This window comes from Lentilactobacillus diolivorans DSM 14421, from assembly GCF_001434255.1.
Lineage (GTDB): Bacteria > Bacillota > Bacilli > Lactobacillales > Lactobacillaceae > Lentilactobacillus > Lentilactobacillus diolivorans.
On sequence record NZ_AZEY01000034.1, the window covers coordinates 1 to 44,269 of the forward strand.

Sequence of the window (44,269 nt, forward strand, 5' to 3'; positions counted from 1 at the left end):
TATGCCCTGTGATACCAAGGGATCAGTCTGTCTTCATACTTTCAAGTTTCAGATAACTGATGTCACTCTTGTTGGTTTTATTGAACTTGAGCCTCTTATAAACATTAATTTGGGGCACAATTACCTCATATAAGCTCAAAGCAGTAGTTTGATAGTAGTTAGGCTGTGTTTTGACAATTGAATTAGTTTTGATTCCCGACAGGGACCCGTCAAAATCATAACTGGCATCCACATGTAATCCCCTAAAGTTATCGGTATACTGCCAGGCATTAGCATTATCAATGCCTGGTTGGTTAACCCCATACGCTGCTACCCAAATTCGCTGATCAACTAAAGCTACACGATTAATCCGACCGTACTTAAACCAGGAACCACTTCCATAGGTAATCACATTAGAATACCCTTGAGATTTTAAATACTTTAAAAAGATATTTACTTGGGACGTCGTACTGGCCGGTAAATCTTGAGCTTCCACATCGATCGCTAACACCGTTGATTTATCCAGCCCGTACTTTTTAACCCAAGCCAAAAAGTACTTAGCCTCGGCCAACCCATTTCCGTGAAAGAAATGATAAGCGCCCACGGTGCCAAATACTTGATAAGCATTTGATACCTGTTCACCAGCACTGGCATTCACATAAATCGTTCCTTCGGTTAGCTTAACCATAACTGAATCAATTCCATATCGTTTGAGGTTCTCAAAAAAAGCTTTTGACTTGCTTTGATAAACAGCCACATCGGCAACTAATTTAGGCATTTGCACCACCCTTTTCTGTTGATTGCGACGTTTGAGAAACGTTTTCTACGTTAGTGTTCACCAAATTAGGTGATTGAGTATTCATTACAGATTCTGTGGGAGCTGGTGTTACAGGGGCAAAATGATTATCAGCTCCTGTCGCTTTGTAAGCTTGATAAGCTTTTTCGACTAAACCGGCAATCACTTGGTAATCAAGGTCAAGGCCGTTGGCTTTTAGCTGGTCGTTAACAAAACGCATAGCCTCTTTCTTCCGATCAGATTTACTCAAGGCTGCCAAAACGGCTAATTCTGGCACAATCACATTAGCCAGTTTCAATCCCAATTCTAACGCTTGCTGGGCATGAACGTTTTTTTCAGTCGCAATCTTTTTTTGCAAGTACGGATTAATAAGCTTGTAAACTACAGGAATGACGGCAACAAAAAAGGCAACCACGCCGGTTGCCTTCAAAGAATTAAAAACATCTAAAATATGTGTAAACATAATGGTTCCTCCTTAATTTTGAGTAAAGAAAAAGCACCTACCCTTGTTGGTAGATGCTTAAACCCTGTATTGGATGCATAACTTGTACAAAATGTCCAAGTGAGAATACCAAGACTAACAGCGCTAACGATTAGCCTTGATGTGATTATACACCATTTTTTATTAGTAGATTCAATTTAGTAACAAATTCACCACTTATTATTAAAATAACAATGTGGATGTTGGTTCTTAATTATAAGCAAAATAAAAACTTACCACCAGTTATAATAGTGTTTAGCATCTAAATGCGTAAACACCGTAACTAATAATAAGTTGTTTTGAAAATCATGAAAACTTAATCAGCAATCCAACTGATCAAAATAATTATAACCTATTTTAGGTTAAATTAGAATAATCATTTTTGATTGCATGATAAAAACACCTGCTATTACTAACAGATGCTTAAGATGCTTAGATCATGCACGGGGATACATAATCATTATGAAATTGATCTCGAATGCATCAACCAATGTCTTCCAGGGGGGGTCAAATTAAAAAAGTTTGACCTCGATAAATATTATACCTCATTTTTTTAATTTGTTAATAAAAACATCTACTCATTGGTCAGAGACGAGTAGATGTTTAATCGGTGCTTACTAAGTCCCGTGAATGGAGAGGTTTAGAATAAGCTAGTTGTCTAACATAAATCACACCGATTAAGTTAATCTTACAGCAAAATTATTAAATATAAACAAAAAGCACTCGCCCTTCAGCAAGTACTTCTGTATTAGTGTTTATAATAATCTAAGAGATCATAGTTTATGAGCTCTTAACTGCATTATAGCCACTATTTTCAATTTGTAAACTTCCTAAGTGAAATAAAAACACCCATCATTGATGGATGTCTTTATCGTATCGAGGTATACAAATTACGGAATAAACATGAAATGCCCGGGAGCAAATCATCTATCCCATTAAATGAGATTAGCTGTGTAAAGACTAACCTACATCTTATTTTAACCTAACTTCCTGATTTGTAAACCAAAGACACCTAATTATAACTAGGTGTCTTTGGTTGATTCCTATTTATTGAGGAATACTTCTTGAGGAGCTATGGTTAGGTAAGTATAGGGGGTTACACTAACCATATGGAAAGTATAGCACGTTTTTTGAGTATGGAATCTAATTTTTTGAAAAATTCTTGACGACTGGAATAAAAAGTACCCATCTACAAGATGAGTACTAAATTCACATATGGGGGTATATGAATCACAAAACGATAGATCAATACTCTAATGAAAGAGTTACTATCAGGGGTATGAATAGTATCATGAAGAGTACTATTCATACCTGAATTATAGCACAATAAAAAACAGAGCCCACTGGATTGAAGTCAATATTTGAGACAGGTTTTAAGAGACATTCAGAACCGCGTTTACCTGCCACAGCTCAAATAAATCATTAATCGTGATTAATAACTTATTTGAACCATGGAAAGCATTAAATCAGGCGGCCATTTGGCTCGTAAGTGTTGCGACTTCAACTTGTAAGGGGGTCTGGTAGCCCAGTGAACTATGAATTCTCTTCCTATTGTAGAAAGCATGCACATATTCAAAAAGGACAGCAGCGGCAGTTTCATAATTCTCAAAGACCGGCACTGGATAAACACATTCCTTTTTGAGGGAAGCATGAAAAGATTCCATTGGTGCATTATCGTATGGACACCCCTTACGGCTGTAAGAGTGGCGGATATGTAGTTCTGTTAACCGTTGGTTGTAATCATCGCTGGTGTACTGTGATCCTAAGTCTGTGTGGATAATCAGGTCCCCAGTAATGGTTCGATTTTTAACCGCGCTTTCCAGGGTCTTTAAGCCTAAATCAGTAGCCATCTTTTTTGAGAATGAATAGCCGATAATTCGTCTTGAGTGCAGATCCATGATGGTTGATAAGTAACACCAGCCATTACGCTTCGTTTGAATATAGGTCATATCAGCGGTCCATTTTTGATTTAAACCAGTGGTCGAGAAATCCTGCTTAAGCAAGTTGGGACGCTGTTCAACCTTGGTTTTGGAAGCCGAAGCCGCTTTCCATTTATTGACGGTAACGGAGTGGATATCCAGTTCCTTCATGAGCCGGGAAATCCGTCTTGGGCTGCACCGACGCTGCAGTGGTTGAAGTTCCAGATTCAATTCATGGTGGATCTTCATAACACCGTATCGCTGCTTGAATTCCGCAAAGATCCGCAGAATCCGTTGTTTTAAGTCCGCATCTTCGGCCCGGCGTTTTGAAGGCTTTGGGGATCGATAACGATAATACTGAGCTCTGGAAACACCGAGGATTCGGCACATCTTAGTTACCTGGTGGTGATGGCTTTCTTGGTGAATGTAATCAAAAATATTGGTTACTTCTGCGCAAGGAAGCCCAGGGCTTTTTTTAGGATTTCGTTCTCCTCAGACAGGGAAGCCAGCCGCTTTTCCATCGCTTTAATTTCGTCTGGCGATTTACCGGATTGAGTTTTGGCTTGGCCCTGGATCCACTTATGAACGGTTGAATAGCCAATGCCATATTCTCTGGCCAGTTGGGCGGCTGATTCGCCTTGTTTATATAGGTTGATGATGTTTTGTTTGAATTCTTTGTCGTAACGAGTTGGCATGTAAAAATTCCTTCCTTTTGAGAGACGATTTATTCATTATACGCTCTCTTAAAAGTTGTCTCAGGAATCAGCTTACATCCAAATTTTGACAAGTAGTTTTTCCGCACCACTTATCAAAATTAATTATAGTTCATTCTAAATAAATTGAAAGCCGTTTTTTATGGACATAATAAGCACCTACTTTTCAGTAGGTGCTAAGAATCAGTACCAGTTAACTAGCTGTAAATAAGGTAATATCAAAAAGGGGGTACCATCTTCAAATACTATGGTTTAGTTAACCTAATCAATACTGATTATAGAAATCATTCTACAACAATTTTAATAAATGTAAACAAAAAGCACCTATTCTGAGGAAATAGGTGCCCAATTCATATATGGGGTATATGAATAATCATAATTGGGGGAAATATACCTCGAACGAAATATATCTCGCAATGCATTTGGTGGGTAGCAGTATTTAGAAACTATTACCCACACAAATGAATTGTAACACCATCTCGGAAATGTGACACAAATTACTTCTCATGAATTGGAATTGTTAAATTAATACCTATGACATCATCTACACCAGCTCCAAATCCCACGGTAATTTCTTCACTATAAGAATTATTAAAATCTAAATAGTATTCACTACCGTTAGAGTTCTGATAATTTTGATGATATTGAATATCATTAGAAAGAGAATTGTAGCCCCTATAACTAATAATTGATTGCACGTTTATTATTTTTTCCGTAGTACCATTAGTGTTTTTAGGTTCAGCAGTCCCCATTGTGTAAAGGACACCATTGAATATTTTGTAGTAAGCATTCAGATATAAATTTGAATTGCTAGGAAAGGCTACCCAACCACTATCATCAGCAACCGGCAACTGATTAACAGTAGCGACATCAATTCCAGACTTTTGAAGCTTACCGGTGAAGTTAGTATCTTGCCCCGTTCGTGCAAGATCAGATGGCAGACTATTCGCAAGTAGCAATGGGTTCTTATCAACAGTTGGAACAGTTTCGAAGTTGTTTGCACCGGATAGATGGGCAACTTTTAAATCATCAGCTAAGGATTTATAAGCCACAACTCCTTGTACTGCAGTGACCGTATATGCAATTCCGTCCTCATCAATCAACGTCCCACCACCGACATTGTGCCCAGCGGATCCATACCAAGTAATATGGATAAATCCTCGTAATGCTTTAATGCTGGGACTATTGATTACGGCAGTTGCACAATACAATGTATAGAATCCAATAGTTAAATTACTGATAACATTCGATAGATCACCCGAAGGGACATTCACTAGAACACTCCCATCATCTGCTGTTATTTTCTGTTTTTGCCAGTTGACAGTATCATTAACATTTACTTTTTTATCTAGTTGCTGATTAACATCGATTGTCTTGGCGTAAGCATTCCACTCACTCCAAACATTGGTTGTAGAATTGAAATAGCGAGTTGATCGAATGTTGTTAATTGTGTCATCTAAAGTTTGCATGATTGGCACCGTCTTATCTCCACTACCAATCGTGGTCAAATAACCAATTCCCGAAAAACCACTTGGAGCATTTACCACTGTGGTATCGTTGATAATTCTGGTAATGCTGATATCTAAAATGGCATTGAAATCAGTACCTATCGAAGCTGTCTCATTTGGATAATTTAACGCATTTCCTATCGACTCAGAAATCATCTGTTGAACATCTTCACGGGACAGGGTACCACTGTTTGAAACCATAATGGTTACTTGGGTACCACGAACGATGTCAGTATATAGATCCAGATAAATCGAAGCTGTTGTCGCATTATTTTCTTTAGCAATCATTGTCGCTCCGGCAGTTAATGGAATAACACTGAATAATACCTCTTGATTGGTTGAATTTTGTTTGGCATAGAGGCCGACACCATAGTAAATATAGTCTTCATTCACATCACTGTTATCAATGGTCACTCCTAGCCGAGACTTGTTGTCTTGTGTTGCAATGGCTTTAGGTGTTCGCGATTGCTTATAGTTAACACTAGTTAATGCTTGTAATTGTGAAACCGAATCACCGGTAATATCATCGGTAATCGTCACTGCTTTAGTAAAGGTAATTGCGCTGATTCCTAAAGCTTGGTTCATCATGGTTAATGCTTGATTGGTTAATGTATTTTTACCCCAAGTTGCTGGCATTAGTTAATCCCTCGATTCTGTATAATAAAACGGCTTTGAGTCACTGCCACATTTCCAACATATAGGCTTTGTTCATCAATTTGACTAAATTCAGTTCCATTAATTCGAATTGTCGCTTCCACTGACCTTGCCAGTTGCTCTGTCAGGAACCGAACGGCATCCGGATCACTGGCGTATTGAAATGGTAATCCTGTAATGGTAATTGTTCGCGCTTCACCACCAGTTTGCCATGGTTGAATAATTCGAACATCCGAATACTGACAATCTAAGATATAAGCAACTGCTTTAATGATAGAATCTGTCGTTCCGTCAGCCGTCGCCGCTACCATTGCTGCTCGAATTTTAAATTTGTAGAAGTCATCGTTCGCCCCAGCTCGGTAAACATTAAACTGTTCGCCAAAATAGTCTAATGATTTACCCGTCAAATACTCCAACGAATGAAAGATATTCATTTTTTCCAACGCGGTATCGAAATCATTCGAGCGCTGCAGAATTGCATTCATAATTTTATAGAATCGACTATCATATTGTTGATTGGTCAGACGACTCATTTTGCTCATTAATGTTGGTGTATCGTCCATTTCAATCAGGTTATCATCATGTTTGATATCAGCCATTGGTTGTCGTCACCTCAATCTCATCAGCATTAACCACTGGTGCTTGTGTGATGCCTAAAGTGACATCAGTAGCTGCTAACTTGGTTTTATCCAAGCCCATTTGAACAACAAATGAATCAATGCCTTGAACTTGAGCTAGTGCGCCGTATACTGCACTGATGTAAACTGGCCGTCCCATGTGTAGGTTATTGACATAATTCTGTAAGGCATTTAGTACATCGTCGGTACCACTATCGGCATTCCAGTTACTATTCGCCTTAACGGTAATTGCGAAGTAAATCGGAACTTCTGTTGCTCGATTAAAATAGATCGTTTCGGGTGTGCCCGCAATATCGTAGGCAACTGCTGATAAGCTGCCGAATGTTTGAGTACCGGCGCCTTTGGCTTTCCGCACTGCATTGGCAATGTCCTGATCAGTTCCACCATAGACAACAATTTGAAGGGCATGTGCTGGTGTCCCATTAGCATCTGTCACGCCGCTAGTATTATTATCAATGTACTTGTCTCGAATCCCGTTCACACTATCCAAAGCGGTATAGATACCGTCAATTGTTGAGCCAATGTTAGCAACGTTGGTTTCTAGAATCCGTTGGCGTAGTGAATCATCCGTTTCTTCATCTGCACCCCCCACAGCCGGTTGTGGATTATCTACGGTATCAACGCCATCAACCGGCGTCGCAAACTCGGTTATCGTATGGGCTTGCACATTGGTATCACTCGAATAATCTTCTGAAACCACCGATGCGGTAGCTGTAAACGTGCCATCGCCATCATCATCAGAAAGTACAGTATCTTCAACTAGCACAAAATAAGTGCCATCGTCAGTCATGAATTCGGTAGTCCCACCTTCAAGTAAAACCGCACTTGTACCCGTAATATTTACCGTTGCATTCGCCTGTTGGGACTGGTTACGAAAAATCCCCCGATTATAAGCTAGATAATCGAGGGAAACACCGCTGGCAAACTGCACGTAGGCATTTAGCCAAACTTGTTGCTGTTTTTGGTTCTCTTTCCAATTATTATAAGCAATCGACCTAATCAGTCGTCCATAGGTGGATTGCGGTTCATCATTGATGTCATCACCTAAAAATTTCTTGAAAATGGTGGTTTGCTTATCAACTTCTTCATTGTAGCTCTCGACATAGTAGCCGGTATCATCAAATGCCACTGCTATCACCTACCGTTAACTTTAAATTTCCCTGATCATCATACTGGTTGCCAGAATTTTGAATATCGGAAGAATGGATATTAGCGAAAATTTCACTGGTTCGTTTAGCCAGATCGTGTGTAATATCAACACCGTCAACCGCATCAACCCGTGGTTCCTGATTCATTAAAGTATCAGAAATATCCTGAGCCGCGTAATTATCATCATAGGCTTTTCCTAGAATGTTATCCAAAGGTAGCCCACAATCCGGTGCCAACTCGTCCATTTCGCCCTGTTCAATGCCTAGAACTTCGCCACAGGATTGCATGAGTTCGTCAGTACCAGAAACTTCTACTAAATCGTGAGAAAGCTCATCTTGAACAACATCGCCGTCGGGTTCAATCATTAAATCTCGCATCAGCTCACCTCCGAATTAATCGCGACAACAATCGCATCATTTAAATCGTGTTCCCGTGGATCTTCTTCACGACCAAAATACCCCTTACCAACTTCATAGCCATCTAAACAATAATCATGAACCACCATCGTCACTTCTGTGCCCGGTACCAGCCGTTTAGGCGGTGGCGTAATCTTCATTGTGCCAGCTCCATCTCTCGGACAAATTGGGGTTAAATAATCCGCCATGTGGTCCCACATCTCATCAATCCAGTAAACGCTAAATGGAACTTCAACATTATTAATAATTCCCATTTTGTCACCAGAAAGGTCTTCGGGAAGCGGTTGGATGTCAGCAATGTGCTTGGCCTTGTCATACTTAACGATTTTGCCGACTAAGCAATTGTGATTATCACGGGAAGCCGCTTCGGCAATTGCTTGAGCAGCTTTTTTATAAGGATTTGTAATCTTTGCCAACTTAAACACCTCATTTAGCAACAGCGCCATCAACCGTCATTGTCGGCTGTGTGCCGTCAAAACTATACGTTCCACTTTGAGCAACCAGCGTCTTCTTAATGAAATCGCCACGAACCTCGTACGTACTGTGTACGGAGATTTGTGGCAATAAATAAGACGATGATTCATATAGCTCTTCGCCTGAGTCGGAATCATCTGAATAGGATGGTTCACTTAATAATCCAGACGAGTAGTCCAAAATAATATGAGTTTTTTTGCTCTCTTTAAGATCATCAATCTTAAGCTGATCACGATCGTAAAACATCTTACTTTTGCATCGTTTGACCAATTTATTAATCGCGTCTAATGGCTTACCGGAAACGGTGTAGCCTTTTTTAAACGGTTTATTCTCAGCTAACTTCGTGGATGAAATCTTTATGCCTGATTCCTTAGCAATCTTCTTAATCGCAACCGAAGGCTTAACGCCCTTTTTGAAAGACAAGTTACTGTAAAACTTTTTCTTAACGGTATAACGGGTCCGTTTAATTTTGGTTTTACCAGCAATGTGAACATGGCCTTCCTTGTAATGGCCCACTCTTTTACCATCTTCATCGGAATAGTAATGAATTCGTCGCTTAACCGTTTTGCCTTTTACATTGACCTTAACCCTTTTATAGTGACCGACTTTCTTAGTCTTTTCCTTTTGGATTGACTTGGCAGAAATGTTACTAAAGTCCTGACCGGCGGAGAAAGTAATTGGCACGGTCGTTGTTACACCATCGTACTGAATCGGGTCAACTGACTTAATTTTGCCAGAACCAATCAGCATTTTTCCGAAAGCTTCGTAAGAAATAAAAAAAGCGATTTGATTTTTTGCTTTTAAATAGTTCCTCATATTCTGACTGGTGTTAATAAACGATGCGTCTGATTCCGGCGGTGTGGCATCCATATTAAAGTTAATATCAAACGTAAACAATAGGTCTGAACCGGGACGCAAATTGTTTTCTAATTCTAGCGTTTTGCCATCAGTTGTTTTTATTGTGCAGTACAGTACCGGAAAACGTAGTAAGTTACTCATCACTATCACTCTCTAAATCAATATCGGTATCGTCGTCTGTGTCAGTATTACTTGTTTCGTTAGTCTCAGCAACCGGCGTATCAAATCCAGCACCGTTAGCTGGTCGATCATCAAATGTTAGTTTAACCGTATCGCCAAAATTATCACCGTTAACCTCTGTCTCTTGCCCCGATTCGTCCATTGGTACCAGGTCTTCAATCGGATAGTCGTTGGAATTAAGAGAAGCAAACAAGCGCTGATTAATTACGAGCTTCTCACCATTAACTAAGGCGTTGCCCTCAGCATCCCACAAACTGGCTGTCAAAAAGTTGGCAAACTTGTTTAAATCTATCTCCATGCGATAGGCACGTCCGCCAAGAACAACATCAAACAGATTGCCATAATCATCCTCACCAACATCTAAGGTATCTAATAACGCCATCTAACCACCTCCTAGGAAACTCTAATTTTTACACCGTACGGTAATATATTAACTGCCGATTTATAAGAATCCATCGAAATCAGTTTAGCGATTGTTGTGTTGTAATCATCTGCCAAACTAGCATAAGTTGTCCCAAGTTTAGTCGTGACATACTTCTTAGCTGTCGACTTGTTATGCGTCTTGCTCTTAGTGCCACTGCTGGCACTTTTACCACTGGTTTTTAACTCAGACCAGTCAATAAACTGCAAGCCAAACGTAATGGTTAGAGCCGTCTCATCCTTGTTGTACTCACGGTGAAGCGCTGTAAACAAGCAATGCTTGTAGTAGATGCGTCCTTTATAGGTCATTTCACAGCCTTCAGCTTTCCACTTCAATAGTTGGTTAAAAGCCGTTCGTTGCTGTGCGTCTGTCCCCATAATTCGGGCAGTAATCGAGATATCTTTCTCGGTTTGCTGTGAATGGGTGGCAGTCGGTTCACCTTTGGGTAAGGCGTTCGGTGTAACTTGCACTGTATTATCTTCGGATTCTGGCACTGACGACATGAACACAATCGCACTACTATGGCCATCGGTACGATAAAGCATCATATGGCCTGTATTAAATTTTGGCTTGTTGTTAGCAATCTTACCAGCTATCTTGTTCTTATTTGCCTGAACTTTGGCAGCAGTAGAACGTTTCGCCAGAGTTGCTTTTTCAGCTTTAACTTTGGCAGCATATTTTTTATGCGCCGCAATATGAGCTTTCTGTGAACCTTTATAGGTCTCAATCATCCGCCCCAGTGTCGCTTTATCGCTACCGGAAGCCTTATCATACTTAGCTTGTAGAACTTTGGTCTGTACGCCAATGAGATAGGAACGATTCCCCTCATGTTGAGCGCGCAGACTATTGCTTTTAATTGCACTCTTTAATTGTTTGGTATTCAAATACGTGGTTTTAGCAACCATCATTTAGTACCTCCAAACTGTTCGATAATTTGGCGAGCCATATTCTGTCGTTCGCCTTTGAGAGCCTGTTTAATCATCTTGTCGATTGTTCTTTGATTTAATTCAACACCACTACCAATATTAAACTCAAATTTATCATGCGTTTCAATATGGACAGTTGGTTCAGTTTTAGCAACGTGACGATAACTAGAAGCCGAAACAGCCGGCTTCTTGATAACTCGTTCGAGTTCTCTCAGCATTTTGCCAACGCTTAAAGAAGCCTTCATCATGTTAGTTGCCATCACCGCAGTATCTTTGGCTGTAAATACTCTACCAGAAACGTTCGGCAAGAAGAGTTCGGCACCTTTTTCGCCAACAATTGAAGCTTGGTTAGTTTTAGGGAGACCGCCTTTAGCGTACCAGCCAACATTTGTCTCATGACTCCAGGCATTTTTGGCATTACCATAACGACCTTTGATATATCCTTTCATCCAACGCAGTTGGGTAATTGGGTTTGATCGCCAATCTGAACCAGATGACGCCATTTTGGTACCTGGGAGTGCTTGCGGAATTCCATAAGCTCCGGTACTAGAGTTAGCAATTTTAGGATCCCAATGAGATTCTCGATTAATAACCTTAATAATATCGGGATACCAGGATTTAGGAATTCCGGCTTGTTCTAACCAATGAAGGTGCGATCCTGTTGCTTTAGCGCTCCCACCGGCGGCACTACCTCCAGTTGATTCTTGCAAATGATTACCAACCCATTTAAGTTGTGGTGCGAGCTCTTTGGCAACTAGCTTTGATAATGCACTGCTATGCTTGGTGTTAGTTTTCTTATTTCCTTTGGAACTTCCACCCCGTAGCTTGGTAATATCAAACCAGCCATGAGTTGAATCCGGATTGTTTGAAAATGGATTACTCTTAGAAACACCAATATGGACATGAGTACCGGAAGAACCAAGTGCAGCAATTTTCTGACCAGTTTGAACATTTTGACCCATCTTGGCATACAGAGGGGCGCCAGAATTGTTTTTACCATTAAATTCCTGGTAAATAACATAGTAGCCATCACTTGATCTGGTAACTAAACTTTCACCAATACCGTTAACTCCACCCCAACCCGATGGAGCACCACCTTCTCGAATGACTTTACCACCATGAACAGCATGAACAACGCGTCCGCCGGAGAAATCGACACCATCATGAATTGCAAGGCCGCCAGGAGTAGCACCACGATAGCCAAATCCAGACGTTACAGAGAATCCAGAACCGGGATTATGTGCCCAGTTACCACCGGCACCGCTTCCACCACCATTACGAGCATCTTTCATTTGTTTCCAAACTTCATCAGCCCATGGGTTACCATATTTTCCATACGCACCCTTAGTCGTGTTGGTAGCGCCCTTTGATAAGTCTGTCCCATGCAGCTTAATGTTAACGGTCATGTTTTTCTTGAGCCAACCGCTAGGGTCTTTGGCACTTGAGTTAATCAGCTTCTTAAGGAATGCATTAGATACGCCTGAACCTTTGGCATAGTGAGTGATACCACGAGCCTGCGATAGACGTTGCATTTGTGTACCATTCAGAACAGCATCCCCACGCTGTAGCCCAATCACACGATTCTTACCCTGCGGTGCGTATAGACTATTACCACGAATGATACCTTCTTGACGTGGTCCAGACTCGGCATCGTTAACCATAGCAATTTGATCTTCGCTTAATTGGCCGTTCGAGCCCTGAGCATAATGAATCGGATTGATAACGGAATTATTGCCACCGAATTGTCCCAGTGACTTATCGATACCTTTAATCCCGTTATTCAATTGATTAATCGTGTCGGACATTGCTTTATGCGCATAATTGTCCATGCGACCAAGGGCATGACCGAATCCGGTTGCTGTATCGTCAGCCGCATTGGTTACACCCTTGCGAACTTGATTCATCTGACCTTGAACGCCCTTTTGCATGCTGTCAAAGTCTTTAACTGAACTCTTACGAATGTTGTCCGTGTAGTCGCCAGTCTTGTTATAGATGTTTGACCATTGAGATCGGTTCTGTTTGGAAAATTGCGACAACTGAATAACGCTACCCTTCTGAGTAGCGTCATAATCATCAATCGTATTTTTCTTGATCTTCTTGGTTGATTTAGATGTGTCGGAATAGGTTTTCTCCCAGGCGCTCTTGGATTTTTTACTTAGCTTGTCCAATGAGCCAGTTGCACCAGAAGTACCCAGTTTATTCGTACCATTAGCATATCCCGGTAATGATTGTCCATAATCGCCAGCCAAAACCCGTTTAGTAGCTTGGGCGTTCAAAATATGCTCTCCAGGCTTTAAATGAGCCAGTTGTGGTCCATTAACACCTAATAAGCGAGCTTTTCGACCACGAACCGTGTAAGCAAGTTCTAGTCCACCTTCACCAACCAGAGCAGTTTGGGCACGGTTAATCTTGCCACCAAGTGCATGGCCGGGTAAGGTTTGAATGCCAACCGAATTGGCTCGTCTTTGGACCTTCCGATCCGCCGCAGTTAAATGTCGGCTATTAGTTATAGCCCCTGGACTATAAGTTGGCAGTCCAGGTAGTGTTGCTTCATTGGCTGTCTTTGCATTACGATTACCACGATTATTACGAGCAATGGTATTGGTTAATCCATTCTTTTTTTGCTTAGTTGATGGAGTTACTATCCCAGCGAGTGCATTTTCAGAAAGGATCCGGCCGAGTTGACCGCCCAACTTACCAGTTGCGGTTAGTAATGAGTTAGCAACTTCTGTCGCTTGTAACTTAGCCTGATTTACAACCTTTTTGCGTTGCTGTTCAGCCCAGTGTTTTGTCCCTTCATACTGTTTTTCAGCAGCAGTGGTTGCCTTATCATACTGACGTTGAGCAAATTTCTTAACTGACTGATATTCGCTTGAGTGAACACCATAGACTTGTTTAGCAGACTTTAATGTATACCGATAAGTTGCTTCAGCAGTTGAAACTTGTCCGTTGTACGACTTCCGTGCTGATGCGAGTGTCGCTCTTTCCGCTCGATTACTATACTTAAGAACCGATCGATACTGACCATAAGAAAGATTGCTTGTGCTATTTTGCAGTTTCTGGTAAATTTGTCGCTGCTTGTTGGAGCCTTTGCTTGTGATCTTTACAATATCTGAGTCCAATCGGGCGACTAAGGCTGCTCGATTACGGCCACCGTTTTGTTCATCAGTCTTAATAGCTTGTAAATCATGATTAATTACTTGCTTTCGGCTGTTTCCCCAATGGGCTTCTTCGTTATAAGACTTTTGAGCTGTCGCAGCATGAATAGCTCCAATCTTTTGTAAATAACTAATCGACTTATTACTACTTGACTGTTGCCGATTTACAAAGCGATCAAGATTCTTTCCAAGTTTATCGTAAATCAGATTTTGGCTTTGATAGTCAGCAGATAAGTGTTTGGATTTTGCCCAAGTATCGTAATTAGTCTTAATCCATCCCTTATTCGCTTTCTCGACATATCCGAGGGCTTTTTTGGTAGTTAACTGAGCATCCTTAGGCAAACTGTTAAGTGGATTATATGCACGACGATTAGTCCGTTTTGGAGATTCACTAGCACGATTGGTTTGAGGCGAAAGGCTCTTCTGAATTTGTTTTCCAGTTTTGGAGCCTAACCACGAACCAGCGGCCGCTCCTAAGCTTCCGCCTATAAAGGTACCGGCAGGTCCTAAGAAACTACCTAATGCGGCACCACCTTCCATACCGACCAATGTGCCGCCAAAATTTCCGATTTTAGATCCAGCATTGTGCTTATTCATTCCCATTAAGGTTGTTGAAGTTAGTGCGACATCCAACCAAGGTATTTTAGATCCAACCATTTTAGCTCCAGAAAGTAGCTTAGACATTCGACCGCCCTCAGCTATTTTAGGAGCTGATTTTTCTACATTAGACGCCGCATTGCCAAATAAACCACTTCGAAAAAGTCCCTTAAGCGAATGTCGCGATTTAGTACCCTTTTCTGAAGGCATGTTCATCGAATTCATTGCAACATCTTCGGCAACATTAGCCTTGGAATTTCCCATTTTCATGTTGCCCATGCCATGACTATCGCTAAGTGCAGCGGCGGCTTTGCCTAACATCTTATAGCTAACATAGGCAGTACCGGCAGCTGCGGCGATAGCAGTTGCATAACCAGCGACCGTTTTAAGCGGCTTCGGCATGGCAATTAAATCGCCAAGTATCTTGTTGCCAATCTTAAGAACTTGAGTAATACCAGGCAGAACGGTCTTCGTGAAATCTAACCCCATGACGTTCAAATGCTGCTTAAAAACGTCAATTTGATTTTGCCAGGAAGACATATTCTTCTTGGCCAGATCAGCAATGTAACCATTTTTGCCGTACTTGGGTGCTTGGGCAACTTGCTTATTCAACGACTCCATCTGATCAACGTTTTTAGACAAAATCAAAGCCGACTCTTGCCCAGTTGCCCCAAACAACCCATGGAAAACAGCCGCTTTCTGAGTATCCGTCATACCTCTCATATGCCGATTTAACAGCTGAAAAATATTGTCCAAAGACATTAAATTGTTTTTTGAATCTCGCAGATCTTTATCATGCAAACCAATCGAATTAAGTGCGGCTTCGCCTTGACCCATCGGCCCCTTGCTTGGAGACAATAAAGAGTTAATATCTTTACGTAAACCAGTCCCGGCAACAGATCCGTCCATACCATTGTTAGAAAGCACACCGATATCAGCAATCGTTCCGGATAAAGATTGGTTACCACTATGAGCAGTTGCACCGGCATACCGTAATGCATTACCAATGCCACTAAAATCAGTGGCCGATAGGTCAGCCCCGTAGGCCATTTGATTAAGCACGAGTTTCGAATAGTTGGCCATTTTCTTTCGAGAACTGCCGGCGGCTTTTTTGTAGCCAAACTGTTCGAGGGCCGGTGCACCATAGCCAACTACCGCACTGTACGGATCACCAGAAGCTCGGGCGGCTTGAAGAAAGTATTTATGCGAAGCTAATTCTTGATTCCCCGAATAGCCACGCCGAATGAGTTCTTCGCCACCTTTGGCCATTGCCGTCGGTGAAACCCCATATTGCAAAGCAAATTGGTTGTTTTCTTTTTCCATTGCCCGAGTTTGAGCTTTGGAAGCAGAAGCCGACTCACCACCGGTATGCAGCAAGTTTTGAATGGTCTTGTATCGGTTCTCTAGTTCGGTTGCTTCGTCCGCCGATTTCTTGAAGGCTGCCGCAACGGGAATCATTGCCATTGCAATCGTGTTACCCATATTGGTGAGCCGACTACCAGCGTCCTTTAAACGCCCAAAACTGGTTGTGGTTTTGTCGGTTTCACTGCGCGTGCGTCGTTGGGATTCTGAAACTTTATTCCCTGACTTGTTAGCTGAATTGCCAACCCGTGACAGATGTTCATCAACCTTATTAAGGTTGTCATTCGTCTTTTGAGTAGCTTCGCTATTAGTCGCTCTATTCCACATGCCGGACACTTTTTCCTTGGTTGAATCAGCGGCCCGACCTAAAAGCTTGGTGTGTTTAGCAGCAATGTTCAGAGAGTTACTCCCCTCGTTGCCGGTGCGCTTGGTAGCATCACCAAGCCGGTTCACCGAATCAATGCTTTGATTGATCGAACGATTCATTTGGCTGTAATTACGATCAGCTAAATCACCGGTGCGCTTGATCTCGGTATTAGCTTGAGCCATTCCACGGCTTAAACCGGTAGTATCTCCAGTTTTAGCAAGCTGTTTATTGACAATCGCCCATTTATCAACCAGCTTATCGGTTAGTTCATTAGCTTTAATTAAAGGTGCAAGATCAGCTTCAAAACGAACGCCAATACCTTCATCACGCATTAAATCTCCAGCCATTTTATCTCACACCCCTTATTTACCAAAAAGGCCAGTGTTCACACCACCGGCAGTTACGTTTTGCAATCGCTTGTAATGCAAATCGGCCAGTTTAATGTAGTACTCCAGCTCCGTTGCGGTTGCTTCTTTTAATTCATTGATATCGACACCCAGCGCCTCGTTAATGTACCAGTATGTCTCGTCTTCTTGCGCCATCTTCTCAGCTAGAAAAGTATTTGCTTCACCAAAACTAGTTTTGAAGAAAAGAAATTGTTTCTAGATAGAAGTCTTCTAAACCAGTATGCGTATCGAAGTAAGCCCAGTTCAAAGTTTGCGGTGAAATCAAAATGTTGCTTTTCTTGTTAAAGACCGCATCCAAAAAATTACTTTCCCGAATCATACCAGCAGAACCGCGTGAATCATCAAGGATTGCAATTGCCTGGCGACGACCTGGAAATTGTTCTGTGACGGAAATCTCTTTCTCATTTTCTTGATCTACGGTGCCATCTGGTTTCAGTGGCGCACTCTTAAAAGTGAATTTATGTTGTCGTAAACGAACCTTTACATCATTAGTTGCCGTTTTCTTTGTAGTCTCAGTCATGATAAAAATCCTCCATTTATTTTTAATATTTGTATGTACCCAAAAGGGTAACTACCAAAGTAGCAACCCTTTTTGAGTAACTTAGATTACCGAATAGCCAAGGTTAACACATGTTAATCCCCAATCACGGGCAGTTAAAGTGTTTGAGAATGAACCATCAGGCGCTTTAGTTACCCAACTATGCTTTGATTCAATCATTTCATTGTCTGATTTAGCAGTAAATGAGAAGTACTTGGATGCTGCCAACAAGTCGTTTAGATCTTTCATTTTTGGAGAAGCTTGTGACAAATGCACCGTCACAGTACCATGCTTGTCATTGGACTCAGAACCTGTACCGGTTCCTTGAGCATCAATAACCAAGTTGACGTTATCCTCAGCTTGAGTCCAGCCAACCATATCACCTGATTGAAAGCCAAAAAGGGAAATACCATCGACAATAATCGACACATTCTTGGCATTATAAATACTCATCAAACCGCTGTTATCACTGTTATCCATGTTGTATCCCTCCTTAGTTCATTACCGAGCCGTTGATTGTGACATTATGAATAGCACCGGAACGGGTATACGAGAATGTTCCACCGTTATAAGCACGTGCCAAAATATCGGTTTGTGACTGTTGCTCACGAGTACTGAAATCAGTATCATAAGCGCCTTTACCATCAGCACCGGTTAAGATAATGCCGTTATTCCAGGCATCATTAAGCACGTCCCGAACAATCTGTTCCAGTGTATCAATACCCACTTTGTCATAGGAAACTTTGCCGCTCTTAGGGTCTTGTAAGCGGGCCTGAATCCGATTACGCATCTCAACCTTTACCCAGATTTCGCCATGCAGGTTATCGATATACTCACCGGATAATGTGAAGCCTTCGGAAGTCTCACCAACGGAGCTGCCAGTGGTGGTAAAGTACACAATCACATGCGCTTTTTTCATTGCTGTAAATTGTGTATTGTTATACTGCTGAGGTGTGATGCCGGCCACATTTTTGAACTTCCAAGTTTGAGAACCAACAGTAAGGGAGGCAACCGCACCAACTAGACCAGCATCCAATGGTTCATTTGCCGGATGCTGAAGGCCAATCGTGTAATTTTGGGAACCCAAAGTAGCTAACGTGGTGTAATCCTCAACTTGTAGAAGTAGGAATTTACCGGCATTAGTTTCGAACATGTTAGTTAACTCAGTTGCCGTATTAGCGTCGAATTTATCCAGAACAGCAAAATACCAGCCATTCCAGAAAAAATCAGCCAAGGTATCAGATGCTTTGCCTGTTGGATATGAAACAATCATGAGGTAATTGCCGTGTTCAGTTTGATCAAAATAACCCTTGGCCTTGGCATATGGGGCTGATGATTCATCATAATCAGTCGCTACCTCGTCAAGCGATGTATATTCTTTATAATTGCCACCCGTAACTGATGCAATTGCCCCAGTGGGTGCGGTATATCCCGTAGCGGCTTGCTCAGTCATAATTAGCAGATTTCCATAACCAACATTGGGTACGGGAATGATTTCTTGAATATTGATAACAACATCAGCGATTTGTGGCACTAACGTAGTTGCCATTATTAATCACGCTCCTTGTTTTCTTTGATATTTGTTTGAGTAATTTGCGGCTTATATTGATCGGCAACCGTGTAGTCGTCGCGAACGATGTAAGTCACTGTAAATAGAAAATTGTAATCTTGGGTTTGATTCGCTAGAACTGTGTTGTCTACCACCGAATCCAGTTTGTAGGGACGCATGTTGGCTTTACTAAACTCAATTAATACGTCAGGACGATAAATCGCCTTACGAACAGCTTCAAGATTGTCTTGAGCTTCATAAGGCGATTGGGCGTGCGATTCAATTTGGACTCCAGTGAAGAACAGTTCGTTTTCAACCACGTCAATGGTGGCTAACTGATGTGAGTTAAACGGGACAATGGCAAAGTACGGAAACGGCGGTCGTTTATCATTGCTATTGCCATAGGTGGTTTCTAATCCAGTCGCATCTTTAATGACCGCTATAATGCGATTCATAAAATCCAGATGGCTAAATGTTTGGCTCATCTTTATCACTTACCTTCAATTCATAAATCACGATATCGGAATATCCCTGAAAATCTGTAATTGATTTAATGAGATATTTCATTCCCGTTCGGACATCCACAACCACAGAATCTTTAGGGGAAAACTTGGTACCGACTAGTTCCATGTCAAAATCCAAATCAGTACCAGTATTTCGTTGGCAAGTCATAGCAGCAAAAGTCCCAACTGGTACGAGTGCCCATTTGGCTTCAAGGTCAGGCGTTCTATCAGTAATTAACTGATGCGTTTTAAAGCCGCCGCTAGACGCACCCTTATCACTGTCAGCACTATAAATTTGAATTGGCACACCCATTTTCTTGACGATGCTACCCATTTTTAAACGCATATTAGAACTTCCTTACTTCATAGATAATTGATTGAGCTAACCGGCCAGTATCGACCAGGGGATTATCAACACCATGCTTGCGAGCCTTTGTGGCTGGCGCATTGTGAGGCGTTTTCCATCCTATGATTGCTTTTCGAATGTCTGCTACAACGATGTTGCCCATATGATGCATACAACCCTCAGCCGTTTGGCGACTCATGACAATCTCATGGATTTGGTTGCGATATTCTTTAGTCCAAGCATTAAACCGTTTGTCATAAGTCTCAGTAAAGTAATGTCGAGGTGGAATTATGACTTCCTTGACCAAATAGAACATTACTTGCCCCGAATCATCGACCAGAATACCTTTACCATTGCCCCTTGTCCTAAGATGTAAGTTGTCATAATCCTTAGCGCTTTTGCCACGTGGCACGTGTTCACTCGGGATAGTCAGATACTTACTGTTAATCGGCTTGATATGTGCACCAAATTCCAGCACATGCGCAATCATTGCCAAATTGCCGCCTTCCTCTGACAGAACACCTACGAACAACTCCCGATGCATCAGCTTCTTTAGTTCAGGAATGCCTCTTTCCAGATGGTTATAACTCATTGTGGTAACACCGCCAAACTGATACGTGGCATACCGTTGTCACCATATAGCGACCATAAGCGATAATAATCAGCTCCCCAGGTCGTTAGTTGCAGCCACTTTAACCAGTCCTGTGAACCAGCCTTAAAGTAAGTAACCTGAATTGGCCCAACTTTTTCAGCAGAAACTAACGTTGAGGACGTGCCAACAATGTACTTATGGATGGTTAGGTAACGTTCTGCCATCTCCAGAATGTCAGTATCGGTAGTTGAGAAGCCATCATGAGTCACTTTGATATGCGCATCAGAGATGTATTGCTGAATGGTGGCTTCGGCAACATCCTCAAACGTATCAGGAGCCGAGTTTTTAACGGCATCAATCGTTGTGTAATTTGCCATTCAGCTCATCCCCTTACTTTAGTTTTGCTTTGATAACATCTACAACGCCTTTACGATTTGCACTGGTGGTTTCGGATTTTAATAGTGCTTCTAAAACACTTTCATCTGAAATCGTTCTAATTGCATTAGTAGCATCCGCAACATTCATGTTTGCCACATCTGGCGTTTCAATTGGTGCGTAGGTCGTCGCACTGGTTGCTGGTGTATCCTTAGCAATTTGTGAAACGTCCTCAACGATTAATTGTCCGTCAGCTACCAATGGCTTAATGAGCGGATCGGCAAGGGCCTTTTTAACCTTGTTAACTTCTTTTTGAAGCAGGTTATTCAAGCCTCGTTTTATCATCACACCATTAATTACACGGTTAAATTGAGTTCTGTTTTCAACTTTGACCAAAGTAGCACCTCCTAAACGTTATCGACACGGTTTACCAAATAAGGGCGACGCAAGATAATGCCGCCTAATCGTTCGTACAAAGCAATCCGGTGAGTCCAGAAGTTGACAATCTCTTCTTGTGAGCGACTCATTGGGTCAGCAATCGCGATTTGAACGGTATCGGGTTGGTTATCAAAGATAATTAATGAATCCTTGCCATCAGTTCCGGCACCTTTGAGTTCAGGGATTGAAACAATGCTTGAGAACCAGCCATTTGCTTGAACAACTGCCATGATTGAACGTGAGTCGTAATCACTGTAACGACGATTGAGTTCTTCATAAGCATCAGGAGCCAAGCCCAGAACCGGTTTAATATTGGAGAAACCATTTACTAACGTTAAAGTCTTACGTGCCTTACGGAGAACTTCAACGATGGCTGCTGAATCAGTGATTGCTGAAAACGGACCAGCGGTATTTGTGGTAACCGTACTATCTGGTGAGTTAAACAATCCGTTAATACCCTTGGTTTGATCACCAACAAAGCAGATTGAATTTTCTTTCTCAGCGATTGCTCGTGCAGCAGTTGCAATTTTGGTGACATTGGGGGTTAACCCAGCCAAATGAGCTTGCTTAAGTTCCTCGTCCGTCCAAGTTGCGCCCACTTCAATTCGGAAAATAGAACTATCAACTGGCGTTAAGTCAGTATCAACCATCGGGATATCATTAGAACGTTCATCAGCAAGCTTGGCTTTACCAAAACTTCTAGATACGTAGTAACGATAAGATGTTGCGCCTTGAGGGATATCCGTATAAGGCTTAATTAAACTTCGAGCTAGAAGTGATTGTTGAGGCGCTTGATAAATAGTCTTATCAATGGCTTTCAAATCTCTGGCTTCCAGCATTACATGTGAATTTGCCATTTTTTAAACTCAGACCTTTCTATGATCCATGTGCAATAGTGTAAGGTGCTCCAAGATTAAGTTGCACCGGTGCCGTGGAAACTTGTCCAAAATCAGTATCAGAAACTGACGAAGTGTTAAATTTACCATTGTCTAGGAATTGTCCTATCACCGTATCACCAGCTACAGCAGTCTTGAAAATACCATTTGATCCAACTGTTGCTGGGTCGCCAACTTTTACATCTGCACTAATTTGAACAGTAACCGCACCAGAACGCATTACCGGAATCTCATCCTTGGCATCCCATTGTTCAACGTCTCGGGAATCCCAGCTCTGAATGTAGTAACGATTAAGCACTACCCCGTAAACACCGGTACCGTTAGCGGCAGGTGCAATGACGTTATTAGTCTTAGTTACCGCAATGCCGAATGGAACGACATCGGCTGCATGGTCAGTATTCACAACATAAGGTTGGTTACTGGCAATTGTTCCGGCACCTAATGGACCGGAGACATAACCAGTTCCTTGGGGAATATAATTAGGCATTACTTTTCACCTCCAAATTTCTTATCATACAAATCGAGATTGTTTCCGAGCTTGGTTTCGTTGGCACTATCTTTATGGAATTCGCCACCAGCGTTATCAAAACCGGTATTTTTTGCGACATCTTGCATAGCATCAAAATAAGTATTGATGTAAATATCATCCTTATCTTTCTCATCGAAGCTGTCGTTCAACTTCTTGATCGCATCCACCTTAATCTGTTTATCATCTTTGCTCTCAAACTCGTATGAGTCGCCTAGAACCTTCTTAGCTTTCTTTTCGAGTGCTAAACGATTCTTTACGGCTTCTTGAATACTGTCGGCAGCATCTTGCTTGGCTTTCTCAGCCTTAGCTTTTTCAGCATCCTTTTCAGCCTTAGCTTTAGTAGCATCACTTTCAGCCTTCTCTTTATCGTCTTTAGCAGACTTAAGCTTCTTTTCAGTTTCTTCAGCGGTTTCTTTGCTCTGCTTGGCTTGCTCTTTAGCATCAGTAATCTGTTGCTTATAAGCCTTAATTTGAGCTTGAATTTTGTCCGCTGCATCTGATTCAAGTTCAACAGTATCGCCTGAATCCAGCATTAACTTGGTCATTTGATTCCCTCCATTCGATTTATGTTTATCTAGAACCATTTCGGCAGAATCACCAAACAAATTAACATCATGTCCGGCTCTGCCATGGTCAACAATCGCAATATGGTTAATTTTGATGTTCTTTTGTGCGGCATCATATCGAGTTCCTTGGTATTCACCTGGGTTTTCATCAACGTTGGCTAGAAAACCAATGGATAGCTCATGTTTACCATCTCGAATCTGATCAAGTGTTTTCTGATCAGCCACCGTCATCGATACTTTCAAATGCCTGCCATCACTCTGCGCATCATTGTGTGTCATCCCTACGGCATACCTCTTATAATTTGATGGCTTAACCGTTTCATTAGGATGATCGTTCGTAATTGGCTTAGAATTAGCCGATTGAACTGTCTCAGGTGAGAAAATGTCATCAGGGAGCTTAGCTTCCATCAATTCAGACCCATCAGAAAAGCGATATGGGAACACACCTGGCTTAGCAATTGGACAAGCGGTGATATTCAAAAAACCGTCGTCGTCAATCGTCGAATCCATGATTGCCATTCGGTCATATCTGGTAACAGTTTTCAAATCTGCCACCTTCTATTCGCCGAGTGGAACCATGAAGTAACGGTCTGGTGAATAGATGATTTGCCCGACTTGAACCTTGCGATACTTGCGAATGCCGTTGTACCAACGTAACTGTTCAGATCCACGCTTGAAATGATTGGCAACATCGGCAATTGACTCGCCTTCTTGAACTTGGTAAGTTGCATCTTCATAATAAGTGCAGTCGTTGGGATAATTAACCCAGAAATTCTTCTGCTGATTAGTCAATCTCAAATTGCCATAGTGAGAGGCTACTTGCTGCGCACGTACCGTTGGATCTTCGGAGTATACCTCATCAACTGGAGAAACAGCTGATGAACTAGCCGGTGCTGAATTAGTAGGCGCATCACTTTTAGCTAGAGTACTTGATGCAGAGCTGCTTGGATAAGTGGAAGCAGCGTATGAAGCACTGGAACTGGTTGGTGCTGAACTACTTGATGCAGAACTAACTGAGCTAGTTGTTGCATCACTGCTTGAACTACTGTCTTGTGCCATAATAGAATCTCCTTTTCCTAATTTTGCTAGGCATCAAAAAAGACGTCCATTTCTGAACGCCTCATCCCTAGTAATGTGACTATGTGGGCTTGCACCACATCATGTCTTTGCACTAGCCACTATTAAATTAATCCTTGTGCTTGATATTCATGAAGTTGGTCAGCAAACACTGGCAACGCAACGCATCGGCATTGGATCGGTTCACCTGGCACCATCCCATTATCACCGCCAGCAGGATTACCATACCTTTGTAAGCTTTGGTCAAGTAATTGATGCAAGTCACGCACACGGGCGTCTTCCATTGACTGCCAGATATAATAATCGGCACCAGCTTCTTGCTGACGATGCGCATTGATTTGACCGAGAATGCTGCCAGTCTGATCACGAGCAATTAGATGAGCGTGCGCACTGGTTACATTGTCAATTTTGGCAATTTCCTTAGCAATTTCGCCCGTTCCTTGACCTTTGGTAACGCCATTAAAAACGGTTGATTCGACTTGTTGGGCATATTGATCATGTAAGGTCGTAATGCGACTAACATTCTCCGCAATCTTGCTTTGGGTATACTGCCTTAAAAACCTGTCTGATGATATTGGGTCGATGGGCTGCGGTCCCATTTGAACTTTCAGCCCGTTATAACTCCACTTATCAACATCTTTAATAAACTCGCTAACCCAGGCTTCTAAAGTAATGTCATTGAGTCCGGACTCTAATTGGTTCTCTAAGTACTGCATGGCTGCCCTGAGCTGGTCAGCCACACTGTCGTTAGCGTCGTCGTCTTGATAAATGGCTGATTGTTTGTAAATCGGGACAATCGTGTATCGCCACAATTGGTCGGCTCGTTGAAACCAATGCTTCAACAAGCTGTCCATGTACTTGTGATAGCGTGTCTCTAATCCAAAGCAGAACCGTGTTGGCACAATGTGCGGTAACAATTCCTTGGGTACTTTGATCAACTTTGCCATGCCGTCACCTACTTAAACAGCTTCTTAAACCAGTTTTTATGCTTAGCGGTCTCACCGTTGTACTTTTTAACTAGGTCATTCTTCTCACTATCGGTTAATTGCTCAAACGGCTTAATAGCGTCTGCTGAATCACCTGTGAATGCATTAGTAGCATTGTTCTTATCCGTATCAAGGAAGGCATCATGTGCCTCCTCAGGGCTTAATGCGCCACATTGAACCAAGTAGGATAATCCCTGTGCTTTTGCAAGGGATGTCTGTGCGTTTGTTAGTGAATCCTGTTCCCAAAGTGGGTTGAAGTTCAGCTGCCAGTCGATGCTGTCCGGGTCAATATTGCCAACGTTCTTAGCTTTCAGTAGCAAGCGAACTAAACGCTCCAGATATGGTCTTAGAATGTTTTCTTGTTGTGATTTGATATAAGAATAATAGTTCTGCACATCAGTCTGTGTGCCAGATACCTTTCCCGATTGCTGACCTAATAAAACGGTTTTAGGAATGTTAGTGGCTGCCGATAAGTTGTCCCACATGAAGCTAATTAATGAATCAACACCGGTTAATTGTGTGCCAACCTTAGCAACCTCATCATTCTGACCAATTAACGCCAGTGATTCAGTCGTAAATTGATAATTCATCATGCCGGATAGTTTCGCTAATTGTTTGGGATCTGCACTGGCAGTATCAATACTATTAGATGAATAGGTTTTAAACGAAAGATCGTTCATGATTTGCCCCACCGACCAGTTAGCAATATCAACTAGCTTTAGAGCATCAAAGATTGTTTCGTAAATTGAATGTCCCTGATCATCGCCCTCATCACGCCCGTATTCCGCATGCATATATCGTGAAGCGTCAATGGTCTTCATCAGACCATTCTCGGTCTGTGTGTTGTTTTCAAGATCATAGGCTGAATTGCCTACTGAAACTTGAATATTGGCTTCTTTGCCATACGTTAGACTAAACGGCCATAGGTTAGTAATGATGTTACCCACAATCCGTCTATCGAACGGTTGAATGTACAGAATATCTAATAAGGCGTCAGGATCCAGTGGTTTAGATGAATCATCATCTTTTTGGTTCTCAATGCCACCGATCGCAATAAACGAATCGCCCCACTTGAGGCGATCACTTAGAAATTGGGCAAAAACATTCTGGCTATTTAAATCTTTGAGTTTTTGGTTAATCAAATCGTCCAGGTCTTCATTGTCAGACGTGAACTCCCAGCCATTTCGCGTCATATCGGTTGCTGGCATTGTAATCACCATATGAGCGACGTGGTTATCATGGTCAAGTTGCTGTATTTGGTTATCATCTAACTGGCGATAATTGCCGTGTGGCACAAGATTGCTGTAACTCTTAGCCGAAGCACTATGATCATCGGCCATACTGTCAACGATTTTTACTTTTTCATCCAGCGAATCCTTAGGTGCTTGCTTCCGTTTGATGCGTTTGTTTGCCACACTGTGTCACCTCACATTCCATATCGTGCAAATAGGTTATTAGACTTTTCCATGTAGGTTAGTCCTTGCGTCGTACTATCAACTTCATCGTCGTGGGCTGCGGTTGGGAAGCTCGTTAGCTCAGTAATATAATCGTCAATCTCAGGTCGCCAAGCCGGATGAGGGATGTAGATATTACCAGCCTCGAACTGTGCAGTAACGGCATATGCTCGCACTTCCTTGCCACCTTGCGGTTCAACCGGAATAATGCCACCAATCTCATGCTGAAGCGTGTTAATGATGGCTGGCCCGTTGGCTTTGTCTTCAATAAACTTCCGTGAAGCTTTCGGGTACATCTTGGTTACTCGTCGAATAGCATTCAGCGTTTGCGTAAAGTCCATACGAGCATGTTCACGATGTAGTAGATAACGATCAGCACCCCGGGCACCCCATACTTGACCAGCTACATAATCATCATTTTCTTTACTTTTAAACGTGGCATCCCAAGACTGAATTTGAGTATCTAAAAAGCGTGGCAAAATCGCCACGCTATCGTCTAATCCTAATTGGTGTTTAATTTGTTCGTTAGGCACGTAGTAACGAAGCCAATCCGGTTTGAATACGCCACCACCTTCAGGGATGGGATTTTGTTGATATAATGCCGCCCATGTTCGAGCACCAACACTCTTCTTTGTTTGTTCAGCCCAGGCTTTGTCATAGCTTAACGGCTTCTGTGGTGCGAGTGTGTCGCCAATTTCACGACCTAATAAATCATCCGATTCAGTACATACTGCTGGCAACTTTAACTCAATCCACGGTCGTGCTTTCTGCTTAAGCAAACGGCCAATTAGATCATCGTCGCTCCACCTAGTCATAATGACAATGCAAGAAGAATCAGCATGTAGACGAGTTGAAAAGGTTGATTGCCATTCTTCCCATATCTTGTCACGGATTGTCTTGGACATTGCTTCTTGGGCGTTCTTAATCGGATCATCAATGATTAACAGATCAGCACCACGACCAGTTGCACCAGATAGAATTGAAGTTGAGTACATCCCACCGGAATGCCCTTTAATTCCCCAGTCTGAAACGGAACTTGTCTGTTGTGAAAGCTGTAGGCTAAACATTTGCGGGGCGTAAACCATGAATTTATCACGATTCTTACGGCCAAACTTAGTATATAAATCTTCCGAATAGGCCGCCATCATAACTTCCTTATCAGGATTCTTCATCAAGTAGTAGCTCGGAAATGTTTCAGTAATGCTGGCTGACTTGCCGTGACGTGGTGGCATCTCCACACACAGGAACAGTTTTTCACCGTTAATAATGCGCTGCAGGTATGAACAGATTAGTTTAACGTGCGGATAGAGTTTATAACGATTTTCATGCGATAAAGTAAAGTAATACTCATACTTTCGTCGAGCTAATGCCAACTCAATACCATATTCTGCCTGTTCTTTAGGATTATTTAGGTTCCAAGCCATCTTTATCACCTTCTAGCTTTTCTAAATGCTTGATTAACTCGTCTGTGCCCAAGTTATCGAATGAGGAATCAACGCGACCAGACAAGCCAATTTCACGTTTATCACGCCACTCATTCGGTTTCCGATTCTTAAGCCAAAAAATGACCGCCGTGCTATCTGGTGGAACAGTATGCTCGTTTTGATAAAGCTCAATTCGTTCACGAGTGGGTACATGCTCATACACATATTCTTTGATATCGTCATCAGTTGCTTCAGGGTGACTAAGCTTAAACTCATTCTTCGCCTTATTTCGGCGTGCCCACAATACATTATCGTCAAGGTCAACCACTTTGTACTGATGGTCAGTGGTGACATAACCAGTAGCACGTTTAAACAACGCATTTTCAACTTGTCGGTCAACAACTTCTTTCCCCTTTTTTAGGGTGTCGGAAATGTCGGAATATTTTTTCTTCCACGCATATAATGTTGTGCGGTTAATTCCTGCATTCCTTGCTATTTGATCATCAGTCAGGCCATCACGTGCCCAGCCTTCCAGCTTGAGCAAGCCTTCTTTTGTTAACCATTTAGTATACTTAGCCAACTTGCTCACCTCTAATTATTTTATAAAATTATCTGAGCCGTATGGGATAGGGATGTCTCCCCAAACCTCTTTTAGCATGATAAAGATCAGGTAATCATAATTACTACCAATCAATGGCACATTTGAGAAATTGTCATATGCTTTGGTCATAATTTCCGCATGGTTGCGAATTTCTTGGTCAATATCCCCATCTTTTAACTCTTGCTGAATGGCGGAATTAGTAACCTTATCGCTCATAATCATCTTAGATACTTCAGGCTTTAGTTTTGATAGTTCGTCAACAATCTTATTAAAATCTGCATTCTCCCGATTAGTCATTATTTCTCTCCTTCGTGATACAATTAAATTACAGGTATTTAGTACCGGTTGTGCATATAGCATGATCTAGTAAATAGATAGGCTTTAAGGCCTGAGGCTCTTAGCTAGAAATTAGTTAAGAGTCTCTTTTGTTTTGGCCTTTTAGTTCCAAAATTCATCCTCAATATGAGCAACACCGTGCATTGACGGGATACTAAACAAACGAATTTCCGAGCCGTCAAACATCTTAATAACAGTGATGTTTTTTTCATGCTTTTTAATTGATTTGATATACCCACGATCAAGATTCTTAATTGTCACGTACTTGCGTTTAATGTCCTGGTCTGTGATAATCCGTCCTAATTCCGAACCGTTTTTACCACCAGCGATGTTCAATTCCTCAACTAGGTACCGCTGATGATTATTTAAATGAATCTGCACGGCATTAGGTTGATAGTCATTATTGCCGTCAATTATTGGATCATAGAACGTCTCATTATCGCTGTTTACATCTTGTAAATATAAACCATTGTTAAATTCATAGACCCTTGAATTTTTCCACTGCTCATCATTGTGATAAGTAACGATATTTTGATAATATCGTGGTAGTTTAACATGTGCATTCCCATGATTGATTACTTCTAGCAATCCATTTGCTTCGGTTTTCGTAACAGAATTAACATATGTCATTAAGCTTTTTCTCCTTCAATTCAAGTTTATTCAGGCGTCTAGCTGCTAGAACTTTCCGCTTACGATCTTTAATCTTTGACTTCTTGTGATTCTTCGTATGTTTGTTATGTTTACTCATAAATTGACGCCTCATCATTCTTTAGTTGTCATATTTCAAAAAAACAGTTTAACGTGGGATAATATGGATAGATGTTTTGGTATGTTTGTTTGTCGTGCAATTGCTTAAGGAGGCATCTGTCATGACCATACTTAATAATAATAAAATTTACCAGTTACTTAGTGAACGAGGATTGGGAAACGTTAGTCCAGAAACTGCCGAAGCCGTTGAGTCAATTTTAGGGGAACTAGATCGAAAAAATATTTTAAGGCAAAATAATAGCAAAAATTATTTTATTGATCGGACCACGTTGGAAACAACTGGTCTTTTAAGAGCATTAGTTGAACAAAACTGGATAATAATTGCACAAAACGATGAAATCATTAAAAAGCTAAGCCAAATTTTTGCTGCCCAAAAGGAATTGTAAAAATAACTAATAGATCATTACTATGAATTTGTGTTCATGTTAACTTATTAGCAATCAAATCAATTGCATTATTTGAATATTAGAAAGATAATAATCGTAGTAACTAATAAGGAGGTTATTTATATGAGTTTAAAAGATAAAGCAGATAGCACTAAGGATAAAGTTAGTGGTAAAGCTAAAGAAACTGAGGGTAAAATTACCGGTGACAAAGCTCGTGAAGCTGAAGGTAAGGGACAGGGCCTTATTGGCAAGGCTAAAGAGAAGCTCTCTGATGCTAAAGAAACTGTTAAAGATACTGTCAATGATCTTAAAAAGAAGACTGACAAATAGTTTTGAATTTTTAGACAAGCCGATAGCTTGTCTTTTTTCTAAACTGATAAGTCGATCTTTGCCTCGATAATATTCAGTAAAATGGTTGGTAGCATATGATAAATATTAAATAATCAATGTGACCATATTTATGCCCTCTTTGCACATTTGAAAGCGTTAACTTTAATGGTATAATAGGATTGGGGGACGAATAAAGTTCCAGCTGCAGGTGACTTAAATACCTGCAGCTTTTTGTACAAAAAAGTCCATGCTTTCCACGCATGGACTACTTACTTACGATGTGTGATTAGACACAAACACGGATTTAAATTTTATTTATCGTAAGCAACGTGACTGGCAAGGAATCGAACCCCACAACGGCAGTTTCATACCGTACCATTTCGCATTGTTGCGTACTCAGCCACACATTTTATATTAGTATTGTAAAACTCTCTTACAAATTCCACAATACCAATATACCTCATAAATTCGTATAAACAGTCCGATCATAGTCCACTTTGAGTCTGATTTAAGTCTGATTTATAAATATGTAAATCATCCAAAAGATACGTATCGGCAAATTGTAGCAACGCGCTGGGCTTGATGTGGTCAAAGTAGTGTGATCGGGAATAACCAATAGTCATATAGCACATTGTATCCGTATAGTTATCTAAATATCGCATGCTTAGAAGCTCTTTGCTAACATTATCGCATCTATCAATTGCTTCAACCGTTCTTTTGACGATTTGTTGGGCGTAGACTCTTCGAACAATTGTGGCATCAGCATTATTCAGTTTGGTTGGTGATTTGGGCATTCCGTCCATCGCTGGCGATTTCAACCTTGCAATCATTGCATCATAGTTAGCTGAGGTCAGGCCACTTGCCCTTAGCATCCTTGGAAATAAGCTCCCCAAAAAGTGTTTGCAATTCTCAACCGTTCTGTCTCTATCCACCTGTGGAAATAAGCTGTCCATTTGATTGTCCAAGTCTGGCACCCCTTCTAATAAGCTTTAGTTAATGTTATAATTAATCTGCCATTAATTGCATCACTTCGGCTTCCGGAAACGGAAGCCTTTTTTGTTTATTAATTCTTGATCTACCATTCATCAGTAGGCGGCAAACTATCCAAAATACCGCCCTGGTTCATGATTAAATAAATCATTGGCAAATCTTGTTTAAATTGCTGCTTGCTTTTAGATAGTGTTAAATTATAGACATCAATTTCACCGTCATGATAGCTAATAATACAAATTAGCGATGAATCACAATAATTATGAAAAGAAAGTGCATGGCGAGATTTGTCATGCTCTATTTTGAAATTCTTATGAATAATATCATATCCTGAATAAAGATGAACATATGAAGGTAGCGACTTAATTAGGCTATTAATAAGAGTATCTTTAAGCAATGTGTGGTTCATTTACTCTCCTCCATAGATCTGGATTTTGGGGGTATTTCCCAAAACCTTGCAGGCCAATAAGTAAAATTACAACCTCCAACTGACGTATTAGAACTAATTGTTGCAAATCAAAATATTCATGAGTTTTTTTACCCCGCGCTCTAAATTTGATTTTTGGGTGCATTTTTATTTCCCCTTTGTTGCAAAAACAGCTGTTTTTGGATTTATACGTGAATTGCTTTTCACGCTTTCTTATTTTTTCTCCTCAATTAATTTCCAACCAAACAACTTACGATGTTTGGCGATAGCGTCTTTAACCATCCAAGTACTAACTAATGGGTGATTGTCATTTCGAATAATTTCCACAACTTTCACCGGACTGTTAATCATATGAAATTGACCATCTTTAATTGCCAGAATCATGAGTTCACCTTCTTATTATCACGATTAATTTGATTTTGATATTCATAAATAATGTTACGACAAATCTGTGTTTTGAGTCCCAAAATGTGTCCAATCGTGGCACTATCATAGCCACGGTAATAAAGTTCAACTGCTTCTTGATGAACTTCTAGAGCTTCCCACTGTGGTAAATCACTGATCGTCCGTTCCGGAAAATGCAATTCCGGTGGTTGGGCTCGTCTGCGCTGAAGGGCTAACATTTCTGGTGAATTGTCCGGTGCTTTTCTGATTGATTGATAACGATCATCACAACAATGAACTAAAGCTAATATTTCATGATAATAATTCTTATTGGCCTGCTTATGCTGCTTAACTACCCACAGATAGTGAGCAATTTTATTTTCAAGTAACCGACTCATTACTTAACCTCCCCGATTATCTATTTTATCCATCTGCTGTCGCGTCATCACACCTAACTCAATCAAGGTTACCTCATCGAGCTTAATAGGTTGGACGTAGTATTTATTAATGAAAGCTTGTTCACCGATTTGATGGAATTCCGCATGATGCTTGCGACATAAAGCCATAAATCGGTGTTCGCGATGATCAACCAGTACTCTTGTTTCAGTACCCACAGCGTCCCAGTGGTGAATATCTGCATGCGCTTTCCCACAAATCGCACACACTCGATGACGACAGCATTCATATTGATAATACTCCTCATTCTTTGGTATGAGTTTATAACCTTTTCTTAAGGGCACATGCCATTCAAACACAAAGTCAACCACTAAGTCGAGCAATTGATTAGCATCGCTGACTGACGATGTAGTGGCGTCTGACAGGCTAATGGACTTACCGGCAGTGTAAAACTCATATTGAGTATAAAACAGTTCCTTCAAAAATTCTTGTGGCACAATGAAGTGCTCCGAAATATCATTCAGCAAGGCAAAGAACAACCGCCGTTGTCGCGGTCTAGCTTTGCGAGGATCGGCAAACGTTAGATCCACCCAGACTTGATTCGTTTGGCCGTTAACCGTCTCCAGATGATCCAGGCTTGGCTCGTGATCTAAGTGAATAATCAGGTCCATTCCTTGACGTTTAGCTATCAAACGGGTCATCTGTCTGTAACCTTCTTTTTCTGCTTGGCAATAGCGGCTTTGAAGTCTAAATAATCTTCCGCTTCCAAGTCGGGATTCCATTCAAAACCACTGATAAAGCCTTCATGGTATTGGTTTAAAAGTACCATCATGGCAAATCGCCGATAAATTTCTCGACAGTCATCGTCATACTGATTACCGCCATGAGCAATTACTACCCGCATCTGATTTTTATAACACTCTAATAACCAATCAGGATGAACTTCGCTGGCTGCTAATCTAAGCATTTGATTGGCCCAGGCAATGTTTGTCATCATCAAGCCTCCTCAGTCGGGGCAGTCTGTCTAAACTGCGCTAACTTTTCTTGAACTGCCCGTTTTTCCGCCTCGGAAACTTTCCTCTTCGGTTGCTTAGCTGGCGCACTCCTAGACTCATCCTGGGCCCAGTCCGGCAATTTTTCTTTAATGTGCGCTTGTTTTTGCTTATATTCACGATTGGCTTGTCCTGTTAGAACGTCATATTTTTCACGCAGTTTCTTGGTTGATAAAATATTAGCCCGCCAGAAATCGTTATCTTGGGTCCAATCAACCAGCTTGGCAAATTTGTCATATGCCCGTTTGTCACGCTCATGAGCTAGGCGAACTTCATCTGCCCACTTTTGTAGATCCGGTTTTTTTAGGTCTGGTTGATGTTCACGAATCCGCTTATAAAGATGCTCAGCAATTTGATACGGCCGCTCAGTCGGCGCATAGGTCCGCGATGTTTTAGATCGGGGACGTTTGTTTTTATTAGTCTGGTTAGAGTCTGTATTAGTAAGTCTTTTATGAGCTACTGTCTGAGCTACCGTTTGGGGTACTGTCTGAGCTACTTTATCGGTACCTTCTAAGCTACTTTTTGGGCTATTTTTTGGGCTTGTAGTAGCTCTGATAGTATCCTTATAAAGTTTTATGATGCGATATTTTGGTGCAAATGAATTTTTTCGCCCACGTACGTATCCAATCAATCCGTCTTGGACAAGTTCATTACGTGCTTTCTTGATTCCAGCTTCAGATAAACCGGTAAGACTGAGCAGTGCAGAATTCTTCATGGGAAATGTGTCATCCAACTTGCCTTGGTCGTTCGCGTAGTCTAATAGTTCGCGATACAGATTATTTTGGCCGTTACTGATACTCATTTCATACATCTTCAAATTACGGTACGCTCGTCGTTGCTTAAAGTAATCCAAACTGGAACCTCCTTTCATTTATTCCTCCCACCCACCACTTGTTGTGACTAATCTAGAACGGTAAATCCGAATCTGAAATATTAATGCCGTCATCCTTACCAAAAGAGTCAGTTGAATGATTTATTTCCTGGTTTGAAGTGTTATTTGAAATTGATCGACTAGGATTTTGACCAGCATTGGGACGCTTAACGCCATTTGGCTGACTACCATCCGGATTAAGTGGATGGTATCCACGGACCTGTAAATAAACTTGACCACTATTATTAGGTTCACCCCATTCAGTTTCAACAGATAACTGACTATTTTGGGCTGCTTTAGCAATTTGGCCAATACTATCAACCCGTGCACCATCTTTAACTCTCAAAGCAACCAAGAAGGTGTTAAACCGTTTGATCGACGTCTCTAAGTGTTCCTCATCACTGCTGTCCCAAACGAGGTTTTGATAACGAATTTGACCACCCTTATACTTGCCATCTATTACTTCAACATCCAAGGTTAACATTGGTAAACCTCGTCCCTTGGTCGTGGTTGTTTGAACCTTAACCACTTTAACATTGTAAGTGCCAGCCTCTTGGACACTCATTCCAAAAACATTATTTGAATCAACTGTGAACAATGACATTTCTTTCAATCTCCTCTTCAGTTAGCTTGTTAGGCTGAATTAGTTCTTCAGCATGAATTAATTTCCGATTATCTAGCCGGTTCTTAGCATGATTCCCCTGCTCTGGATCTAAATCAATCATCCGTTGACCATCTTTAACGTAGATTCGGCCCACCACATCAAACATGCTGGTAAATGCGTTAAACGTCTTCTCATTCATATCAGCTGCATAACGACCATCGCCAGTAATGCCAGCCGTCCCATTATCAATTTGATGGGCGGTCGCATAAACAGTCTTACCACTCTCCTTTAAAATTGTCCCCAGTTGCCGAAACCAAAGCTGCAACTTCTGATAGTTCTGGCGATTATCCTTTGAAGCATTATCAATATTCTCCAGAACAAAGTTTTGAAGTGCTGAGACATTGTCGAGTGCAATCACCTGATACTTACTGTTAGCAATGACACGATTAACCATTTTAAAAACATAGTCTTGAATTCGTGGCATATCCTGTTTTTGAAAGATCAGGACATCGGTATCTTTTTCACCGATTAAAACATTACTTGATAGGTCAAAACTGAAAAGTAATTTATGTCCATTAAACTGTTTCAATAAACTTGTTTTTCCGGTCCCACCATCACCATAAATAAAATACATGCTGGGAATACGGGGGATATTTCCATCCTGATAAAACTTCATGGTTGACACACCCCCTTATTCATTAAATTTAAACATTGTCGTTTCACTGGCTGGTTTAATCGTTGGACCATCGAGAATCATGCCGTCATTACTGATGAAGTGATCACCAACAAAATGAAAATCCTTTTTAATGGCAGTTTTATCTGGCTTGGGATTTGGCTTAAGATACTGGGTTAATCCCTGATCACTTAAACTTTGTACCAACTTCTTATCATTCGGCCAGTTGACACCTTCACGTTGCTTACGAGTGGAAACCGTACCGTATGGTGTTGAAATACGGGCCTTAGGGTCCGTTTGACGCATATCATGTAAATAGTCGGACAATAGTCCTTCCATGTATTCCCGGCTGCTCTCGTTCTTTTCTAATTCCTTCTGTTGCCACTTTTGAATCGCTACAATTTGTTCTTGGGCAACCCGTTTAACCTCGGTATCCTGATTATTAAAATCACACAGTTTACGCATCACCCAGGTAGCTGAACTCAAATCATGAACTTCAAATTTGGGCTTTTCGACTTCCGTTGATTCGTTTTCTAAATCTAGTTTTGGTAACGCACTCATTGCTATTCCTCCTCATAAATTCCGGTCATTGCATAATCGCTCAAATGATCTTCCTCACGGCGCAAACAGGTCAGCATAGCTGCTTTAACATCCGCGCTTGGTTCATCATCAATGGCTCGTTTTAAACCAGCCACTCGTAGCTTGGCCAATTCAACGGCTTTAGTCGTTGTGTTTTCCATAACCCAATCCCTCCATAATTCGTTGCATCCAGCTTCGTTGTGGACTATACTATAACGTATAGAATGTTTTGACATACAAACAATCTCTTTTTCGTTGCGTTGGACAATTGCCGTTGTTCAGCGCTTTTTCTTTGCTCATTTTTCATAGTTCTCATCCCTTCTAACTGAACCAATCTTTTAGCCATGCTTTTGGATCTTCACAAAACTTACAAAACTGATATCCGATACCAAATGCAATCGCACCAAACAATACATAAACTGTCCATGTTGGCAAAGTTGCAACCACACTAATCACCTCCTCAATTCAATTGGTTTCAGCAATTCATACGGCTCGCATTCCAATACCTCAGAAATTCGACTTAGTGATGAAAATCTAATTGTCTCCAAGTGACCGCTGCGAATATACCAAAGAGCATTCCTAGAAAGACCGGTTTTCTGGACTAGGTCACTTAAACCTAATCCTAATCGCTGACTACGAAGCAAAATATTTTCAGCAAGAACTTCGCCTAAACTACTCGCTTTCATTAACCAAACTCCTTTCTAAGAGATGTTGGCAACCGTTGTGTACCAGGCTTGCCATGTTTAGCAACATAAGACTCCCATGCCTCAGATACCTTTTTAACGTCCCACAGTCGCTTATTTCCTAAATCATGTTCAGCAGCTAAAAATTCAGGCGTATCAATAACCGACTTATAAAGAAATGATTTTGACATATGGGTCATTGCTACCAGTCCCTTTAAATCAACCGTTACCGTTTTAACCTCTAAACTTCTTTTAACAGAAGTTTCGATCTGTTCATCAATTCGGGACAAAATATATTGACTAAGTTGGGCTGAAAAATCATTCATTTGCCTAACCTCCATACTTTTGATTATATTCATCAACCAATTCTTTAATCTCTTCGTCTGATAACTTGGCAAAAATCATTTTGGCGTAAGTGTATTTTAATTCGGATCCAATCTCTTCAAAAGAATCCTTAAAATGCTTAAGCAAAAAATCTGACTGCGCAGGAGTTCGCTGACACGGGTCCATGGCAATAATGTAATCTGCCTCGTCTTCAGACGCTTGCCGTTCATGTTCTTCCTTTTTCTGAGAAACCTCATCAGCGTACAAATCCTGCTGTAAAACTGGATTATTCATCATTGATGGAATGCCAAACTCACTTCGCGAAGCACTGAATGCTAATGGTAACGACCACAGCCTTTGGACAAGTGTTTTCTTGACATCTCGGGGTGCGTTTCTTCGCCCAGCTCGGATGTTGCTTAACTGACTTCCGGAAATATGAGCTTGTTCCGCAATCTCAGATCGATCGAACGTTTTTCTTAGTTTGCCTAAATCGAGTGTTAATTGTTTAGCAAATTTTGAATCTCTCAATCTAATCATCTCCATTTTGAAAAAAGATTAATCGTCCTTTTCCATCTAATTTGGTAAATTGAACTTAAGGAGTTAGGAAAATAGTAATTGCTCCTCACTGTCACAAAGTGATTGATACATGGCTTTAAGAAAATCATCACCGTGCCGATCAATCATTTCTTTAATCGTTTCTACTCCTCTGGATTTAGCCGTTGGACTGTTGAGAATTTGGTGAATCATCTCTTGACGTGTCATGGAATCGCCTCCTTTCGTTTCTTTAGTGGGATAATTAAGTTATTCCATCAAAGGTGGTGAAAAAACAGGAAACTTGATCATCAGTCAATTTGCGAATGTCTTTCAAGTTGAGCTTCAATTTAATTGCAACATTGACGGAATTTAAATCTTGCAACTAGCTAAAACCAACCTTGCCGTACTTTTCATAAGCCCAATCATGAATCTCTTGTTTCAGCGCTATAGACTTCGAGTTCTTTTGATTAGTTAGAGTCTTGTGCACCCCTGATTGGTCCTCCTCCGGGAATGCTTTTTGTTCCTCTGTTACTTGCATTATTTGATCACCTCTTTATCATTGCTATACACGTCCGTATCGGATGTGCTAGAATTAAATAGTGTAGTAGGTGGCACATTTAAAATACTTGAAATTTCAAAAGCAACTGGTAACTGTGGTAATCGCGTTCCGGATTCATAACGTTGGTATGAGCTCGGCTGAATTCCAAGCTTATCTGCCATTTGACGTTGCGTATACCCAGCTCGTTTACGTGCTTTTTGAAGATCTTTGTTATGCTTGTTACTCATTTAAATTCATCTCTTTTCCTTTTTGGATACATCCGATATGTTTATAATAACATCCATTTTGGAAAAATCAACCCAAAAACGGAGGCTATTTATGTTTAAGGAGAAATTATTTATTGCAAGGTTGAAAGAGCTTCGTAATGAAGCAGGATACACACAAAAAGATATTGCCCAAATTCTTGAAATTGGTGGGCCTTCTTATCAGCGATATGAGAACGGATCTCGGGAACCCAATTTAAGCTCTTTATGTTTACTAGCAGATACCTATTCGGTTACAACTGATTACCTATTAGGTAGAAGCGACACTCGAATCGAAACCATCTCGAAGACCAAAGATTCTAAACCAAACATTTCATTTAACGATCAGGATTGGGTTAAATTAGGGAAGCTTCTATCAAATGAGGACAAGAAACGTATCTTTGAGATTCTAACCGGTCATGATTTCCTTCCGTACAACGAGGCGGAAAAATGAAATCAACTACTAATATTGAAAACATCGTCTTAGATACATTAGTCCATCTTCATATGGATGGTTACGACTCCTACGCTTGTGCAAGGACAATTCTTCCTACGTTGGAAAAAACTGGATATCAAGAATCTGATATTTTTGCAGCTATTCAAAACCTTTCTAGTAAGAATTTAATTAACATTGAATCAGTTTCTCAAACCCCTGCTTCCAAATTTAAATGTGTTAATTTGGTACCGTTTACTAAACAGGGCTTTGCTTATTGGAAAAAGTATTGCTAGGACATTTTATTTGTTCGTTGCCACTATCTCATAAAGTAATGACGACATCTCAATTAATCGAGGTGAAGGTATATGAAGATAAAGGTTGCTCATTTTAAAGCATCAAGCACTGACTTTTCGGTCATCCTCTTGGCTTCTAATTCTGAGTTGACGGCTGAAGCAATGAAAAGTGTTGGTTCAAAGCTTCCCAAAACTATCCAAAGACCAATTGTAATTGCCGCAAAGTCAACTTCTGGTTTGGCGTTTTATGGTCAAGATGATCTAGTTAATCTTATAGACGAGGTCAAAATGGCCCAATTTCCTTGGAAGGTATTGAATATTTAAGGATATTTCTGTCTTTCATTTGATCATCTTGCTCAATTGATTGGCTAAAGCTGTTAGTTTTGCAGCTCCATCAAAAAGTGCCTCTTTAGCTTCCTTTTTCTTAGAGATGTCTATGCCGTTTAAAAATATCAGAATCTCAACCAGTTCCTGTTCCATGCTTTGCCTCCCTTCAACAAACTTCTCGGCTTGTGCCACCTTTGATATAGGATAATGTAATTATTCCAAAATATTGGCTAACCTCTAAAGGACAAGAACTAGCCGGTTATCTTCATTATTTCAAAACATTTTTCACAAGAAAGGTTGTACCGTGATATCATGCGTACACCTTTTTTCCTAATGCCATGGGACAAGCGGTGATACTCATAACTATGGGGAGAGAAATAATTGCCTGCTTTGTAAGTTGATAACGGAATTTTGTCTCCCGACTCGTTGTAGTAAAACAGCAGAATATCATTCTCAGAATGTTAAATGTAATTTTGCCATCACCTTTAAAAACAATGGATTTAATTTCAAATATTTTCATAATTGTTAAATCAGCTCTTTAAATTCATCGCAAAAGAAACTAATTTTTACGTTCAAAGCTTTTGAGGCGGCAAAAACATGTTCTAAGGTTAAACGGTTCTTTTGATTTTCAAGATTCCAATAATGTTGAGTGGTTTTCAATCCCATTCGCCTTGCAGTCTCTGCTTCGGTAAGCCCCAACTGCTTTCGACGCTGCTTCAATAGTTCATTTGCATTGGGTTTAATATTCATTCAATCCCTCCTTGCTAAACGAATCGTTTAACTTATGATCATATTATAGCTAAACAAAAGATTTAACACAAGTTATTTTTTAAATTTTTTGTTTATAAATGTAAATAGATCATTTAATAAAACTATAATTATTAATAGGAGTGATGAGATGGACGAAAAAGGAAATACTGGGCTGCCTATGCGTCTTATTAATTTACGTGAAGAACGCAATTGGTCTAAAACAGAAGTTGCACGCAAACTCGGTTTCAGTAGTATGCAGAGATATGCAAATTATGAATACGGAACTAACGAGCCAGATGCAACAATGTTAAAAAGAATAGCTAATCTCTATGCTGTTTCAGTTGACTTCCTTGTAGGAAATAGTGTTGACCGTCATGGTCACGTTCCTTCTTGGGCAACTGAAAGGGATAAAAATGACCTAAAAAAATATCTCAGTGAAAACTGGGATTCAATGACTTATGGGGGTGATGAATTAACCAATGAAGAAAAACAACAGTTACGGGTGGCCATGGAAACCATCTTCTGGAAACGGCATAAACATCAGTAGTTTGGCAAAAATAACTGTCAAGACCGTTGTTTCCCGATATGGCACTGCCGATCCGTTCACGATTGCAGATAAACTAAATGTTGAATATTTTTATATGCCACTTGGAAAACATCCTTTAGGCGATACCAGTTATGACCATCACGACCCGATCGTTATTCTTAACGAATCCATTCGAGAATCACCACAGCGATACTACACATTAGCCCACGAACTGGGGCATGTTATTATGCACGCCGATCTAACTGGTTATCATTCAGGAATCTGGACTTATGGAAAGTATGAGCAACAGGCCAATCAGTTTGCAACTGGATTAATGGGGTTACTGTTTGTTGAAGAGAATGGATATGAACCAGATAATTATTATAATTTAGTAAATTGCTATGGGTCACCGGTAGATTTTTTTGGTTAAAGAGGGGAAACATTATAATAAAGTTCAAACAATTTTTAAATCTAGAAATGTGGATACTAGTTATAGTTGCTGTAATTCTAGTTACAATGTCCTTAGTTAACCAACAATCATTTTATTGAACCAAATGCCGTTATTTTAAATTTTAAGGATATGATTACAGTGACTAACTTTGTATTAAAAATCAAAAATCGAACAACTCCTAAGGTTGTAATGATTTCTTACCAGGCAATGACCGAAAGTGATCATAATATATTGATCACTGGAGATATAAAACTCATGAGGAATCAAGTTGATCTTACATATTTGTCTAATAAAAATTTTTTATTGAATTTGGTTCAGGATATAATTAAACATCTTAAGACGGATTATATCCTAACTAAAATTGAAATTGAACAGTCAGTCAATCGATTTCAAATATGTATTCCTACTGGACAAGATCTTGATGTTTATATAAAAACTTATGAACTTACTAACCGCGTTAGCACAAGTATTGGAAAGCTCGATAAGGTGGTAATTACAGTTCCAATCATAGAATTATTTAGAATAGGTTAAATAAATTGATACTTTCAAGAATAGGAGAGATGTTTTAATGATTTACACAGATATATTTAATATTAAACATGAGAATGCTAAGGTCGTTGATACTCATAACTCTTTTAATCGCATCTTTGTTATCGAAGATACCAATGGTGTTCGGTACACTTGTTTAAGAGAAAATGCACCGGTTATGCCAAAATCTGCTACTCATTTTAAAACTTTGCGTTCTAAAAATGCACCACTGAATTATCTGTCTCCTTACTTTACTGGTAAGCGAGTTAAATGACGGTTGTTTCTTAAAAATCTAAAATACAATTTATTATCTATTTAAGAGGAGATTATTATGTTAAAAGAATTTAAAGAATTTATTGCTCGCGGTAATGTTATGGATCTAGCCGTTGGTGTCATTATTGGTGCCGCTTTTACATCAATTGTTAAATCATTAGTTGACAACTTAATTAATCCATTAATTGGTATTTTTCTTGGACAAATTGATTTTTCAAATTTGGTTTTCAAAATTGGTGATGCAACATTTAAATATGGTGCCTTCATTAATTCAATTATCAATTTCTTGATTATTGCCTTCGTTGTATTCTTATTGGTCAAGCGTGTTAATAAGCTAATGCCTAAAAAAGAGGAACAACCAATCGTACCAACTAAAGAGGAACAATATTTACAAGAAATCGTGGACATTTTGAAGAAGAAAGCCTAGTTTTCACCAACAATACTGGGATGGGAGGATTAATTCATGGATATCATTGTAATCGCTATCGGACTAGTATTTGCATTAATTGGTATTATCGTTATTAAACAAAGTAATAAGTTATCTTCCCAGGATCCTTTCAAACTTTTTGGTACATTCATAGGTATATCATTTATCTTTTTAGGGGGATGTTTGATAATATCGGGCACATATCCACTCTTGTTAAAACACTTCCCGCTTATAATAACGCTTCTTTACTAACATACGATTATTATTTTAGAAGTTTGTAATTTGAATACATTTGATTTTAAAGGAGAAATAATTCATGAAGGCTATTACATATCAGGGAATAACTTTCACTACTTATCAACAGGCAGCTGACTTTATTGGTATTAGCAAAGTTGGCTTCTCAAAGCGCTTTCAAAAATATAAAGCTGGTATTTATTCACTAGACAATTTGTTTAAAAGTTGTCACCCAAACAAAAAAGAAATTTCATATCATGGAAAAAAATTTAACAGTTATGTAGAAGCCGCAAAATATATTGGTTCAACGCCAGAAACATTTGGTCGCCGTCATAAGCAGTATGAAAACGGGGAAATTTCTTTAGATAAATTATTTCGAAGAACCAAATATACTCCCTATGAACTGCCAGCTTATCATGGGAGAAAATTCACTATCAAAAAAGAGGCTGCTAGCTTTTTGAAAATTAGCCAAACGGCACTTACAAGACGTTTGAAATATTATCACTCTGGAAAATATGATTTGGACGATTTGTTTTCAAAAACTCCGAACGAAATAAGAAACCGACATGCTAAAAAAACGCCATTACAATTTGCTGATCAAACATTTGATACTTATCAACAGGCAGCTGACTACGTCGGTATTTCTCAACCTGCTTTCTCCAATCGTATGAAGAAATACTACTTGGGAAGCTACGCCTTTAATCAAGTTTTTGAAGCCCCTAAGCATACACATGGAAATGTGATTAAGTACAAGGATCATACTTTCTATACCTATAAAGCAGCCTCTGAATTTATTGGCATCAGCTATAATTCCTTCTCTAAACGATTAAAAAAATATAAGTCTGATGCAATCACTCTGGATGAATTATTTGCTAAACCAGATGTTTTTCGAACTAATCAAAATAAATTTGGTTAACCTTATATTTTAAAATCTGCTCTTAAAAGGAATTTATGGCTTGAATTGTCAAATTAAGTGCAACACTACATTAAAGAATATTTCATAAGGCGT

At 40.3% G+C, this 44,269-nt stretch carries 63 protein-coding genes; 11 read left to right on the top strand and 52 right to left on the bottom strand.

Annotated features, from left to right (window positions below; all coding sequences use genetic code 11):
- Positions 1-22: 22 nt before the first annotated feature.
- From FC85_RS04055 to FC85_RS04210, 32 genes are all read right to left on the bottom strand, one after another.
- Complete coding sequence (locus FC85_RS04055; RefSeq protein ID WP_083484950.1) at positions 23-757, bottom strand: GH25 family lysozyme; 735 nt, start codon at positions 755-757, stop codon at positions 23-25.
- Positions 750-1,238, bottom strand: coding sequence for a hypothetical protein (locus tag FC85_RS04060; protein ID WP_057864279.1), 489 nt, complete (start codon positions 1,236-1,238; stop codon positions 750-752). Before FC85_RS04060 ends, FC85_RS04055 begins: the two co-directional genes overlap by 8 nt.
- Positions 1,239-2,722: 1,484 nt before the next feature.
- Positions 2,723-3,613 (bottom strand): IS3 family transposase, encoded by an 891-nt coding sequence (locus FC85_RS04065; RefSeq protein WP_338033339.1) that lies wholly within the window; start codon positions 3,611-3,613, stop codon positions 2,723-2,725.
- Positions 3,614-3,618: 5 nt separating this feature from the next.
- Positions 3,619-3,870 (bottom strand): IS3 family transposase, encoded by a 252-nt coding sequence (locus FC85_RS04070; RefSeq protein ID WP_002816285.1) that lies wholly within the window; start codon positions 3,868-3,870, stop codon positions 3,619-3,621.
- 515 nt (positions 3,871-4,385) lie between these two features.
- On the bottom strand, positions 4,386-6,032 hold the full coding sequence (locus FC85_RS15975) for a hypothetical protein (RefSeq protein ID WP_057864281.1): 1,647 nt from the start codon (positions 6,030-6,032) through the stop codon (positions 4,386-4,388).
- Complete coding sequence (locus tag FC85_RS04080) at positions 6,032-6,649, bottom strand: hypothetical protein (protein ID WP_057864282.1); 618 nt, start codon at positions 6,647-6,649, stop codon at positions 6,032-6,034. The genes FC85_RS15975 and FC85_RS04080 overlap by 1 nt, the downstream gene beginning before the upstream one ends.
- Positions 6,642-7,817, bottom strand: coding sequence for a baseplate J/gp47 family protein (locus FC85_RS04085; protein ID WP_057864283.1), 1,176 nt, complete (start codon positions 7,815-7,817; stop codon positions 6,642-6,644). The genes FC85_RS04080 and FC85_RS04085 overlap by 8 nt, the downstream gene beginning before the upstream one ends.
- Positions 7,807-8,214, bottom strand: a complete 408-nt coding sequence (locus FC85_RS04090; protein ID WP_057864284.1) for a hypothetical protein — start codon at positions 8,212-8,214, stop codon at positions 7,807-7,809. The genes FC85_RS04085 and FC85_RS04090 overlap by 11 nt, the downstream gene beginning before the upstream one ends.
- The gene (locus FC85_RS04095; RefSeq protein ID WP_057864285.1) at positions 8,214-8,669 is read right to left on the bottom strand and encodes a hypothetical protein; all 456 of its coding nucleotides are present in this window, start codon (positions 8,667-8,669) and stop codon (positions 8,214-8,216) included. Before FC85_RS04095 ends, FC85_RS04090 begins: the two co-directional genes overlap by 1 nt.
- A gap of 10 nt (positions 8,670-8,679) precedes the next feature.
- Positions 8,680-9,726 (bottom strand): hypothetical protein, encoded by a 1,047-nt coding sequence (locus FC85_RS04100; RefSeq protein ID WP_057864286.1) that lies wholly within the window; start codon positions 9,724-9,726, stop codon positions 8,680-8,682.
- Entirely contained in the window at positions 9,719-10,147 is a 429-nt protein-coding gene (locus FC85_RS04105) for a phage baseplate plug family protein (protein ID WP_057864287.1), read from the bottom strand. Before FC85_RS04105 ends, FC85_RS04100 begins: the two co-directional genes overlap by 8 nt.
- 11 nt (positions 10,148-10,158) lie before the next feature.
- Entirely contained in the window at positions 10,159-11,094 is a 936-nt protein-coding gene (locus FC85_RS04110) for a phage baseplate protein (RefSeq protein WP_057864288.1), read from the bottom strand.
- Positions 11,091-16,943: a phage tail tape measure protein gene (locus FC85_RS04115; RefSeq protein WP_057864289.1), complete on the bottom strand. Its 5,853-nt coding sequence runs from the start codon at positions 16,941-16,943 to the stop codon at positions 11,091-11,093. The genes FC85_RS04110 and FC85_RS04115 overlap by 4 nt, the downstream gene beginning before the upstream one ends.
- A gap of 15 nt (positions 16,944-16,958) precedes the next feature.
- A complete protein-coding gene (locus FC85_RS04120; protein WP_057864290.1) occupies positions 16,959-17,138 on the bottom strand; it encodes a hypothetical protein in 180 nt (59 codons plus the stop codon).
- A 34-nt stretch (positions 17,139-17,172) separates the two neighbouring features.
- Positions 17,173-17,523, bottom strand: coding sequence for a hypothetical protein (locus FC85_RS04125; protein WP_057864291.1), 351 nt, complete (start codon positions 17,521-17,523; stop codon positions 17,173-17,175).
- 81 nt (positions 17,524-17,604) lie between these two features.
- On the bottom strand, positions 17,605-18,021 hold the full coding sequence (locus FC85_RS04130; RefSeq protein ID WP_013728202.1) for a phage structural protein: 417 nt from the start codon (positions 18,019-18,021) through the stop codon (positions 17,605-17,607).
- Between the two features lie 13 nt (positions 18,022-18,034).
- Positions 18,035-19,090: a DUF3383 family protein gene (locus FC85_RS04135; RefSeq protein ID WP_057864292.1), complete on the bottom strand. Its 1,056-nt coding sequence runs from the start codon at positions 19,088-19,090 to the stop codon at positions 18,035-18,037.
- A 2-nt stretch (positions 19,091-19,092) separates the two neighbouring features.
- Entirely contained in the window at positions 19,093-19,575 is a 483-nt protein-coding gene (locus tag FC85_RS04140) for a phage neck terminator protein (protein ID WP_057864293.1), read from the bottom strand.
- Complete coding sequence (locus FC85_RS04145) at positions 19,559-19,939, bottom strand: hypothetical protein (protein ID WP_057864294.1); 381 nt, start codon at positions 19,937-19,939, stop codon at positions 19,559-19,561. The genes FC85_RS04140 and FC85_RS04145 overlap by 17 nt, the downstream gene beginning before the upstream one ends.
- Before the next feature lies 1 nt (position 19,940).
- Complete coding sequence (locus tag FC85_RS04150; RefSeq protein ID WP_057864295.1) at positions 19,941-20,531, bottom strand: hypothetical protein; 591 nt, start codon at positions 20,529-20,531, stop codon at positions 19,941-19,943.
- Positions 20,528-20,908 carry a DUF4054 domain-containing protein gene (locus FC85_RS04155; protein ID WP_013728207.1) on the bottom strand — a complete coding sequence of 127 codons (381 nt, stop codon included), beginning with the start codon at positions 20,906-20,908 and terminating at the stop codon, positions 20,528-20,530. The genes FC85_RS04150 and FC85_RS04155 overlap by 4 nt, the downstream gene beginning before the upstream one ends.
- 13 nt (positions 20,909-20,921) lie before the next feature.
- Positions 20,922-21,302 (bottom strand): hypothetical protein, encoded by a 381-nt coding sequence (locus FC85_RS04160; RefSeq protein ID WP_057864296.1) that lies wholly within the window; start codon positions 21,300-21,302, stop codon positions 20,922-20,924.
- Positions 21,303-21,313: 11 nt separating this feature from the next.
- Positions 21,314-22,201 carry an encapsulin gene (locus FC85_RS04165; protein WP_083484954.1) on the bottom strand — a complete coding sequence of 296 codons (888 nt, stop codon included), beginning with the start codon at positions 22,199-22,201 and terminating at the stop codon, positions 21,314-21,316.
- Between the two features lie 19 nt (positions 22,202-22,220).
- Positions 22,221-22,727 carry a structural cement protein Gp24 gene (locus tag FC85_RS04170; RefSeq protein ID WP_057864298.1) on the bottom strand — a complete coding sequence of 169 codons (507 nt, stop codon included), beginning with the start codon at positions 22,725-22,727 and terminating at the stop codon, positions 22,221-22,223.
- Positions 22,727-23,881 carry a DUF2213 domain-containing protein gene (locus tag FC85_RS04175; protein ID WP_057864299.1) on the bottom strand — a complete coding sequence of 385 codons (1,155 nt, stop codon included), beginning with the start codon at positions 23,879-23,881 and terminating at the stop codon, positions 22,727-22,729. Before FC85_RS04175 ends, FC85_RS04170 begins: the two co-directional genes overlap by 1 nt.
- Before the next feature lie 12 nt (positions 23,882-23,893).
- Positions 23,894-24,394, bottom strand: coding sequence for a LysM peptidoglycan-binding domain-containing protein (locus FC85_RS04180; RefSeq protein WP_057864300.1), 501 nt, complete (start codon positions 24,392-24,394; stop codon positions 23,894-23,896).
- 122 nt (positions 24,395-24,516) lie between these two features.
- The gene (locus FC85_RS04185) at positions 24,517-25,359 is read right to left on the bottom strand and encodes a minor capsid protein (protein WP_057864301.1); all 843 of its coding nucleotides are present in this window, start codon (positions 25,357-25,359) and stop codon (positions 24,517-24,519) included.
- Between the two features lie 8 nt (positions 25,360-25,367).
- On the bottom strand, positions 25,368-26,813 hold the full coding sequence (locus tag FC85_RS04190; RefSeq protein WP_057864302.1) for an anti-CBASS protein Acb1 family protein: 1,446 nt from the start codon (positions 26,811-26,813) through the stop codon (positions 25,368-25,370).
- 11 nt (positions 26,814-26,824) lie between these two features.
- Complete coding sequence (gene terL, locus FC85_RS04195) at positions 26,825-28,276, bottom strand: phage terminase large subunit (protein WP_057864303.1); 1,452 nt, start codon at positions 28,274-28,276, stop codon at positions 26,825-26,827.
- A complete protein-coding gene (locus tag FC85_RS04200) occupies positions 28,257-28,856 on the bottom strand; it encodes a transposase (RefSeq protein WP_057864304.1) in 600 nt (199 codons plus the stop codon). Before FC85_RS04200 ends, terL begins: the two co-directional genes overlap by 20 nt.
- A 15-nt stretch (positions 28,857-28,871) precedes the next feature.
- On the bottom strand, positions 28,872-29,174 hold the full coding sequence (locus FC85_RS04205; protein ID WP_057864305.1) for a hypothetical protein: 303 nt from the start codon (positions 29,172-29,174) through the stop codon (positions 28,872-28,874).
- A 141-nt stretch (positions 29,175-29,315) separates the two neighbouring features.
- Entirely contained in the window at positions 29,316-29,843 is a 528-nt protein-coding gene (locus tag FC85_RS04210) for a hypothetical protein (RefSeq protein ID WP_057864306.1), read from the bottom strand.
- A 239-nt stretch (positions 29,844-30,082) separates the two neighbouring features.
- On the opposite strand from FC85_RS04210, the gene FC85_RS04215 reads away from it, so the two are divergent.
- Positions 30,083-30,367: a hypothetical protein gene (locus tag FC85_RS04215; RefSeq protein ID WP_057864307.1), complete on the top strand. Its 285-nt coding sequence runs from the start codon at positions 30,083-30,085 to the stop codon at positions 30,365-30,367.
- A gap of 123 nt (positions 30,368-30,490) precedes the next feature.
- Positions 30,491-30,697, top strand: coding sequence for a CsbD family protein (locus FC85_RS04220; RefSeq protein ID WP_057864308.1), 207 nt, complete (start codon positions 30,491-30,493; stop codon positions 30,695-30,697).
- A 485-nt stretch (positions 30,698-31,182) separates the two neighbouring features.
- On the opposite strand, the gene FC85_RS04225 is transcribed toward FC85_RS04220, so the two are convergent.
- The 18 genes from FC85_RS04225 to FC85_RS04295 form a co-directional block, all read right to left on the bottom strand.
- A complete protein-coding gene (locus FC85_RS04225; RefSeq protein ID WP_057864333.1) occupies positions 31,183-31,650 on the bottom strand; it encodes an ArpU family phage packaging/lysis transcriptional regulator in 468 nt (155 codons plus the stop codon).
- Between the two features lie 122 nt (positions 31,651-31,772).
- Complete coding sequence (locus FC85_RS04230) at positions 31,773-32,096, bottom strand: hypothetical protein (protein ID WP_057864309.1); 324 nt, start codon at positions 32,094-32,096, stop codon at positions 31,773-31,775.
- Between the two features lie 231 nt (positions 32,097-32,327).
- Positions 32,328-32,498: a hypothetical protein gene (locus tag FC85_RS15660; RefSeq protein WP_157051266.1), complete on the bottom strand. Its 171-nt coding sequence runs from the start codon at positions 32,496-32,498 to the stop codon at positions 32,328-32,330.
- Entirely contained in the window at positions 32,495-32,896 is a 402-nt protein-coding gene (locus FC85_RS04240; RefSeq protein WP_057864311.1) for a hypothetical protein, read from the bottom strand. The genes FC85_RS15660 and FC85_RS04240 overlap by 4 nt, the downstream gene beginning before the upstream one ends.
- Positions 32,897-32,899: 3 nt before the next feature.
- On the bottom strand, positions 32,900-33,595 hold the full coding sequence (locus FC85_RS04245) for a putative HNHc nuclease (RefSeq protein WP_057864312.1): 696 nt from the start codon (positions 33,593-33,595) through the stop codon (positions 32,900-32,902).
- Positions 33,592-33,888, bottom strand: coding sequence for a hypothetical protein (locus FC85_RS04250; protein WP_057864313.1), 297 nt, complete (start codon positions 33,886-33,888; stop codon positions 33,592-33,594). The genes FC85_RS04245 and FC85_RS04250 overlap by 4 nt, the downstream gene beginning before the upstream one ends.
- Positions 33,889-33,890: 2 nt before the next feature.
- The gene (locus tag FC85_RS04255; protein WP_147008566.1) at positions 33,891-34,817 is read right to left on the bottom strand and encodes a DNA replication protein DnaD; all 927 of its coding nucleotides are present in this window, start codon (positions 34,815-34,817) and stop codon (positions 33,891-33,893) included.
- A gap of 34 nt (positions 34,818-34,851) precedes the next feature.
- Positions 34,852-35,421: a DUF669 domain-containing protein gene (locus FC85_RS04260; RefSeq protein ID WP_057864315.1), complete on the bottom strand. Its 570-nt coding sequence runs from the start codon at positions 35,419-35,421 to the stop codon at positions 34,852-34,854.
- Positions 35,402-36,097, bottom strand: coding sequence for an AAA family ATPase (locus FC85_RS04265; RefSeq protein ID WP_057864316.1), 696 nt, complete (start codon positions 36,095-36,097; stop codon positions 35,402-35,404). The genes FC85_RS04260 and FC85_RS04265 overlap by 20 nt, the downstream gene beginning before the upstream one ends.
- A gap of 15 nt (positions 36,098-36,112) precedes the next feature.
- Positions 36,113-36,655, bottom strand: coding sequence for a host-nuclease inhibitor Gam family protein (locus FC85_RS04270; RefSeq protein ID WP_057864317.1), 543 nt, complete (start codon positions 36,653-36,655; stop codon positions 36,113-36,115).
- Positions 36,656-36,657: 2 nt separating this feature from the next.
- On the bottom strand, positions 36,658-36,834 hold the full coding sequence (locus FC85_RS15870; protein ID WP_169788439.1) for a hypothetical protein: 177 nt from the start codon (positions 36,832-36,834) through the stop codon (positions 36,658-36,660).
- 160 nt (positions 36,835-36,994) lie between these two features.
- Positions 36,995-37,120 (bottom strand): hypothetical protein, encoded by a 126-nt coding sequence (locus tag FC85_RS16180; protein WP_263862679.1) that lies wholly within the window; start codon positions 37,118-37,120, stop codon positions 36,995-36,997.
- Positions 37,121-37,125: 5 nt separating this feature from the next.
- Entirely contained in the window at positions 37,126-37,359 is a 234-nt protein-coding gene (locus FC85_RS04275; protein ID WP_057864318.1) for a helix-turn-helix domain-containing protein, read from the bottom strand.
- Positions 37,359-37,682, bottom strand: a complete 324-nt coding sequence (locus FC85_RS04280) for a hypothetical protein (RefSeq protein ID WP_057864319.1) — start codon at positions 37,680-37,682, stop codon at positions 37,359-37,361. The genes FC85_RS04275 and FC85_RS04280 overlap by 1 nt, the downstream gene beginning before the upstream one ends.
- A gap of 4 nt (positions 37,683-37,686) precedes the next feature.
- Positions 37,687-38,208, bottom strand: a complete 522-nt coding sequence (locus tag FC85_RS04285; protein WP_057864320.1) for a hypothetical protein — start codon at positions 38,206-38,208, stop codon at positions 37,687-37,689.
- 72 nt (positions 38,209-38,280) lie between these two features.
- Entirely contained in the window at positions 38,281-38,442 is a 162-nt protein-coding gene (locus FC85_RS15875) for a hypothetical protein (protein ID WP_169788440.1), read from the bottom strand.
- A 154-nt stretch (positions 38,443-38,596) separates the two neighbouring features.
- A complete protein-coding gene (locus FC85_RS16090) occupies positions 38,597-38,752 on the bottom strand; it encodes a hypothetical protein (RefSeq protein WP_225427592.1) in 156 nt (51 codons plus the stop codon).
- Positions 38,752-39,000: a helix-turn-helix transcriptional regulator gene (locus FC85_RS04295; RefSeq protein WP_057864321.1), complete on the bottom strand. Its 249-nt coding sequence runs from the start codon at positions 38,998-39,000 to the stop codon at positions 38,752-38,754. The genes FC85_RS16090 and FC85_RS04295 overlap by 1 nt, the downstream gene beginning before the upstream one ends.
- Positions 39,001-39,091: 91 nt before the next feature.
- Here FC85_RS04295 and FC85_RS04300 point away from each other — a divergent pair, with 91 nt between their 5' ends.
- The 3 genes from FC85_RS04300 (at position 39,092) to FC85_RS04310 (ending at position 40,068) form a co-directional block, all read left to right on the top strand.
- The gene (locus tag FC85_RS04300) at positions 39,092-39,469 is read left to right on the top strand and encodes a helix-turn-helix domain-containing protein (protein ID WP_057864322.1); all 378 of its coding nucleotides are present in this window, start codon (positions 39,092-39,094) and stop codon (positions 39,467-39,469) included.
- On the top strand, positions 39,466-39,744 hold the full coding sequence (locus tag FC85_RS04305; RefSeq protein ID WP_057864323.1) for a hypothetical protein: 279 nt from the start codon (positions 39,466-39,468) through the stop codon (positions 39,742-39,744). Before FC85_RS04300 ends, FC85_RS04305 begins: the two co-directional genes overlap by 4 nt.
- Positions 39,745-39,816: 72 nt before the next feature.
- On the top strand, positions 39,817-40,068 hold the full coding sequence (locus FC85_RS04310) for a hypothetical protein (protein WP_057864324.1): 252 nt from the start codon (positions 39,817-39,819) through the stop codon (positions 40,066-40,068).
- Between the two features lie 15 nt (positions 40,069-40,083).
- Here the strand turns inward: FC85_RS04310 and FC85_RS15665 are convergent, their stop codons facing one another.
- Positions 40,084-40,224, bottom strand: a complete 141-nt coding sequence (locus FC85_RS15665) for a hypothetical protein (RefSeq protein WP_157051267.1) — start codon at positions 40,222-40,224, stop codon at positions 40,084-40,086.
- Between the two features lie 372 nt (positions 40,225-40,596).
- Positions 40,597-40,821, bottom strand: a complete 225-nt coding sequence (locus FC85_RS04315; RefSeq protein ID WP_057864325.1) for a helix-turn-helix domain-containing protein — start codon at positions 40,819-40,821, stop codon at positions 40,597-40,599.
- 148 nt (positions 40,822-40,969) lie between these two features.
- On the opposite strand from FC85_RS04315, the gene FC85_RS04320 reads away from it, so the two are divergent.
- From FC85_RS04320 to FC85_RS04350, 6 genes are all read left to right on the top strand, one after another.
- Positions 40,970-41,368 (top strand): helix-turn-helix domain-containing protein, encoded by a 399-nt coding sequence (locus tag FC85_RS04320; protein ID WP_057864326.1) that lies wholly within the window; start codon positions 40,970-40,972, stop codon positions 41,366-41,368.
- Positions 41,301-41,777, top strand: coding sequence for an ImmA/IrrE family metallo-endopeptidase (locus tag FC85_RS04325; RefSeq protein WP_057864327.1), 477 nt, complete (start codon positions 41,301-41,303; stop codon positions 41,775-41,777). The genes FC85_RS04320 and FC85_RS04325 overlap by 68 nt, the downstream gene beginning before the upstream one ends.
- Positions 41,778-41,936: 159 nt before the next feature.
- Positions 41,937-42,329 (top strand): hypothetical protein, encoded by a 393-nt coding sequence (locus FC85_RS04330; RefSeq protein ID WP_057864328.1) that lies wholly within the window; start codon positions 41,937-41,939, stop codon positions 42,327-42,329.
- 37 nt (positions 42,330-42,366) lie between these two features.
- The gene (locus tag FC85_RS04335; RefSeq protein WP_057864329.1) at positions 42,367-42,600 is read left to right on the top strand and encodes a hypothetical protein; all 234 of its coding nucleotides are present in this window, start codon (positions 42,367-42,369) and stop codon (positions 42,598-42,600) included.
- 57 nt (positions 42,601-42,657) lie between these two features.
- Complete coding sequence (gene mscL, locus FC85_RS04340; protein ID WP_057864330.1) at positions 42,658-43,026, top strand: large-conductance mechanosensitive channel protein MscL; 369 nt, start codon at positions 42,658-42,660, stop codon at positions 43,024-43,026.
- Between the two features lie 316 nt (positions 43,027-43,342).
- Complete coding sequence (locus tag FC85_RS04350; protein ID WP_057864332.1) at positions 43,343-44,176, top strand: hypothetical protein; 834 nt, start codon at positions 43,343-43,345, stop codon at positions 44,174-44,176.
- The last annotated feature ends 93 nt before the right edge of the window (positions 44,177-44,269 follow it).

Bases quoted from the DNA above. Each gene is read 5' to 3' on its own strand.
- FC85_RS15665 (WP_157051267.1), bottom strand. From the start codon at position 40,224: ATGGAACAGGAACTGGTTGAGATTCTGATATTTTTAAACGGCATAGAC.
- FC85_RS04155 (WP_013728207.1), bottom strand. From the start codon at position 20,908: ATGGCAAATTACACAACGATTGATGCCGTTAAAAACTCGGCTCCTGAT.
- FC85_RS16090 (WP_225427592.1), bottom strand. From the start codon at position 38,752: ATGCAAGTAACAGAGGAACAAAAAGCATTCCCGGAGGAGGACCAATCA.
- FC85_RS04205 (WP_057864305.1), bottom strand. From the start codon at position 29,174: ATGACTAATCGGGAGAATGCAGATTTTAATAAGATTGTTGACGAACTA.
- mscL (WP_057864330.1), top strand. From the start codon at position 42,658: ATGTTAAAAGAATTTAAAGAATTTATTGCTCGCGGTAATGTTATGGAT.
- FC85_RS04220 (WP_057864308.1), top strand. From the start codon at position 30,491: ATGAGTTTAAAAGATAAAGCAGATAGCACTAAGGATAAAGTTAGTGGT.
- FC85_RS04185 (WP_057864301.1), bottom strand. From the start codon at position 25,359: ATGGCAAAGTTGATCAAAGTACCCAAGGAATTGTTACCGCACATTGTG.
- FC85_RS04280 (WP_057864319.1), bottom strand. From the start codon at position 37,682: ATGAATGATTTTTCAGCCCAACTTAGTCAATATATTTTGTCCCGAATT.
- FC85_RS04310 (WP_057864324.1), top strand. From the start codon at position 39,817: ATGAAGATAAAGGTTGCTCATTTTAAAGCATCAAGCACTGACTTTTCG.
- FC85_RS04145 (WP_057864294.1), bottom strand. From the start codon at position 19,939: ATGCGTTTAAAAATGGGTAGCATCGTCAAGAAAATGGGTGTGCCAATT.
- FC85_RS04055 (WP_083484950.1), bottom strand. From the start codon at position 757: ATGCCTAAATTAGTTGCCGATGTGGCTGTTTATCAAAGCAAGTCAAAA.
- FC85_RS04090 (WP_057864284.1), bottom strand. From the start codon at position 8,214: ATGCGAGATTTAATGATTGAACCCGACGGCGATGTTGTTCAAGATGAG.
- FC85_RS04140 (WP_057864293.1), bottom strand. From the start codon at position 19,575: ATGAGCCAAACATTTAGCCATCTGGATTTTATGAATCGCATTATAGCG.
- FC85_RS04240 (WP_057864311.1), bottom strand. From the start codon at position 32,896: ATGAGTCGGTTACTTGAAAATAAAATTGCTCACTATCTGTGGGTAGTT.
- FC85_RS04165 (WP_083484954.1), bottom strand. From the start codon at position 22,201: ATGGCAAATTCACATGTAATGCTGGAAGCCAGAGATTTGAAAGCCATT.
- FC85_RS04060 (WP_057864279.1), bottom strand. From the start codon at position 1,238: ATGTTTACACATATTTTAGATGTTTTTAATTCTTTGAAGGCAACCGGC.
- FC85_RS04100 (WP_057864286.1), bottom strand. From the start codon at position 9,726: ATGAGTAACTTACTACGTTTTCCGGTACTGTACTGCACAATAAAAACA.
- FC85_RS04180 (WP_057864300.1), bottom strand. From the start codon at position 24,394: ATGGCACAAGACAGTAGTTCAAGCAGTGATGCAACAACTAGCTCAGTT.
- FC85_RS04255 (WP_147008566.1), bottom strand. From the start codon at position 34,817: ATGAAAGGAGGTTCCAGTTTGGATTACTTTAAGCAACGACGAGCGTAC.
- FC85_RS04120 (WP_057864290.1), bottom strand. From the start codon at position 17,138: ATGGCGCAAGAAGACGAGACATACTGGTACATTAACGAGGCGCTGGGT.
- FC85_RS04320 (WP_057864326.1), top strand. From the start codon at position 40,970: ATGGACGAAAAAGGAAATACTGGGCTGCCTATGCGTCTTATTAATTTA.
- FC85_RS04275 (WP_057864318.1), bottom strand. From the start codon at position 37,359: ATGAAAGCGAGTAGTTTAGGCGAAGTTCTTGCTGAAAATATTTTGCTT.
- FC85_RS04350 (WP_057864332.1), top strand. From the start codon at position 43,343: ATGAAGGCTATTACATATCAGGGAATAACTTTCACTACTTATCAACAG.
- FC85_RS04250 (WP_057864313.1), bottom strand. From the start codon at position 33,888: ATGACAAACATTGCCTGGGCCAATCAAATGCTTAGATTAGCAGCCAGC.
- FC85_RS04325 (WP_057864327.1), top strand. From the start codon at position 41,301: ATGAAGAAAAACAACAGTTACGGGTGGCCATGGAAACCATCTTCTGGA.
- FC85_RS15870 (WP_169788439.1), bottom strand. From the start codon at position 36,834: ATGGAAAACACAACGACTAAAGCCGTTGAATTGGCCAAGCTACGAGTG.
- FC85_RS04150 (WP_057864295.1), bottom strand. From the start codon at position 20,531: ATGAGTTATAACCATCTGGAAAGAGGCATTCCTGAACTAAAGAAGCTG.
- FC85_RS04270 (WP_057864317.1), bottom strand. From the start codon at position 36,655: ATGAGTGCGTTACCAAAACTAGATTTAGAAAACGAATCAACGGAAGTC.
- FC85_RS04245 (WP_057864312.1), bottom strand. From the start codon at position 33,595: ATGACCCGTTTGATAGCTAAACGTCAAGGAATGGACCTGATTATTCAC.
- FC85_RS15875 (WP_169788440.1), bottom strand. From the start codon at position 38,442: ATGACACGTCAAGAGATGATTCACCAAATTCTCAACAGTCCAACGGCT.
- FC85_RS04230 (WP_057864309.1), bottom strand. From the start codon at position 32,096: ATGAACCACACATTGCTTAAAGATACTCTTATTAATAGCCTAATTAAG.
- FC85_RS04225 (WP_057864333.1), bottom strand. From the start codon at position 31,650: ATGGACAGCTTATTTCCACAGGTGGATAGAGACAGAACGGTTGAGAAT.
- FC85_RS15975 (WP_057864281.1), bottom strand. From the start codon at position 6,032: ATGCCAGCAACTTGGGGTAAAAATACATTAACCAATCAAGCATTAACC.
- FC85_RS15660 (WP_157051266.1), bottom strand. From the start codon at position 32,498: ATGATTCTGGCAATTAAAGATGGTCAATTTCATATGATTAACAGTCCG.
- FC85_RS04295 (WP_057864321.1), bottom strand. From the start codon at position 39,000: ATGAGTAACAAGCATAACAAAGATCTTCAAAAAGCACGTAAACGAGCT.
- FC85_RS04260 (WP_057864315.1), bottom strand. From the start codon at position 35,421: ATGTCATTGTTCACAGTTGATTCAAATAATGTTTTTGGAATGAGTGTC.
- FC85_RS04215 (WP_057864307.1), top strand. From the start codon at position 30,083: ATGACCATACTTAATAATAATAAAATTTACCAGTTACTTAGTGAACGA.
- FC85_RS04170 (WP_057864298.1), bottom strand. From the start codon at position 22,727: ATGCCTAATTATATTCCCCAAGGAACTGGTTATGTCTCCGGTCCATTA.
- FC85_RS04335 (WP_057864329.1), top strand. From the start codon at position 42,367: ATGATTTACACAGATATATTTAATATTAAACATGAGAATGCTAAGGTC.
- FC85_RS04110 (WP_057864288.1), bottom strand. From the start codon at position 11,094: ATGATGGTTGCTAAAACCACGTATTTGAATACCAAACAATTAAAGAGT.
- FC85_RS04125 (WP_057864291.1), bottom strand. From the start codon at position 17,523: ATGACTGAGACTACAAAGAAAACGGCAACTAATGATGTAAAGGTTCGT.
- FC85_RS04300 (WP_057864322.1), top strand. From the start codon at position 39,092: ATGTTTAAGGAGAAATTATTTATTGCAAGGTTGAAAGAGCTTCGTAAT.
- FC85_RS04305 (WP_057864323.1), top strand. From the start codon at position 39,466: ATGAAATCAACTACTAATATTGAAAACATCGTCTTAGATACATTAGTC.
- FC85_RS04115 (WP_057864289.1), bottom strand. From the start codon at position 16,943: ATGGCTGGAGATTTAATGCGTGATGAAGGTATTGGCGTTCGTTTTGAA.
- FC85_RS04080 (WP_057864282.1), bottom strand. From the start codon at position 6,649: ATGGCTGATATCAAACATGATGATAACCTGATTGAAATGGACGATACA.
- terL (WP_057864303.1), bottom strand. From the start codon at position 28,276: ATGGCTTGGAACCTAAATAATCCTAAAGAACAGGCAGAATATGGTATT.
- FC85_RS04315 (WP_057864325.1), bottom strand. From the start codon at position 40,821: ATGAATATTAAACCCAATGCAAATGAACTATTGAAGCAGCGTCGAAAG.
- FC85_RS04210 (WP_057864306.1), bottom strand. From the start codon at position 29,843: ATGACATATGTTAATTCTGTTACGAAAACCGAAGCAAATGGATTGCTA.
- FC85_RS04135 (WP_057864292.1), bottom strand. From the start codon at position 19,090: ATGGCAACTACGTTAGTGCCACAAATCGCTGATGTTGTTATCAATATT.
- FC85_RS04265 (WP_057864316.1), bottom strand. From the start codon at position 36,097: ATGAAGTTTTATCAGGATGGAAATATCCCCCGTATTCCCAGCATGTAT.
- FC85_RS04130 (WP_013728202.1), bottom strand. From the start codon at position 18,021: ATGGATAACAGTGATAACAGCGGTTTGATGAGTATTTATAATGCCAAG.
- FC85_RS04070 (WP_002816285.1), bottom strand. From the start codon at position 3,870: ATGCCAACTCGTTACGACAAAGAATTCAAACAAAACATCATCAACCTA.
- FC85_RS04105 (WP_057864287.1), bottom strand. From the start codon at position 10,147: ATGGCGTTATTAGATACCTTAGATGTTGGTGAGGATGATTATGGCAAT.